This is a genomic window from Georgenia muralis, assembly GCF_003814705.1.
GTDB classification, from domain to species: domain Bacteria; phylum Actinomycetota; class Actinomycetes; order Actinomycetales; family Actinomycetaceae; genus Georgenia; species Georgenia muralis.
Genome location: NZ_RKRA01000001.1, coordinates 2618341 through 2676011, shown reverse-complemented (window position 1 = coordinate 2676011; position 57671 = coordinate 2618341). Strand labels below are relative to the sequence as shown.

At 75.4% G+C, this 57671-nt stretch carries 47 protein-coding genes and 2 riboswitches (2 of these 49 only partly in view); of the genes, 21 read left to right on the top strand and 26 right to left on the bottom strand.

What is annotated here, in order from left to right; all coding sequences use genetic code 11:
* The 4 genes from rsmH to dinB form a co-directional block, all read right to left on the bottom strand.
* Positions 1 to 915, bottom strand: the 5' portion of a protein-coding gene (rsmH, locus tag EDD32_RS12030) for a 16S rRNA (cytosine(1402)-N(4))-methyltransferase RsmH (protein ID WP_123917797.1). 93 nt of this gene lie to the left of the window's left edge; 915 of the gene's 1008 nt are visible here — the first part of the coding sequence; the start codon lies at positions 913 to 915; its stop codon lies off the left edge, out of view.
* 181 nt (positions 916 to 1096) lie between these two features.
* Entirely contained in the window at positions 1097 to 1528 is a 432-nt protein-coding gene (mraZ, locus tag EDD32_RS12025; protein ID WP_123917795.1) for a division/cell wall cluster transcriptional repressor MraZ, read from the bottom strand.
* Between the two features lie 474 nt (positions 1529 to 2002).
* Positions 2003 to 2383, bottom strand: coding sequence for a DUF3040 domain-containing protein (locus tag EDD32_RS12020; RefSeq protein WP_123917793.1), 381 nt, complete (start codon positions 2381 to 2383; stop codon positions 2003 to 2005).
* 131 nt (positions 2384 to 2514) lie between these two features.
* Positions 2515 to 3750: a DNA polymerase IV gene (gene dinB, locus EDD32_RS12015; protein ID WP_123917791.1), complete on the bottom strand. Its 1236-nt coding sequence runs from the start codon at positions 3748 to 3750 to the stop codon at positions 2515 to 2517.
* A gap of 48 nt (positions 3751 to 3798) precedes the next feature.
* On the opposite strand from dinB, the gene EDD32_RS12010 reads away from it, so the two are divergent.
* On the top strand, positions 3799 to 4665 hold the full coding sequence (locus EDD32_RS12010; protein ID WP_246006109.1) for a spermidine synthase: 867 nt from the start codon (positions 3799 to 3801) through the stop codon (positions 4663 to 4665).
* Between the two features lie 28 nt (positions 4666 to 4693).
* On the opposite strand, the gene EDD32_RS12005 is transcribed toward EDD32_RS12010, so the two are convergent.
* Both EDD32_RS12005 and EDD32_RS12000 read right to left on the bottom strand, forming a co-directional pair.
* Positions 4694 to 6058 (bottom strand): MFS transporter, encoded by a 1365-nt coding sequence (locus EDD32_RS12005; RefSeq protein WP_123917789.1) that lies wholly within the window; start codon positions 6056 to 6058, stop codon positions 4694 to 4696.
* Positions 6059 to 6124: 66 nt separating this feature from the next.
* Positions 6125 to 7054, bottom strand: coding sequence for a PAC2 family protein (locus tag EDD32_RS12000; RefSeq protein ID WP_123917787.1), 930 nt, complete (start codon positions 7052 to 7054; stop codon positions 6125 to 6127).
* Between the two features lie 231 nt (positions 7055 to 7285).
* Between EDD32_RS12000 and EDD32_RS11995 the strand changes: the two genes are divergently transcribed.
* The 4 genes from EDD32_RS11995 (at position 7286) to EDD32_RS11980 (ending at position 13830) form a co-directional block, all read left to right on the top strand.
* Positions 7286 to 9568, top strand: coding sequence for a HelD family protein (locus EDD32_RS11995; RefSeq protein WP_342771404.1), 2283 nt, complete (start codon positions 7286 to 7288; stop codon positions 9566 to 9568).
* Between the two features lie 91 nt (positions 9569 to 9659).
* On the top strand, positions 9660 to 10895 hold the full coding sequence (serA, locus tag EDD32_RS11990) for a phosphoglycerate dehydrogenase (RefSeq protein ID WP_123917783.1): 1236 nt from the start codon (positions 9660 to 9662) through the stop codon (positions 10893 to 10895).
* 22 nt (positions 10896 to 10917) lie between these two features.
* On the top strand, positions 10918 to 11952 hold the full coding sequence (locus EDD32_RS11985; protein ID WP_123917781.1) for an aldo/keto reductase: 1035 nt from the start codon (positions 10918 to 10920) through the stop codon (positions 11950 to 11952).
* A gap of 72 nt (positions 11953 to 12024) precedes the next feature.
* Positions 12025 to 13830 carry an AMP-binding protein gene (locus EDD32_RS11980; RefSeq protein WP_123917779.1) on the top strand — a complete coding sequence of 602 codons (1806 nt, stop codon included), beginning with the start codon at positions 12025 to 12027 and terminating at the stop codon, positions 13828 to 13830.
* Between the two features lie 97 nt (positions 13831 to 13927).
* Here EDD32_RS11980 and nrdR read toward each other — a convergent pair whose 3' ends face one another.
* Both nrdR and EDD32_RS11970 read right to left on the bottom strand, forming a co-directional pair.
* Positions 13928 to 14497 (bottom strand): transcriptional regulator NrdR, encoded by a 570-nt coding sequence (gene nrdR, locus EDD32_RS11975; protein ID WP_123917777.1) that lies wholly within the window; start codon positions 14495 to 14497, stop codon positions 13928 to 13930.
* Positions 14498 to 14695: 198 nt separating this feature from the next.
* Complete coding sequence (locus EDD32_RS11970; protein WP_123917775.1) at positions 14696 to 15190, bottom strand: LysM peptidoglycan-binding domain-containing protein; 495 nt, start codon at positions 15188 to 15190, stop codon at positions 14696 to 14698.
* A gap of 197 nt (positions 15191 to 15387) precedes the next feature.
* Between EDD32_RS11970 and lexA the strand changes: the two genes are divergently transcribed.
* Complete coding sequence (lexA, locus tag EDD32_RS11965) at positions 15388 to 16086, top strand: transcriptional repressor LexA (RefSeq protein WP_123917773.1); 699 nt, start codon at positions 15388 to 15390, stop codon at positions 16084 to 16086.
* Between the two features lie 8 nt (positions 16087 to 16094).
* On the opposite strand, the gene EDD32_RS11960 is transcribed toward lexA, so the two are convergent.
* The 3 genes from EDD32_RS11960 to hflX are packed head-to-tail and all read right to left on the bottom strand — an operon-like array spanning position 16095 to position 20758.
* Positions 16095 to 17108, bottom strand: coding sequence for an L-lactate dehydrogenase (locus EDD32_RS11960; RefSeq protein WP_123917771.1), 1014 nt, complete (start codon positions 17106 to 17108; stop codon positions 16095 to 16097).
* A 42-nt stretch (positions 17109 to 17150) separates the two neighbouring features.
* Positions 17151 to 19190, bottom strand: a complete 2040-nt coding sequence (locus EDD32_RS11955; RefSeq protein WP_246006108.1) for an ATP-dependent DNA helicase — start codon at positions 19188 to 19190, stop codon at positions 17151 to 17153.
* 2 nt (positions 19191 to 19192) lie between these two features.
* A complete protein-coding gene (gene hflX / locus EDD32_RS11950) occupies positions 19193 to 20758 on the bottom strand; it encodes a GTPase HflX (protein WP_123917769.1) in 1566 nt (521 codons plus the stop codon).
* 111 nt (positions 20759 to 20869) lie between these two features.
* On the opposite strand from hflX, the gene EDD32_RS11945 reads away from it, so the two are divergent.
* Positions 20870 to 21511, top strand: coding sequence for a class I SAM-dependent methyltransferase (locus EDD32_RS11945; RefSeq protein ID WP_123917767.1), 642 nt, complete (start codon positions 20870 to 20872; stop codon positions 21509 to 21511).
* Here the strand turns inward: EDD32_RS11945 and EDD32_RS11940 are convergent.
* The 3 genes from EDD32_RS11940 to miaA all read right to left on the bottom strand — a co-directional run bounded on the left by EDD32_RS11940 (position 21484) and on the right by miaA (position 24531).
* The gene (locus EDD32_RS11940; protein ID WP_123917765.1) at positions 21484 to 22587 is read right to left on the bottom strand and encodes a hypothetical protein; all 1104 of its coding nucleotides are present in this window, start codon (positions 22585 to 22587) and stop codon (positions 21484 to 21486) included. The two genes, EDD32_RS11945 and EDD32_RS11940, sit on opposite strands and share 28 nt — an antisense overlap.
* A gap of 166 nt (positions 22588 to 22753) precedes the next feature.
* Positions 22754 to 23659: a diaminopimelate epimerase gene (gene dapF, locus EDD32_RS11935; protein WP_123917763.1), complete on the bottom strand. Its 906-nt coding sequence runs from the start codon at positions 23657 to 23659 to the stop codon at positions 22754 to 22756.
* Complete coding sequence (gene miaA / locus EDD32_RS11930; RefSeq protein WP_123920505.1) at positions 23656 to 24531, bottom strand: tRNA (adenosine(37)-N6)-dimethylallyltransferase MiaA; 876 nt, start codon at positions 24529 to 24531, stop codon at positions 23656 to 23658. Before miaA ends, dapF begins: the two co-directional genes overlap by 4 nt.
* A gap of 98 nt (positions 24532 to 24629) precedes the next feature.
* On the opposite strand from miaA, the gene EDD32_RS11925 reads away from it, so the two are divergent.
* Complete coding sequence (locus tag EDD32_RS11925) at positions 24630 to 25142, top strand: type III secretion system chaperone family protein (protein ID WP_123917761.1); 513 nt, start codon at positions 24630 to 24632, stop codon at positions 25140 to 25142.
* Positions 25139 to 25717 carry a type III secretion system chaperone family protein gene (locus tag EDD32_RS11920; protein ID WP_170175275.1) on the top strand — a complete coding sequence of 193 codons (579 nt, stop codon included), beginning with the start codon at positions 25139 to 25141 and terminating at the stop codon, positions 25715 to 25717. The genes EDD32_RS11925 and EDD32_RS11920 overlap by 4 nt, the downstream gene beginning before the upstream one ends.
* A gap of 25 nt (positions 25718 to 25742) precedes the next feature.
* Here EDD32_RS11920 and miaB read toward each other — a convergent pair whose 3' ends face one another.
* A complete protein-coding gene (miaB, locus tag EDD32_RS11915) occupies positions 25743 to 27350 on the bottom strand; it encodes a tRNA (N6-isopentenyl adenosine(37)-C2)-methylthiotransferase MiaB (protein ID WP_123917757.1) in 1608 nt (535 codons plus the stop codon).
* A 104-nt stretch (positions 27351 to 27454) separates the two neighbouring features.
* A riboswitch (glycine riboswitch) is annotated at positions 27455 to 27549 on the top strand.
* Positions 27550 to 27553: 4 nt separating this feature from the next.
* Positions 27554 to 27642, top strand: a riboswitch (glycine riboswitch).
* Positions 27643 to 27696: 54 nt separating this feature from the next.
* Between miaB and gcvP the strand changes: the two genes are divergently transcribed.
* The 7 genes from gcvP to EDD32_RS11880 all read left to right on the top strand — a co-directional run bounded on the left by gcvP (position 27697) and on the right by EDD32_RS11880 (position 36136).
* Positions 27697 to 30576 (top strand): aminomethyl-transferring glycine dehydrogenase, encoded by a 2880-nt coding sequence (gene gcvP / locus EDD32_RS11910; RefSeq protein WP_123917755.1) that lies wholly within the window; start codon positions 27697 to 27699, stop codon positions 30574 to 30576.
* A 13-nt stretch (positions 30577 to 30589) separates the two neighbouring features.
* Positions 30590 to 31708, top strand: a complete 1119-nt coding sequence (gene gcvT, locus EDD32_RS11905) for a glycine cleavage system aminomethyltransferase GcvT (protein ID WP_123917753.1) — start codon at positions 30590 to 30592, stop codon at positions 31706 to 31708.
* Positions 31709 to 31892: 184 nt separating this feature from the next.
* Positions 31893 to 32681, top strand: coding sequence for an amino acid ABC transporter ATP-binding protein (locus EDD32_RS11900; RefSeq protein ID WP_123917751.1), 789 nt, complete (start codon positions 31893 to 31895; stop codon positions 32679 to 32681).
* A gap of 43 nt (positions 32682 to 32724) precedes the next feature.
* The gene (locus EDD32_RS11895) at positions 32725 to 33594 is read left to right on the top strand and encodes a glutamate ABC transporter substrate-binding protein (RefSeq protein WP_123917749.1); all 870 of its coding nucleotides are present in this window, start codon (positions 32725 to 32727) and stop codon (positions 33592 to 33594) included.
* A gap of 109 nt (positions 33595 to 33703) precedes the next feature.
* The gene (locus EDD32_RS11890; RefSeq protein WP_123920504.1) at positions 33704 to 34384 is read left to right on the top strand and encodes an amino acid ABC transporter permease; all 681 of its coding nucleotides are present in this window, start codon (positions 33704 to 33706) and stop codon (positions 34382 to 34384) included.
* A complete protein-coding gene (locus EDD32_RS11885; RefSeq protein WP_123917747.1) occupies positions 34381 to 35250 on the top strand; it encodes an amino acid ABC transporter permease in 870 nt (289 codons plus the stop codon). Before EDD32_RS11890 ends, EDD32_RS11885 begins: the two co-directional genes overlap by 4 nt.
* 10 nt (positions 35251 to 35260) lie before the next feature.
* Complete coding sequence (locus EDD32_RS11880) at positions 35261 to 36136, top strand: aminotransferase class IV (RefSeq protein WP_123917745.1); 876 nt, start codon at positions 35261 to 35263, stop codon at positions 36134 to 36136.
* A 114-nt stretch (positions 36137 to 36250) separates the two neighbouring features.
* Here the strand turns inward: EDD32_RS11880 and EDD32_RS11875 are convergent, their stop codons facing one another.
* From EDD32_RS11875 to EDD32_RS11860, 4 genes are all read right to left on the bottom strand, one after another.
* Positions 36251 to 36808 carry a regulatory protein RecX gene (locus EDD32_RS11875; RefSeq protein WP_123917743.1) on the bottom strand — a complete coding sequence of 186 codons (558 nt, stop codon included), beginning with the start codon at positions 36806 to 36808 and terminating at the stop codon, positions 36251 to 36253.
* A 4-nt stretch (positions 36809 to 36812) separates the two neighbouring features.
* On the bottom strand, positions 36813 to 37862 hold the full coding sequence (gene recA / locus EDD32_RS11870; protein WP_123917741.1) for a recombinase RecA: 1050 nt from the start codon (positions 37860 to 37862) through the stop codon (positions 36813 to 36815).
* Between the two features lie 233 nt (positions 37863 to 38095).
* A complete protein-coding gene (locus tag EDD32_RS11865; RefSeq protein WP_123917739.1) occupies positions 38096 to 38701 on the bottom strand; it encodes a DUF937 domain-containing protein in 606 nt (201 codons plus the stop codon).
* Positions 38702 to 39036: 335 nt separating this feature from the next.
* Entirely contained in the window at positions 39037 to 39270 is a 234-nt protein-coding gene (locus tag EDD32_RS11860; protein WP_123917737.1) for a DUF3046 domain-containing protein, read from the bottom strand.
* Positions 39271 to 39332: 62 nt separating this feature from the next.
* On the opposite strand from EDD32_RS11860, the gene EDD32_RS11855 reads away from it, so the two are divergent.
* The gene (locus EDD32_RS11855; RefSeq protein WP_123917735.1) at positions 39333 to 44177 is read left to right on the top strand and encodes a DEAD/DEAH box helicase; all 4845 of its coding nucleotides are present in this window, start codon (positions 39333 to 39335) and stop codon (positions 44175 to 44177) included.
* Positions 44178 to 44181: 4 nt separating this feature from the next.
* On the opposite strand, the gene EDD32_RS11850 is transcribed toward EDD32_RS11855, so the two are convergent.
* Positions 44182 to 46428: a GNAT family N-acetyltransferase gene (locus EDD32_RS11850; protein WP_123917733.1), complete on the bottom strand. Its 2247-nt coding sequence runs from the start codon at positions 46426 to 46428 to the stop codon at positions 44182 to 44184.
* A 149-nt stretch (positions 46429 to 46577) separates the two neighbouring features.
* Here EDD32_RS11850 and EDD32_RS11845 point away from each other — a divergent pair, with 149 nt between their 5' ends.
* Both EDD32_RS11845 and EDD32_RS11840 read left to right on the top strand, forming a co-directional pair.
* On the top strand, positions 46578 to 47819 hold the full coding sequence (locus tag EDD32_RS11845; RefSeq protein ID WP_123917731.1) for an MFS transporter: 1242 nt from the start codon (positions 46578 to 46580) through the stop codon (positions 47817 to 47819).
* Positions 47812 to 48636, top strand: a complete 825-nt coding sequence (locus tag EDD32_RS11840; RefSeq protein ID WP_123917729.1) for a DNA-formamidopyrimidine glycosylase family protein — start codon at positions 47812 to 47814, stop codon at positions 48634 to 48636. Before EDD32_RS11845 ends, EDD32_RS11840 begins: the two co-directional genes overlap by 8 nt.
* A gap of 85 nt (positions 48637 to 48721) precedes the next feature.
* Here EDD32_RS11840 and EDD32_RS11835 read toward each other — a convergent pair whose 3' ends face one another.
* The 3 genes from EDD32_RS11835 to pgsA all read right to left on the bottom strand — a co-directional run bounded on the left by EDD32_RS11835 (position 48722) and on the right by pgsA (position 50414).
* Complete coding sequence (locus EDD32_RS11835; protein ID WP_123917727.1) at positions 48722 to 49027, bottom strand: helix-turn-helix domain-containing protein; 306 nt, start codon at positions 49025 to 49027, stop codon at positions 48722 to 48724.
* Positions 49028 to 49242: 215 nt separating this feature from the next.
* Positions 49243 to 49785: a CinA family protein gene (locus EDD32_RS11830; RefSeq protein ID WP_211338808.1), complete on the bottom strand. Its 543-nt coding sequence runs from the start codon at positions 49783 to 49785 to the stop codon at positions 49243 to 49245.
* Positions 49786 to 49787: 2 nt separating this feature from the next.
* Positions 49788 to 50414, bottom strand: coding sequence for a CDP-diacylglycerol--glycerol-3-phosphate 3-phosphatidyltransferase (pgsA, locus tag EDD32_RS11825; RefSeq protein WP_246006107.1), 627 nt, complete (start codon positions 50412 to 50414; stop codon positions 49788 to 49790).
* A 110-nt stretch (positions 50415 to 50524) separates the two neighbouring features.
* Between pgsA and EDD32_RS11820 the strand changes: the two genes are divergently transcribed.
* Positions 50525 to 51859 carry a CapA family protein gene (locus EDD32_RS11820; protein ID WP_123917725.1) on the top strand — a complete coding sequence of 445 codons (1335 nt, stop codon included), beginning with the start codon at positions 50525 to 50527 and terminating at the stop codon, positions 51857 to 51859.
* A 62-nt stretch (positions 51860 to 51921) separates the two neighbouring features.
* Here EDD32_RS11820 and EDD32_RS11815 read toward each other — a convergent pair whose 3' ends face one another.
* The 3 genes from EDD32_RS11815 to dapA all read right to left on the bottom strand — a co-directional run bounded on the left by EDD32_RS11815 (position 51922) and on the right by dapA (position 57392).
* Positions 51922 to 54573, bottom strand: a complete 2652-nt coding sequence (locus EDD32_RS11815; protein WP_123917723.1) for a DNA translocase FtsK — start codon at positions 54571 to 54573, stop codon at positions 51922 to 51924.
* 106 nt (positions 54574 to 54679) lie between these two features.
* Entirely contained in the window at positions 54680 to 56365 is a 1686-nt protein-coding gene (locus EDD32_RS11810) for a ribonuclease J (protein WP_123917721.1), read from the bottom strand.
* Between the two features lie 109 nt (positions 56366 to 56474).
* Positions 56475 to 57392 carry a 4-hydroxy-tetrahydrodipicolinate synthase gene (dapA, locus tag EDD32_RS11805; protein WP_123917719.1) on the bottom strand — a complete coding sequence of 306 codons (918 nt, stop codon included), beginning with the start codon at positions 57390 to 57392 and terminating at the stop codon, positions 56475 to 56477.
* Between the two features lie 121 nt (positions 57393 to 57513).
* On the opposite strand from dapA, the gene EDD32_RS11800 reads away from it, so the two are divergent.
* Positions 57514 to 57671 carry the start of a GNAT family N-acetyltransferase gene (locus EDD32_RS11800; RefSeq protein ID WP_123917717.1) on the top strand. Its footprint extends 589 nt past the window's final position, so 158 of the gene's 747 nt are visible here — the first part of the coding sequence; the start codon lies at positions 57514 to 57516; its stop codon lies beyond the right edge, outside the window.

The following is a 57671-nucleotide window of genomic DNA, read 5'->3' as shown; positions in this document are numbered from 1 at the left end:
AGGGTTGCGGGCCCGTTCGGCCTCGTCGGCCTCCTCCGCGCCGCGGGTCAGCAGGCGCAGGTAGGGGCGGTGCGACTCGGGCTCGACCGGCATGTCCGGCGGCGCCGACGACGTGGCGCCGCGCGCGAGGACGGTCTTGACGGCCCGGTCCTCCAGGGAGTGGTACGACTCCACGACGATCCGCCCGCCGACGGCGAGGGCCTCGACCGCGCGCGGCAGGGCCCGCTCGAGCACCTCGAGCTCGCCGTTGACCGCGATCCGCAGCGCCTGGAAGGTGCGCTTGGCCGGGTTCCCACCCGTCCGGCGCGCCGCCTGGGGGATGTTCGCGCGGACGATCTCCACGAGCTCGCCCGTCCGGGCCAGCGGACGGCTCTCGCGGCGCCGCACGATGGCCGCGGCGATCCGGCCGGCGAACTTCTCCTCGCCGTACACCCGGAGGATGCGCCGCAGCTCGGCCTGGTCGGCGGTGGCGAGGAGCTCGGCGGCCGAGATGCCCGTGCTCTGGTCCATCCGCATGTCCAGCGGGGCGTCCCGGGCGTAGGCGAAGCCGCGGTCGGCGGCGTCGAGCTGGAGGGAGGAGACGCCCAGGTCCATGAGCACGCCCTGGACCGTCCCGGCGCGGCCGTGCTCGGCGGCGACGTCGTCGACGTGGTCGTAGGTGGTGTGCACGGCGGTGAACCGGTCGGCGAAGGGCGCCAGCCGCGCCGAGGCGAGGGCGATGGCCTGGGGGTCCCGGTCGATGCCGACGACCCTCAGCGCGGGGAAGCGTCGCAGCGCGGCCTCGGCGTGCCCACCCATCCCCAGGGTCGCGTCGACGAGCACGGCGCCGGGCGCGTCGACCGCGGGCGCGAGGAGGTCGAGGCAGCGCTCGGCGAGCACCGGGACGTGCAGCGCCGCTGCGTCGGCCTCACTCATGCCATCTCCTCAGGTTGCCGCGTCGCGGCGGGTGCGTTGCTGGTCGGGGGCCCTCCACCGCCCGACCAGGACTCCCTCCGCTGCTCTGGCGCCGGGGAAGTGCGCCAGAGGTGCGGTGAGAGACCTCGTCGTGCGGGGGCTGGGGTGGTGCGTCGTCGTGTCGGTCGGTCGGGGCGGTTCGTCAGAAGAGGCCGGGGATGACCTCCTCGGCGGTCTCGGCGAAGGCCTGCTCCTGCTCGGCCAGGTAGGCCTCCCAGGCACCGGCGTCCCAGATCTCGATGCGGGAGCCAGCGCCGATGACGGCGAGGTCGCGCTCGAGCCCGGCGTAGCGGCGCAGCGGGGGCGGGATCGTGATCCGGCCCTGCTTGTCGGGGAGGTCGTCGGTCGCACCGGAGAGGAAGACCCTCAGGTAGTCGCGGGCCTGCTTGCTCGCCAGGGGGGCCTGGCGCAGGCGCTGGTGCATCTCCTCGAAGTCGCGGGTGGGGAAGGCGTACAGGCACCGCTCCTGGCCCTTGGTCAGGACGACACCGGTGGCGAGCTGGTCACGGAACTTCGCGGGCAGGATCAGCCGACCCTTGTCGTCGAGACGAGGTGCATGGGTTCCCAGGAACACACCAGCACCCCCTTCCCGGTCGGAGCACCACCCGTTGCCCCCACATTACTCCACTTCCCTCCCCCGTCAACGACAAACTGCTCCGATGTGTACCAAGGTCCCCATGACTGCGCAGGTCAGCCCGGGTGGTGCGGAGTGGAGGACTTCCGTCCGGATGGTGCCCGGGTCACACGGGCCGTCGGGGGGTCCGCGCAAGGCTCGGCCGGACGAACGGCGGAAACGTCGGCACCGTGGCAGCACCGGACGCCGACGGGCCCGGTCCGTGCGGGTGCCGGTGGAGAGAAGTGGGGACGCCCCGGCGTGCCCCGGTCCGTGCAGGTGGAGGTGGAGCCAGGTGGAGGACCCGGGCGCGGTCCGTGCGGGCGGAGGTGGAGCGAGGACGCCGGGCCTCACGGGGCGGCGGCGGACGTGGTGGGCGCCGGCACGACGAAGCCCGCGGCCATCAGGCCGCGGGCTTCGTCGGACAGGGAGGGGCTAGCGGTTGCCCCGCTCCTCGTTGCGCCGGTTCCACCGGTCCTCCTGGCGCTGCATGAACCCCGCCGAGGACGAGCCCGAGCCCGCGGGGCGGCGGCCGCCCTTGACGGTGGGGCCCGCTCCGCCGCGCGGGCCGGAGATCGCGAGAAGGACGCCGCCCAGCATGGCGAGGAAGCCGAGGATGCCCAGCCAGACCCACCCGGTCGCCACGCCGCCGACCAGCCCGCCGAGCCCCAGGAGGAAGAGCAGCGCGCCCAGGCTCAGGCGGCGCACGTCCGGGCGCTGACGGTCGGCGAGCGTGTTCGCGAGCTTGGGGTCGTCGGAGCGAAGCTGCTGCTCCATCTGCTGGAGCATGCGCTGCTCGTACTCGGAGAGAGGCATGAGACCCTCCAGTCGTCCCGCCGTCCCGTCGCTGGGGTGTGGACGACGGTGTTGGGTCCAGGATAGGTCGCCGGAGCCGCGCGCGAAAGCGGGAACGGACCCGTGTGCGCCGGGACCGGCTCGTCGGCCCGTCAGCGGGTCTCGGGACGCCCGCCCGGCCGCCCGCCGAGCAGCGACGCCGGCCGGAGCACGGCCGGCCCGAACCGCGCACGGACGCCGTCCATCGCCCGTTCGGCGCGCGCCTGCTGCGGGTCGTCGTCGAGCATCGACTGGACCCCGGCCGATGCGCTCACCAGCCGCTCGGCACGGACCCCGAGGAGTCGGACCCCGGCGGCCGGCACCGTCACCCCGGCGAGGAGGTCGCGCGCGGCGGCTGCGAGGTCGCGGGCGAGGTCGGTGGGGGCCGGGAGCGTGCGGGACCTGGTCAGCGTGGTGAAGTCGGCCATCCGGACCTTGACCGAGACGGTCGAGCAGAGCATGCCGTCGGCCCGGAGGCGGGCGGCGCACTGGTGGGACTGGTCGAGCAGGACCCGGTCGAGGAGCTGCCGGTCGGTGACGTCCTCGGCGAAGGTCGTCTCCGTGCCCACGGACTTCTCCACCCGCCCCGGCGTCACCGGCCGCGGGTCGACGCCCCACGCGAGGTCGTGCAGGCGCTGACCCGCGGCGACGCCAAGCGTGCGGTGGAGCACGGGCAGCGGTGTGGCGGCGAGCTCGGCGACCGTGTCCCAGCCGCGCCGCTCGAGCACCTGTCGGGTCTTCTCCCCCACGCCCCACAGCGCCCCGACGGGGAGCGAGTGGAGGAAGGGGACGGTGGCCGCGGCGGGGACGAGGAGGAGCCCGTCGGGCTTGGCGTGGGTCGAGGCGAGCTTGGCCACGTGCTTCGTCGCCGCCACGCCGACCGAGGCCGTCACCCCGGTGCGCGCCCGCACCTCGCGGCGGACCCACCCGGCGATCGTCACCGGCGGGCCCATGCGCCGCAGGGCGCCCGAGACGTCGAGGAAGGCCTCGTCGATGCTCACCTGCTCCATCACCGGCGTGACCTCCGCCAGGACGGCCATCACCTGGCGCGAGACCTCGGAGTAGCGCCCGTGGCGGGTGGGCAGGAAGACCGCCTGCGGGCACAGGGCCCGCGCGCGGGCCACGGGCATGGCCGAATGCACGCCGAAGGCACGGGCCTCGTACGTCGCCGAGGTCACCACCCCCCGGTGCTCACCGCCCACGACGACGGGCAGCCCGCGCAGCTCGGGGTGGTCGAGGACCTCCACGGCGGCGAAGAACGCGTCCATGTCCACGTGCAGGACGGTGCACCCGGTGTCGTCGTCGCCCCAGGACCGTCCGGCCCGCTCACTGCGCGGAGCCCGGCTCACGCCCACCACCTCCGCCTCGGCCGACAGGGCCCAGGCTAACGTGGGTCGGTGCCCGACCGCCCCCGACGCCGCCCCGCGCCGCGCACCCCGGCCGCCGAGCTTCCCACCGAGCCGGTCACCACCTCCATGGCCACGGCCACGCTGCGCCGGGAGCCCGGGGCACCGACGCTGGTCACGCTCGTCCTCGACGGCGCCGAGAGCTCGTGCCTCGACCTGGCCGCCCCGGCCCACCTGGAGTTCGAGTACATGGAGCAGATGGCGCTCGTCGTCGAGGCGGCCCGCCCGACGGGGCCGCTGCGCGCCCTGCACCTGGGGGCCGCGGGGTGCGCCCTGCCGCGGGCGCTCGAGGCGCGCCGGCCCGGCTCCACCCAGGTCGCCGTCGAGATCGACGAGGTGCTCGCCCGCCTCGTCCGCGAGTGGTTCGACCTGCCCCGCTCCCCCCGCCTGCGCATCCGCACCGGCGACGCCCGCGCAGTCCTCGACTCGCTGCCGGACCGCTCGTGGGACGTGGTCGTGCGGGACGTGTTCGCCCGCGGCGAGGTCCCGCGCCACGTCCGCACCGTCGAGGCGGCCCGGTCCGCCCACCGGGTGCTGACGGCGGACGGGCTCTACCTCGTCAACCTCACGGACCACCCGCCCCTGCACCGGGCCCGCGCGGAGGTGGCGGCGCTCCAGGACACCTTCGCCCACGTGCTGCTCGTCGCCGACCCGGCCATCCTGCGAGGACGCCGGTACGGCAACGTCCTGCTCGCGGCGAGCGCGGCGCCGCTGCCGGTGGCCGCGCTCGACCGCGCGCTGCGCCGTCTGCCCCTGCCCGTGCGCCTGGTCGAGGGCAGCGCGCTGCGCGACTTCCGCGGCAGCGTCCCGGCCGCGCACGACGGGCCCGCAGGTCCGCAGCCGGCGCCCGCCGGCTGACGGTGCGACGGCCGCGGGCACGTCCGGGTCAGGACCGGTCGCGCCGTTCGGCGAGGATCCGGGCGACGACGTCGCGCACCGGCGGCACGACCACGCCGCGCGCGGCCATGCGACGGCGGGTGGCGCGCCGCGCCAGGACGAACCCGGTGAGGCCGACCGCCCACACCAGGGCCTGGGTGCTCAGCGCGAGGCGGAAGTCGTCGAGCACGTAGTCGCCGTCGGGCCGGACGAGGTCGAGGACGAGCCCGACGAGGTAGATCGAGATCAGGGACGCGACGAACCCCCCGACGTTGACCAGGCCCGTCGCGGTGCCCAGCCGCGCGGGCGGGACGAAGGTGCGCGCGAAGTCGAAGCCCACGTTGGACGCGGTGGCGGAGACGGTGAGGAGGACCACGAGCAGGGCGAGCTGCCAGACCGGGCGGGGCGTGCTCGCCGCCAGCACCGAGGCCCAGCCCAGGATCGTCGCCGCGACCGCCCCGGCCACGAGCCAGGAGCGGCGCAGGGGGTGGCGCGCGGTCAGCTCCCCGGTGACCGGTCCGACGACGATCCCCGACAGGGCGGCGACGGTGAGCAGGGTGCTCGCGGCGACCGGGGTCAGGCCCTGCCCGGCCGTGAGGAACGGCACGCCCCACAGCAGCGTGAACGTGTTGGCGGGGAACAGCCCGACGAAGTGGGTGAAGAACCCCAGCCAGGTCCCCGGCTCGCGCAGCACGGCACGCATCGGGACCCTGGTCCGCGGCGGGACGGCCACCGCAGCGGGCGGCACCTCGGGGCCCGTGCCGACGGGCTGGACCGAGTCCCGCTCGCGAGCGGGACGGTCGCGCACGACGACCGCGGCCAGGGTGCCGAGGAGGACGCCGAGGGCGGCGAGCGAGGTGAACGCGGTGGTCCAGCCCGCAGCGAGGAGGAGCGCCATGAAGGGCACGGCCGAGAGGATCTGCCCGGTGGCGCCGACGAGGCCGGTGACCTGGTTGAGCAGGGGCACCCGGCGGGCGGGGAACCACGCCGGCACCAGCCGCAGGACCGAGACGAACGCGGTCGCGTCGCCGGCTCCGACGAGCACGCGTGCCGCGAGCGCGAGGGGCAGGGTGTCCACGACCGCGAGCATCACCTGGCCGGCGGCGAGCAGGAGGGCCCCGGCCGCGAGCACGGTCCGGCTGCCGATCCGGTCGAGCAGGACCCCGACGGGCACCTGCGCGGCGGCGTAGACCGCGAGCTGGACGACCGAGAAGAGCGAGAGCGTGGTGGCCGAGATGTCGAACCGCTCGGCGGCCTGCAGCCCGGCGACGCCCAGGGACGTCCGGCCCGTGACGGCGACGACGTACACCGCCAGGGCCGCCGCCCACACGAGGTAGGCCGCGCGGGCGGGCGCGGGGGCGGTGAGGGACGGCACGTGGTCATTGTCCCCCGCCCGAGGCGGGTGCCGGCGCGCCGCCCGGGCCGCAGGACGGCGCCGCTCTCAGGCCTCGGGGTCGTCCTCGGGACGCTCGCCGGCGTGCTCGGCGAGGAACGCCTCCAGCTCGGCGCCGATCTGCTCGGCCGTGGGCATGTCCCCGTGGTCGGCGAGGAGGGTCTTCTGGTTCGGCTGGGCCGCGGCCTCCATGAAGGCGTCGTACTGCTGCTCGAGCGCGTGGACGACGGCACCGACCTCGGCCGACGCCGAGACCTGCGCCTCGATCTGCGCGGCCGTCTCGGCCGCCGCGGCCTCCAGCTCACCCACCGGCAGCGCGAGACCGGCGTGCGCCGCGATCTGGCGGACCAGCTCGGCGGCCGCGAGCGGGTACTCGGCCTGGGCGAGGTAGTGCGGGACGTGCGCGGCGAAGCCCAGCGCGTCGTGCCCGGCCCGGCCGAGCCGGAGCTCCAGCAGGGCCGCGACGTTGCCGGGCACCTGGACGGTGCCCATGAAGTGACGCTGGGTGTCCACGAGACCGCTCCGGCTGGCGTGCGACGTCACCGTCGTCGGCCGGGTGTGCGGGACCGCCATGGGGATGCCGTGCACACCGATCGTCCGCTCGACCCCGAGGTCCTCGACGAGTCCGACGACCGCGGCGGTGAAGCGGTCCCACTGCAGGTCCGGCTCGGGGCCGTGGAGGAGCAGCAGGGCGGTGCCCTCGTCGTCGCGAAGGAGGTCCAGCGCGATGACCGGCTCGTCGTACTCGGTGAACCGCCAGTCCTCGAAGGTCATCGCCGGGCGCCGCGAGCGGTAGTCGACCAGCTCGTCGGGCTCGAAGGTGGCGACCCGCTCGACCTGGAGGGAGCCGAGGAGGTGCCGCGAGACCAGCGCACCGGCCTGCCCGGCGTCGAGGGAGCCCCGCATGGCGTGCACGAGCACGGGGGTGGACTCCTGCGGCCGGGCAGCCAGCGTGTAGAGCTCATGGGGGTCGCGCATCGGCCGACTCCTCTCGTTCTGGTGGGTCGAGGTCTACCTCTGCCAACACTGCGGTGCCGCCCGGCATTCCGCGAGCGGACCGGTCCGGCCTCGCGCGCGGCCGGTCGAGCCGGTCCGCGGGACGTCCGGCCCGGACATGCCTGCACGGACCGCCCTGAGGACGGATAATGGATGGCCGTGCCGACGGCACGTCAGGCGCACCGCCGGTGCGCACGAGGAGAAGGAGCACGCGTGCAGCAGGCCCCCACGCCCGACCCGGCCGGCCCCGCCCAGGACACGGTGGCGGCCGCCGTCGGCGAGGAGCAGACCTACGTCGACCGCGTGTACACCCGCCTCGACGAGCTGCGCGCCTCCTACGGGTCCCGGCTGGCGGAGGTCCGCCGCGAGGGCCCCTCGGGGTCGCCGCAGAACCGCTCTGAGCGCGACGCGTTCGCGGCCCACTACTCCGACGCCGTGGCCCGGCTCGACCACGTCGAGAACCGGCTGGTCTTCGGCCGGCTGGACCTGCGGGCGGGCGAGGAGCCCCGCTACGTCGGACGCATCGGCATGTCCGACGCCGAGCACGACCAGCTCCTCGTGGACTGGCGCGCCCCCTCGGCCCAGCCGTTCTACCAGGCCACGGCGGCCCACCCGGGCGACGTCGTGCGGCGCCGGCACCTCATGACCCGCGCCCGCACGGTGGTCGGGGTCGAGGACGAGCTGCTCGACCACGCCCACCTCGACGCCGACGTCGCCGACGGTCTCACCGGCGAGGGGGCGCTCTTCGCCGCGATGTCCGCCGCCCGCGAGGGCCACATGAGCGACATCGTCGCGACGATCCAGGCCGAGCAGGACGCCGTGATCCGCTCCCCCCTCGACGGCGTCCTCGTCGTCCAGGGCGGGCCGGGCACGGGCAAGACCGCGGTGGCGCTCCACCGCACCGCCTACCTCCTCTACGCCCACCGCCAGCGGCTCGAGCGGTCGGGCGTCCTCCTCGTGGGGCCGTCCCGGGTGTTCCTGCGCTACATCGACCAGGTGCTGCCCTCCCTGGGCGAGAGCGACGTCGTCGCCACCACGATGGCGGACCTCCTGCCCGGCACGACGGCGGACGCCCCCGAGGACGAGGAGGTCGCGGCCGTCAAGGGCCGGCTCGTCATGGCCGACGTCCTCGCCCGCGCCGTGCGCGGCCTGCAGCGGGTGCCCGAGCAGGTCCAGGAGCTCGACGTGGAGGGCGTGCGGCTGCGCCTCGACCCCGCCGACGTGCGCACCGCGATGGGCCGGGCCCGGCGCTCCGGGCTGCCCCACAACCAGGCGCGCGACACCTTCGCCCTGGCGATGCTCGACGTCCTCGTCCGCCAGTACGCCGCGGCGCGCGGGGCGGACGACCCGGAGGAGCGGCCCTACCTCTTCGAGGACGTGCGTAGCGCGCGGGACGTGCGCGTCGCGATCAACCTGTGCTGGATGCCGACGACGGCGCACGGGCTGCTCGAGCGCCTCTACGACCGGCCGGACCTGCTGGCCCGCCACGCCCCCCGGCTGGGCGCCGCCGACCGCGCCCTCCTGGCGCGCGAGCGGGGATCCGCCTGGACGGTGGCCGACGTGCCGCTCCTCGACGAGCTCGCCGAGCTCCTCGGCCCCCACCAGCAGGCCGAGGCCTCCCGCGCCCGGTCCGAGGCGCGGCAGCAGGCGGCCGAGGAGCTGCGCTACGCGCAGGAGGCGATCAGCTCGCAGGAGCTGGGGATGGGGATGGTCAGCGCGGAGATGCTCGCCGAGCGCTTCGCGGCGACGGGGCCCCGCCTGACGACGGCCGAGCGCGCCTCGGCCGAACGGTCCTGGACCTACGGCCACATCGTCGTCGACGAGGCGCAGGAGCTCAGCCCCATGGCGTGGCGCTCGCTGCTGCGCCGATGCCCCTCGCGCTCGATGACCGTCGTCGGCGACCTCGCCCAGCGCAGCGGGCACCGGCCCGCCCGGTCCTGGGCGGACGTGCTCGGCGGCGCGGGGAGCGAGCACGTGCGTGAGTCGGTCCTCACCATCAGCTACCGGACGCCGGCCACGGTGATGGATGCGGCCACGGCGGTGATGACCGCCGCCGGGGCGGCCCCGGCGTACCCGGTCCGCGCGGCGCGGGACCTGCCCGGCTCGCTGGTGGTCACCCGGGCGGGCGACCTCGCCGGCACGGCGGCCGACGTCGTGCGCGAGGAGCTCGCGGCGCTGGACCGCGCCGACGGCCCCGGCCGCGGCCGGCTGGCGGTGCTGGCGCCCCGCGGCGAGGAGGCGCTGGTGGTCCGGGCGCTCGCCGCGGACCCCGCGCTGGCGGCGGCGCTGCGCGGACCGGACGGGGACCCGCTCGACGCCCGCGTGGTGGTGGTCGACGCGGTGGCGGCCAAGGGCCTGGAGTTCGACGTCGTCGTCCTCGTGGAGCCGGCCCGGATCGGCGCGGGCGGCCACGGCGACCTGTACGTCGCCATGACGCGCCCGACGCGCCGGCTCCACGTCGTCCACGCCGGGGACCTGCCGGCCGGGCTGCGCTGAGCTCGCGCCGGGCTCGGCGCGGGCGCGGCGGTGCTGGCCCACGGAGTGGACGGACTTGCTCCGGATCGCGAGACGGGCGGACGATGACGCCGTGGCCAAGGCACTGCTCCTCGAGAACCCGCACCCCGACGCCGACCCGATCCTGGCCGCCGCCGGGTACGAGGTCGTGCGCCACCCCGGCGCGCTCGAGGAGGACGAGCTCATCGCCGCCCTCGACGGCGTGAGCCTGCTGGGCATCCGCTCGCGCACGCAGGTCACCGAGCGCGTGCTCGCCGCCCGGCCGGACCTGCTCGCCGTCGGCGCCTTCTGCATCGGGACCAACCAGATCGACCTGCGCGCCGCAGCGCGCCGCGGCATCGCGGTGTTCAACGCCCCGTTCTCCAACACCCGCTCGGTGGTCGAGCTGGCCGTGGGCGAGATCATCGCCCTGACGCGCCGGCTGACGGTGCGTGACCGCGCCCTGCACGCCGGCGTGTGGGACAAGTCCGCCGCCGGCTCGCACGAGGTGCGCGGCCGGACGCTGGGCATCATCGGCTACGGCAACATCGGCACCCAGCTCTCCGTCGTCGCCGAGGCGCTGGGCATGCGGGTGGTCTTCCACGACACCGCCGAGAAGCTGGCGCTGGGCAACGCCCAGCGCATGGGGTCGATGGCCGAGCTCCTCGCCGTCGCCGACGTCGTGAGCCTCCACGTCGACGGACGGGCCGGCAACGCCGGGATGTTCGGGGCCGAGCAGTTCGAGCAGATGAAGCACGGCGCGAGCTTCCTCAACCTCTCGCGCGGCTTCCTCGTCGACTACGGCACGCTCCGGGAGAAGATCCTGGACGGGTCGCTCTCGGGTGCCGCCGTCGACGTCTTCCCCGAGGAGCCGGCGAAGAACGGCGACCCCTTCGACTCCCCGCTGCGCGGCCTGCCCAACGTCATCCTCACCCCGCACGTGGGCGGGTCGACCCAGGAGGCGCAGGAGAACATCGGGCACTTCGTGGCCGTCAAGCTCGTCAAGTACGCCCGCACCGGCTCGACGGACCTGTCGGTCAACGTCCCCCGGCTGCACCTCGAGCCCTCGGAGAACGCCCGCTACCGCGTGGTCTTCCTCCACCGCAACACCCCTGGCGTCCTCGCGCTGGTCAACCAGACCTTCGCCGAGCACGGCGCCAACATCGAGGGCCAGATCCTGGGCACCCTGGGCGAGCTCGGCTACGTCGTCACCGACATCAGCTCCGAGCTCCCCCGCGAGGCCGTCGAGGCCGTGCGCCAGATGGAGGACACGATCCGCCTGCGCGTGATGGTGCGGCCGGAGGCGGAGCGCGGGCGCGACGACGACTGAGTCCTCGCAGTACGGTCAGGGGATGTTCACCCCCGCACCCGGGCGCTACGGGGCGATGCCCTACCGACGCTGCGGCCGCAGCGGGCTGGACCTGCCCGCGGTCGCGCTGGGCCTCTGGCAGAACTTCGGCGAGGGCACGCCCGAGACCCGCCGGCGCGAGATCGTCCGGCGCGCGGTCGACCTGGGCATCACCCACCTGGACCTGGCCAACAACTACGGCCCCCCGCCGGGTGCGGCCGAGGCGGCGCTCGGCCGGCTGCTCGCCGGCGACCTGGCCGGCCTGCGCGACGAGCTGGTCATCTCCACCAAGGCCGGCTACACCCAGTGGCCCGGCCCCTACGGCGAGGGCGGCTCACGCAAGTACCTCCTCGCCTCCCTCGACCAGTCGCTGGGCCGGCTCGGCCTGGACCACGTCGACATCTTCTACTCCCACCGCTTCGACCCCACGACGCCCCTGCACGAGACGCTCGGGGCGCTGCTCACGGCGGTGCGGTCGGGACGGGCACGGTACGCGGGGATCTCCTCGTACTCCGCCGAGCGCACCGTCCAGGCCCTGGCGGTCGCCGCCGAGATCGGTCTCGACCTGCTCGTCCACCAGCCGTCGTACTCGATGGTCAACCGCTGGGTCGAGGACGGCGACCCCAGCCTGCTCGACGTCGTCGGCGACGCGGGGCTGGGCACCGTGGTGTTCTCCCCGCTCGCCCAGGGCCTGCTGACCGACAAGTACCTCGACGGCGTCCCCGAGGACTCGCGGGCCGCCCGTGGCGGGCCCTTCCGCCGGGAGTTCCTCACCGAGGAGACCCTCGGCCACGTCCGGGCGCTCAACGAGATCGCGGCGGCCCGCGGGCAGACCCTGGCGCAGATGGCGATCGCCTGGGTCCTGCGCGACCCGCGGGTGACCACCGCCCTGGTCGGTGCCTCGAGCCCCGCCCAGCTCGACAGCTCCGTGGCGGCCCTCGACGGACCGGGCTTCTCGCAGGACGAGCTCATGGCGATCGACAGCCACGCGGTCGACGCCGGCGTCAACATCTGGGGGCCGCGCTCGTCGGACCTGTGACGGGCGCCGGGACCTACGGCGGCGTAGGTTGGCCTGCGGGACCGACGGTCCCGCGAACGGAGGAGGACGTTGATGGCGACGCAGGGAACCGACACCCCGACCGAGATCACGGTGCCCGAGCACGGGGTGGCCGAGCTGCTGCGCCGGGCGACGCAGCGCCACGGCGACCGGGTGGCGCTGGACTTCCTCGGCAGGTCGACCACCTACGCCGAGCTCGCCGAGCAGGTCCGACGGGCGGCGGGACTCCTCGCGGCCGCCGGGGTGGGGCCGGGCGACCGCGTGGCGCTCGTGCTGCCCAACTGCCCCCAGCACGTCGTCGCGTTCTACGCCGTCCTGCGGCTCGGCGCCGTGGTGGCCGAGCACAACCCCCTCGCGCCGGCCGCCGAGCTGCGCGAGCAGCTCGAGGGTCACGGCGCCCGGGTGGTCATCGCGTGGGAGAAGGTCGTCGGCAACGTCGTCGGCGGGGGGCGGGCCGTCTTCGCGGTGGACCTCACCGCGGCGCTGCCCCTGCGGTCCCGGCTCCTCCTCAGGCTGCCGGTCGCGGCGGCCCGGGCCCAGCGCGAGACGATGCGCGGGCCGGTGCCGGCAGGCGTGCGCAGCTGGGACCGCGACCTGCGCGGCGCCACCCCCCTGGCCGCCAACCACCCCGCGCCGGGAGCTGCGGACCTCGCGGTCCTCCTCCACACCGGCGGCACGACCGGCACCCCCAAGGCGGTCGCCCTCACGCACCGCAACGTGCTGGCCAACGCCGAGCAGGGCCGCGCCTGGGTCGCGGGCCTGCGAGAGGGCGAGGAGACCATCTACGGCGTCCTGCCGTACTTCCACGCCTTCGGCCTCACCCTGTGCCTGACCTTCGCCGTCGACATGGGGGCCACGCAGGTCGTCCTGCCGCGCTTCGACGTCGACATGGTCCTCTCCGCGATGCGCCGCCACCCGGCGACCTTCTTCCCCGGCGTCCCCCCCATGTTCGACCGCCTGGCGACCGCGGCGCGCGAGCGAGGCACCGACATGTCGTCGGTCCGCTACTCGATCTCCGGCGCCATGGCCCTGGACGGCGACGTCGCCCGACGGTGGGAGGAGGTCACCGGTGGCCTCATCATCGAGGGGTACGGCATGACCGAGTGCTCCCCCGTCATCCTCGGCAACCCCTTCAACGAGACGCGGCGCCCGGGCGCCCTCGGCGTGCCCTTCCCCTCCACCGAGGTCCGCCTGGTCGACCCGGAGGAGCCGACCCGGGACGTCCCCGACGGCGAGGTCGGCGAGCTGATCGTGCGAGGCCCGCAGGTCTTCGCCGGGTACTACGGCAAGCCCGACGAGACGGCGGAGGTCATGCTCGAGGGCGGCTGGCTGCGCACCGGCGACCTGGTCCGGCGCGACCCCGACGGCTTCTACGTCCTGGCCGACCGCCGCAAGGAGCTCATCATCACCGGCGGCTTCAACGTCTACCCCTCCCAGGTCGAGGACGCCGTCCGGTCGATGCCCGGCGTGATCGACGTCGCCGTCGTCGGGCTCCCGGACTCCTCCCGCGGCGAGAGCGTCGTGGCCGCCCTGGTCCTCGAGCCCGGCGCCAGCGTCGACCTCGAGGCGGTCCGCCACTGGACGCGCGAACGCCTCTCCGCGTACGCGATGCCCCGCTCGATCGCCGTGCTCGAGGAGCTCCCGCGGTCCCAGCTCGGCAAGGTGCTGCGACGCTCGGTCCGGGACCGCCTGCTCGAGGTCGGCGTGCACGTCCGGGAGATGGGCGAGCACGTCCGCGAGGGCCATCTCGCCGACCACCTGCCCGGACCGCTCCGTGGACGAGACACCGGGGCCGAGCCCGGCGAGAAGCCGGGCGAGAAACCGGGCGAGAGGCCCGGCGGCGACCCGGCCGCAGACTGAGAACGAGGACGGCCGCCGGTGACGGCGGCTTCCCCTCCGCCGTCACCGACGGCTGTCGGTGCGCCGGAGCCCCGAAGGACTCGACGGCAGACCCAGGTTAGCGGACCCCTGACCGCCCCGCCTGGTCTTCGGGGCCACCGTCGGCGGCCGTCCGGCCGGCACCGTCGGCAGCCCCGGCGGCAGTGTCCGACGTGGGGAGGTGATCGTCGGTGCCGGCACCGTCGTGCCCGGCGCGCAGCGCCCCGATGGCCGCCTCGAAGTCCTCGAGGGAGGCGAAGGAGGAGTAGACGCTGGCGAAGCGCAGGTACGCGACCTCGTCGAGGTCGCGCAGCGGGCCGAGGATCGCCAGCCCGATCTCGTGCGCGTCGATCTGGGCGCTACCACTCGCCCGGACCGCCTCCTCGACCTGCTGGGCGAGGAGCGCCAGGTCGTCGTCTGAGACGGGGCGCCCCTGGCAGGCCTTGCGCACGCCGGCGACGACCTTGTCCCGGCTGAAGGCCTCGGTGGCGCCGGACCGCTTGACCACCGTGAGGCTCGAGGTCTCCAGCGTGGTGAAGCGTCGTCCGCAGCTGGGGCACTGACGGCGGCGCCGGATGGACATGCCGTCCTCGGCGGTACGCGAGTCGATCACCCGGGAGTCGGCATGACGACAGAACGGACAGTGCACCGGAGCCTCCTCACCGGGCCCCCGAGGGCCGGTCCGGACGGCGGCACCGCCCGGTCCGTCCCCGCGCGGGGACCGCTCGGAACGGTAGGTCGCGGCGGCCGTCCGGCGCAAACCCGCAGCGGCCGGCCCAGGCCACCAGCTGCCGGCCCACCGGTCAGGTGCCGGCCGCGGGTCAGCTCTCGGCCGGCGCGAGGCGGGTCAGCCGGCGGCCGGGACGAGCAGGGCCTGACCCGGCTCGAGGACCTCCGTGGCCAGCGCGTTGAGCTGAACGATCTGGGCGACGACGTCGCGCACGTCCTGCCCCGGCCCGGCCGCTGAGCCGGCCACCGCCCACAGGGTCTCCCCCGGTACCACGGTGTGGGTGACCGTCTGGGCCGTGGCGCCGGACGAGACCGCCTGCCCGGCGGCCGTTCCCAGCGCGAGCGCGAGCACGAGCGCCACGAGGAGGGCGGCGACCGCGGCGACGCGTCTTCCCAGCGCCGTCAGGCGCAACGGCGCCGCACGCCGCGCGGCGGGTCGCGCCGCCACGGCCGGGCCGGGGTCGGCGCTCGGCGCGGAGGACGGGGCCGGCGACGGGACGAAGCCCGGGCCCACCAGCTGCAGGCGAGGCCGCCGCGGGTCGGCCGACACCCCCGGGCGTGGCCGGGTCTGCGGGGACGGCTGCCAGGCCGGGTGGGCCACCAGTGCACTCATCTTGTCCTCCTCGAACTGCTGTTCGTCGAACGTCTGTACGTCACAGTAGTGCGGGCCGGGGCGAATGTCGACACACCGTCGAACAGATGTTTGAGATTCGCGCTCCCGACTCCTACGCTGCTGTTACGAAGCCCATCACCGACCACTGACATCGCCCGGTCGCCCACCCTGGGCGGCGGTCAGGAAGGACCACGGCCGTGAACACTCCCGAGGACACCGGCACCACCACCCCGCCGCCCGCACTGACGGGCCGCGACCTCACCGAGCGTCAGCGCCGCGTGCTCGAGACCATCCGGTCGGCGGTGCACGCGCACGGCTACCCGCCGAGCATGCGCGAGATCGGTGAGGCCGTGGGGCTGACGAGCCCGTCGTCGGTCAAGCACCAGCTGGGTGTGCTCGAGCGCAAGGGCTACGTCCGGCGGGACCCGAACCGGCCGCGCGCGATGGAGCTCATGGACGAGGTCCGCGAGGTCCGCGACGTCGCGGGCGGCCCGACGGACGGCGACGGCCTGCGTGCCGGCGCGCCCACGTACGTCCCGGTGGTGGGCCGGATCGCCGCGGGCGGGCCGATCCTCGCCGAGCAGGCGGTCGAGGACGTGTTCCCCCTGCCGCGCCAGCTCGTGGGCGACGGGGAGCTGTTCATGCTCAAGGTCGTCGGGGAGTCCATGATCGACGCGGCGATCTGCGACGGCGACTGGGTGGTGGTGCGCCGTCAGCCGGTGGCCGAGAACGGGGAGATCGTCGCGGCGATGCTCGACGGCGAGGCGACCGTGAAGACGTTCCAGCACCGCGACGGGCACGTGTGGCTGCTGCCGCACAACCCGGCCTTCGCCCCGATCCCGGGCGACGACGCCCAGGTGCTCGGCCGGGTCGTCACCGTCCTGCGGAGCCTGTAGGCACCCGCCTAGAAGCCGAAGCGCTGCGCCACGGACCGGATCGACTCCGCGCTGCGGCGCAGCCCCGCCCGCTCGGTCTCGGTGACCACGGGCACGAGACGGCGCCCCACACCCGCCCGGCCGACGACCGTGGGCACCGACATGCAGACGTCGGAGATCTCCAGGTAGTCCTCGAGGAGGGAGGAGACCGAGAGCACGCGGTGCTCGTCGCGCAGCACCGCCTCGATGATGCGCACCACGGCCAGGCCGACGGCGTAGTTGGTGGCCCCCTTGCCCGCGATGATGCGGTACGCCGCCCCCACCACCTCCTCGCTGATGCGGGCGCGCCGGGCCTCGTCGAGCAGGCCGCCGTCGACCGTGAACCCCCACTGCAGCAGCGGTACGGCGCCGATCATCGCCGAGCTCCACAGCGGGATCTCGGAGTCGCCGTGCTCCCCGGCGATGTAGGCGTGGACGTTCTGCACCGCCACGCCGCACTCACGGGCGACGAGGTAGCGCAGCCGCGAGGAGTCCAGCACGGTCCCGGAGCCGAAGAACTGCTCGGCCGGCAGGCCGGAGATCTTCAGGCCCGCGTACGTCACGACGTCCACGGGGTTGGCGACCATGATGTACACCGCGTCCGGTGCGACCTCGACCAGCCGCGGGACGAGCGCCCGCATGATGTCGATCGTGGCGCCGGCCAGGTCCAGGCGGGACTGCCCGGGCCGCTGCTTGGCGCCGGCGGTGATGACGACGACGTCGGCGTCGGCGCAGATCGCGATGTCGTCCGAGCCGGAGACGGTCCCCATCGGCGTGAACTGGATGCCGTGGGCGATGTCCAGCGCCTCGGCCTCGACCTTGGCCTTGTCGAGGTCGTACAGGACGACCTCGCGCGCAGCCCCACGCAGCAGCGAGGCGTAGGCGAGGGTCGAGCCGACGGCACCGGCCCCGACGATGGCCACCTTGCTGCGCCGGGGCTCGGTGCTCCGGCCCTCACCGCCGAGCAGCTCCTGACGGCCTGGGACGTCGTCGTGGTGGGTCATCCGGGACCTCCTGGTCGGCGCGGGGACGGTGCAGCCAAGAGCCTAGTGGGACACCGCCGCGGTGCCCGCGGAGAGGCGGCGCAGCGCCGCACGGGTGAGCTCGCCGTCGCTGGTGGGCCACAGCGGCGGCATCGAGCGGGTGAGGAAGGTGCCGTAGCGGGCGGTGGCCAGCCGTGGGTCGAGCACCGCCACGACGCCGCGGTCATCGATGCGGCGCACGAGCCGGCCGGCGCCCTGGGCGAGCAGGAGCGCCGCGTGGGTGGCGGCCACCGACATGAAGGCGTTTCCCCCCGCCGCCGCCACGACCTCCGAACGGGCCTGCTTGACCGGGTCGTCGGGCCGGGGGAAGGGGATGCGGTCGATGACGACGAGCCGGCACGTCGGTCCGGGGACGTCGACGCCCTGCCACAGGGAGAGGGTGCCCATGAGGGAGGTCGCCTCGTCCTCGACGAAACGCCGGACGAGCGTGGGCAGCTGGTCCTCGCCCTGGCACAGGACCGGGGTGTCGAGCTCGGCGCGCAGCCGCTCCGTGGCGGCCTCGGCCGCCCGGCGGGACGAGAAGAGCCCGAGGGTGGCCCCGCCGGCTGCCCGGACGAGCGCGACCAGCTCCTCGAGCGCCTGCTCGCTCGTCCCGTCGCGGCCCGGCGGCGGCAGGTGACGTGCGGTGTAGAGGATGCCCTGCCGGGCGTAGTCGAAGGGTGAGCCGACGTCGAGGCCGCGCCAGGGCGTCGCGTCGTCGAGGGTGAGCCCGAGGGAGCGCGCCATCGGGTCGAACGTGCCGCCGAGGGCCAGGGTCGCCGAGGTGAGAACCGCCGCCCGGCCGGCGAGGAGCTGGGTGGCGACCGGGCCGGCGACGTCGAGCGGGGCCAGCCGCAGCCGGGGCTGCTCCAGGCCCCCGCGGGGACGTTCGCACCACAGGACGTCCCGGCGCGCGGCGACGGAGTCACCGAGGAGCCGTTCGGCGATCTCGTGCAGCACGACCATGGCGGAGCGGGCCATCGCTCGGCCGCCGGCGTCCTCGGCGCCCGGTTCGGGCTTCATCGCGCCGACCGCCTCGCGGGCCCCGGCCTCGACGAGGATCACCGCGTCGCGCAGGTCCGCGGGCAGCCCGTGGACGAGGCGGCCGTCGGGCACGACCTCGAGCCGGGCGCGCAAGGACGTCGCGGCGGCCTCGAGGTTCGCCAGGCCGACACCGGCGTGCCGGCGGGCGAGCCGGGCGGTCCGCTCGACGACGCTCGCGCTCAACTCGGCGGTGGCCTGGGCGGTGACCCGCTCGGCGAGCTCGTGGGCCTCGTCGACGACCAAGACGTCGTGCTCGGGGAGCACCCCCGGGGAGCCCGAGGCGGCGATGCCGAGCATCGCGTGGTTCGTCACGACGACGTCGGCCTCCCGGGCGCTGACGCGCGCCGCCTCGGGGAAGCACTCCGAGATCATCGGGCACCGCTGACCCAGACACTCCATCCTCGTGACCGAGACCTGCCGCCAGGCCCGCTCGCTCACCCCGGGCACGAGGTCGTCGCGGTCACCCGTCCCGGTCTCCTCCGACCAGGCCCGCAGACGGAGCACCTGCTCGCCCAGACCCTCCCGGCCCGCGAGGGCCGGCTCCGACCCGTGCCGGTCGGTCGGCGGCTCGACCGGCGCTCCGCCGGCGGGCAGGCCGCCGTCGGTGGCGGCGGAGACGGCGAAGAGCCCCGGCTCCTCCTCCACGGGGTAGCCGCCGGCGACCTTGTGCAGGCAGAGGTAGTTCTGCCAGCCCTTGAGCAGGGCCACCTTCGGTCGCGCACCGGTGCGCTCGGCGACGATGTCCGCCACGAGGGGCGCGTCGTGGGCGAGCACCTGGCGCTGGAGCGCCAGCGTGGCCGTGGAGACGACGGCCCGCTCGCCCTTCTCGACGGCGTGGGCGAGCACCGGCACGAGGTAGGCGAGGGACTTGCCGGTGCCGGTCCCGGCCTGGACGAGCAGGTGCGTGCGGTCGTCCAGGGTCTGCGCGACGGCCTCCGCCATGCGCAACTGCCCCTCGCGCCGGGCCCCACTGACCGCCGCGACCGCGGCGTCGAGCAGGGCGCCGGTGTCGGCCCCCACGCTCAGGAGGCCGAGCGGGCCGCCGGGGCGCCCGCGACCGTGCGCAGCTCGGCCGCGAGGGCGGGGTCCACGCGGGCGTGCAGCCGGGTCCCGCCCTCGGCGTACGACTCGGTCAGCACCTCGCCGTCGGTGTGGGCCCGCGAGACGAGGTCGCCGCGCGAGTACGGCACCACCAGGTCCACCTCCTCCGAGGGGCGCGGGAGCATCTCGGCGACGAGCCGAGCCAGCTCCTCGATCCCCTCACCGGTGCGGGCGGAGACCGCCACCGACGTCGGGTACCGGGTGCGCAGGGCCGCGAGGTCCTCCGGGGCGGCGAGGTCGGCCTTGTTCAGGACGATGAGCTCAGGGACGTCGGCGCCGCCGGGGATGTCGGCGATGACCGAGCGGACGGCGCCGACCTGGCCCTCCGGGTCGGGGTGCGCGGCGTCGACGACGTGCAGGACGAGGTCCGCCTCGGCGACCTCCTCCAGCGTGGACCGGAACGCCTCGACGAGCTCGGTGGGCAGCGAGCGCACGAACCCGACGGTGTCGGTGAGGGTGTACTCGCGCCCGTCCGGGGTCGTCGCCCGGCGCACGGTGGGGTCCAGCGTGGCGAAGAGCGCGTTCTCGACGAGGACGCCGGCGCCGGTGAGCCGGTTGAGCAGCGAGGACTTGCCCGCGTTGGTGTACCCGGCGATCGCCACCGACGGCACCTGGTGGTGGCGCCGCGCACCCCGCTTGGTCTCCCGCGAGGGCGCCATCTCCCGGATCTGACGGCGCAGGCGCGCCATGCGGGTGCGGATCCGACGCCGGTCGAGCTCGATCTTGGTCTCTCCGGGGCCGCGGGAGCCGATGCCCGCACCGCCCGCGACCCGGCCACCGGCCTGGCGCGACATCGACTCGCCCCAGCCACGAAGGCGCGGCAGCAGGTACTCGAGCTGGGCGAGCTCGACCTGTGCCTTGCCCTCCCGCGACTTCGCGTGCTGGGCGAAGATGTCGAGGATGAGGGCGGTGCGGTCGATGACCTTGACCTTGACGATGTCCTCCAGGCCGCGGCGCTGGGAGGGGCTGAGCTCGCCGTCCACGACGACGGTGTCGGCGCCGACCGAGGCGACGAGCTCGGCGAGCTCGGCGGCCTTGCCCGAGCCGAGGTAGGTGCCGGGGTCGGGGTTCTGCCGGCGCTGGAGGAGCCCGTCGAGCACCTCCGAGCCGGCGGTCTCGGCGAGGGCGGCGAGCTCACGGAGGGAGACCTCGGCCGTCTCCGCCGAGCCGGTGGACCACAGGCCCACGAGGACGACGCGCTCGAGGCGCAGCTGGCGGTACTCGACCTCGGTGACGTCCTGGAGCTCGGTGGACAGGCCCGACACGCGGCGCAGCGCGGCACGCTCCTCCCGCTCGAGCTGGTCGCCGTCGTAGGCCCCGTCGTGCTCACCGGCGGACCCGTCGGAACCGGACTGCAGCGCGGTGCCCTCGGTCGAGCGCACGCTCCCGGCGCGCGCGAGGATCCGGGCCACCACGTCCTCCGCGGCCTCCTGCGCACCTCGCCCGTCGGCGTCCGGGGTGTGCTGGGGCTGGCGGGTCGTGGTCATGGCGTCCTTCCGTCCGGTCGGCGCACGGCGCGCCGCTCCTCCCAGGGTCCCACGGGCGGCCGGGTGGTGCGAGGAATTATCCCCACGGCGGACCGCCGATACGGTGGGCGGGTGAGCACGCCCGAGCACTACTTCACCGCCAGCCCGGCCTCGCCCGCCGAGCTGCGCCCCCTCGAGGCGTCGCTCCGCGGCCGCCGGGTCCGGGTGCTCACGGCGCCCGGGGTCTTCTCGGGCGACCGGCTCGACCCGGGGACCCGGGTGCTCCTCGAGACCGTGGCGGACCCGCCGGCCAGGGGGCACCTCGCCGACGTCGGCTGCGGCTGGGGACCGGTCGCACTGGCGATGGCTGCCGCCTCCCCCGGCGCGACGGTCTGGGCGGCGGACGTCAACGAGCGGGCCGTGGACCTCACGGCCCGCAACGCTGCCGCGCTGGGCCTGACGAACGTGCGCGCGCTCGAGGCGGGCGAGGCCCTGCGCCGCCTGCGGGCCGACGGTGTCGAGCTCGACGAGATCTGGTCGAACCCGCCCATCCGGATCGGCAAGGCGGCCCTGCACGAGCTGCTGCGGTCCTGGCTCGCCCTCCTCGCGCCCGGCGGGCGGGCCCAGCTCGTCGTCGCGAAGAACCTCGGGGCGGACTCGCTGCACCGTTGGCTCGCCGAGGACGTGGGCGCGGACGTCACCCGCGCGGGCACCAGCGGCGGCTTCCGGGTGCTGACGGTCACACCTCAGGGCCCGACCAGGCCGACGGCGTAGGGCACCGCGGGGGCCACCTCCGGGGGCAGGACGTAGGCGTCGCCGCGCCGCTCGAGGACACCGACCTCGACGGCCACCGCGAGGTCGGCGCCGAGCCCCTCGGTGACGTCCGCGAGCGCGGGACCAAGACCGGCGGGGACGGTGAAGCCGCGCGGCTCCGCGGCGCGCACGAGAGCGCCGAGCGTGAGGCCCGGGACCCGCGCCCGGGTGGTGCCGGAGGGCGCCGGGCGGAGCAGCTCGGCCAGCACCGCCGCGTGCAGGGCCACCCCGTCCAGGACGACGGCCTCGTCGGGCCCCTCGTCGAGGGCGCGGGGCCCGGGTCGGACGCGGTCCCCGGTCGCCTCGAGAAGGCCGGTCGCGACCAGGGCGGGCCACAGCAGCGCGATCGGCGCCGGGTGTCCGGCAGGTGCGAGCCGGCCGAGGAGCTCGGCGGCGTCGGCGTCGCGCAGCCCGCCGTCGTCGGCCACCTCACGTGAGGTGCCCACCCAGTCCAGGACCCCCCGCGTCCAGCCCCACACCCGGGAGCCCCGCATCCACGCCGCGGCCCGGTCGGCGGGGACGTCCAGCCGGAGCACGACGGTGAGGTCGGGCACCGGCCCGAGGGCGTCGGGCCACAGCGCGGTGAAGGGGTTGGGTTCGGCACCGGGCGCAGGCTCGGCACCGGGCGCATGCTCGACGCCGTCGTGGCCGGAGCCGCGTCGGTACGCGCGGGGCACCTCGTCGGCGAGCTTCTCGACCAGGCCCGTCAGGGCGTCGAGCGGCACGGCGGAGGCGGGCCACCGTCCGGTCGTCCCGAGGAAGGACAGGTACAGGGCCATCGCCGGGCCGACGAGGCGCTGCTCATCGGCGTCGAGGGGCACGCGCGCGGGGAACGTCCGGGTGAGCACCGTGGTGAGGTCCTCGGGCGACCACCGCGCCGGGTCCGCCGCGCCCGGGAGCTCTTCCTTGAGCGCGAGGGCGGTCGCGACCAGCCGGCGCAGCCCGGCGGGGTCGAGGTCGAGGGACCGGCACCACCGCTCGAACTCCGCGAGGAGGTCCGCGGGGTCGGCGGAACCCGGACCTTCGGACGGCGACACGGCGCTGCCGGTTGGGGACCCGGCCTGCGCGGGGGCCCCGTGGGCGGGCACGCCATGCGCGGCGGCGCCTCGGGGACCCGCTCCCGGACGGGGCCGGGCCGGGGGCCGGTCGTGGCGCGGTCGGCGCTTCCTCTTGGGCAACGGATCCCCTCTCGGGCCGGGCCGGTCAGCGCAGGACGACGTCGGCGGTGAGCACCGCGGGACCGGTGAGCGTGACCCGCTCCCCCTGGACGCGGACGAGCACCTCACCGCCCGGGACGAGGACCCGCCAGGTGTCCGGCGCGCCGGGCCCGCCCCACGCACGCACCGCGAGCGCCGCGGCACACGTCCCCGTCCCGCAGGACCGGGTCTCGCCCACGCCGCGCTCGAGCACGCGCATCCGCAGGGCACCGACGACCCCCGCGGCGTCGCTCTCCTCGCCCAGCGGCACCACCAGCTCGAGGTTCGTGCCCTCCGGCGGCTCCGGGTCGTAGGCGGCGGGCCGGGTGAGGTCGGCGGCGGCCAGGGTCTGCTCGTCGGGCAGGGCGACGACGGTGTGCGGGTTGGGGAGGGTGACCCCTAGCCCCGCACGGGGACCCTCGAGCCCGCCCACCTGGACGACGACGTCGTAGCCGGCCTGGACGGCGGCCAGCCCGCCGGGCATCTGCCAGCGTCCCATCTCGACCGTGTACAGCTCCCCCACGACGCTCACCCGCCGCGGGCCCCCGCGCGTCCCGACGACGATCGACCCGCCGTCGGCGATCGTGACGAGGCCGCTCTCGCGGAGGTAGTGGACGAAGACCCGCACGCCGTTGCCGCACATCTCCGCGACCGACCCGTCGGCGTTGCGGTAGTCCATGAACCACTCGGCCTCGCCGGACCCCGCGAGCACCTGCTCGGGCAGGGCGCGTGAGCGCACCACGCGGATGAGGCCGTCCGCCCCCACGCCGGCGTGCCGGTCGCAGACGGCGGCGACCTCGTCGGCACCGATCTCGAGCTCGCCGTCGGGGTCGGGCACGAGGACGAAGTCGTTCTCGGTGCCGTGACCGGTGGTGAGCGTCCGGCCGCGCAGGACCGGGAAGGGCGAGGTCATGGCCCCAGGGTACGCAGTGCGGCGGCCAGGACGTCCGCCCGGGGGCCGGGGGCGAGCCAGTGGATGCGGGGGTCGCGGCGGAACCACTTCTCCTGCCGCCGGGCCAGCTGCCGGGTCGCCACCGTGATGTCCTCGGTGGCCTCCTCGCGGGTGCGCCGGCTCGCGAGGACGTCCATCGCCTGCACGTACCCGACGGCGCGACGGGCGGTCACGCCCTCGGCGAGGCCGCGGCTGAGGAGCGCCTCCGTCTCCTCGACCAGTCCGCCCGCCATCATCGCGGCGGCGCGGCGGGCGATGCGCCCGTCCAGCTCGGGACGGGGCACGTCGATCGCGAGCTGGACCGCGGGGACGGCGTAGACGTGCTCGGGCAGCGCGGCGGAGAAGGGCCTGCCGGTCACGGCGATGACCTCGAGGGCACGGATCACCCGCCGGGCGTTGCGCGGGTCGATCCGGGCGGCCGCGCCCGGGTCCAACCGGGCGAGCTCGTCGTGCAGGGCACGCCGGCCCTCGGTCTCGGCGCGGCGCTCGAGCTCGGCGCGCACCTGCGGGTCCGTCCCCGGGAACTCCAGGTGGTCCAGGGCCGCGCGGACGTAGAGTCCGGAGCCACCGACGAGGAGCGGGCGGTGCCCCCGGGCCGCGACGGCGGCGAGGTCCTCGCGGGCGGCGCGCTGGTAGGCGGCGACGCGGGCCTCCTCGGTGACGTCGAGGACGTCGAGCTGGTGGTGGGGCACGCCCCGCCGCTCGGCGACCGGGAGCTTCGCCGTCCCGACGTCCATGCCGCGGTAGAGCTGCATGGCGTCGGCGTTGACGACCTCGCCGCCGAGCGCCTCGGCGAGGTCGAGGGCCAGGTCGGACTTCCCGGTCGCCGTCATCCCCACGACGGCGACGACGTGCCTGGGCCCCGGTTCCTGCACGCCGGTCAACCTACCCCGACCGGCCGGCCGGGAGGACCGCGGACTACCCTCGTCGTATGAGCGCGGCGGCGGAGGACGGCCGGGGCCGGGCCTCGGGCCCGGGCGCCGCGGACGCGGGCGCCCGGACGGCGCGGGACGTGGTCCACCCGCTGACGAGGGAACGGGTCGTCGCCGCCCTGGACGACCTGGGGTACCCGTGGTTCCGCGACCGCGCCGGCGACGTCGGGGCCATGTGGGCGCAGGCCGTCTTCCACGTCTACCTCCTCGGGCCGGAGGAGAACGTCCTCCAGGTCCGCGCGACGTGGCACCGCCGCCTGGCGATCGAGCGGCTCGCGGAGGTCCTGGAGCTGGTCGACGGCTGGAACCGGGACTTCGTCGGGCCCAAGTGCTACGTGCGGGTGCTCGACGACGGCATGGTCAGCGTCGTCGCCGAGGTGTCGACCCCGCTGGCGGCGGGCGTGAGCGAGGACCAGCTCACGACGCTCGTGCGCCGCGGCATCGGTCAGGGCATGCGGATGATGCACGACCTCGAGCAGGCCTACCCCGACCCGGCCGGTCGTGCGCCGTGAGGCTGCGACGGTGGCTGCGCGCCGTGCGTGGGCAGGCCCGGGCCGTGCCGGTGCGCGGGTCCGACCTGGCGACGACGGTCCGGGTGCTGCGCAGCGCCGGCTCGGTGCGGCGCACGTCCCCGGCCGCGCTGACCGGTCCGCTGCGCGCGACGACCCCGGTGACGCCCGAGCGGGTGCACGACGTCGTCGTCGACCGGGGCTACCACGTGCGTACCGAGCCGGACGGCTCCGTCGACGGGCTGTGGGACGGGTACCGGTTCCAGCTGCGCCTGGCCGGGGAGGAGGCCGACTTCCTCAGCGTGCGCGGCACGTGGGGGCGGGCCGTGCCGGAGGAGTACGCCGGTGCGCTGGCCCAGGCCGTCAACGACTGGAACCGGGACAAGATCTGGCCGACCGTGTACACGGCCGACTCGCCCGAGGGACCCGTGGTGCGCACCGAGGTCCTCGTCGACGTCGGTGCCGGCGCGACCGACCGTCAGCTCCTGGAGATCATCGAGGGAGGGCTGTCCGCCGGGGTGCAGTTCTTCCAGGCGCTCACCCGCTCGGTCCCGCCCGTCGGCGGGGACGAGCCGTAGCCCGCCCGGCGACGTCGCGGACGACTCAGCGGCGCCGGACGGGGATGCCGAGGCTGACGGGTCCGGCGGGGGCCGGCTCGCCGTGCCCGTGCGGCTCCTCGGCGAGCCCGGCCCGGCGCGCCCAGGCGTCGCCGGCCCGGGTGCGCCGCATCGCGTAGGTGCCGCCCGCGAGGGCGGAGTCCGCCACGAGGTGGTGCGGCGCCCCGTGCGTGACGGTCGCGGTGAGCATGTCGCCCGGGCGCGGCCGGTCCGCCTCCGCCAGGTCGACGGGCAGGGCGACGTGGACGAGGCGGTTGTCCGCGGCGCGGCCCGTGACGCGGTGGGTGGCGCCGTCCTTGCGCCCCTCTCCCTCGGCGACGAGCACCTCGACGGTGCGGCCGACCTGCGCCTCGTTCTCCTCGGTGGAGATGCGCTGCTGGAGGGCGGCCAGGCGCTGGTAGCGCTCGGTGACGACGTCGGCGGGCACCTGGTCGTCCCGGTCCGCCGCGGGGGTGCCCGGGCGCGGGGAGTACTGGAAGGTGAACGCCGAGGAGAACCGCGACGCCGCGACGACGTCGAGCGTGGCCTGGAAGTCCTCCTCGGTCTCGCCCGGGAACCCGACGATGATGTCGGTGGTGATCGCGGCGTCGGGGATGGCCGCCCGCACCCGGTCGAGGATGCCCAGGAAGCGGTCCGAGCGGTAGGACCGGCGCATCGCCCGGAGCACGGCGTCGGATCCGGACTGCAGCGGCATGTGCAGGGACGGCATGACGTTGGTGGTCTCTGCCATGGCGGCGATGACGTCGTCGGTGAACGCCGCGGGGTGCGGGGAGGTGAACCGGACCCGTTCGAGGCCCTCGATCCGGCCCGTCGCGCGCAGGAGCTTGGCGAAGGCCCCCCGGTCGCCGAAGCCGACGCCGTAGCTGTTGACGTTCTGGCCCAGCAGCGTCACCTCGATCGCGCCCTGCCCGACGACGGCGCCGACCTCGGCCAGGACCTCGCCCGGCCGGCGGTCGCGCTCCTTGCCGCGCAGGTGCGGGACGATGCAGAAGGTGCACGTGTTGTTGCAGCCCACCGAGATCGACACCCACGCGGCGTAGGCGGACTCGCGGCGGGTGGGCAGGGTGGAGGGGAAGACCTTGAGGGACTCCTCGATCTCGACCTGGGCCTCGGCGTTGTGCCGGGCCCGCTCGAGCAGGGCCGGGAGCACGTCGAGGTTGTGGGTGCCCAGGACGACGTCGACCCACGGCGCCTTCTCGACGATGCCCGTGCGCATCTGCTGCGCGAGGCACCCGCCGACGGCGATCTGCATCCCTGGCCGGCCGCGCTTGACCGAGGCGAGCTGGCCGAGGTTGCCGAAGAGCCGGGTGGCGGCGTTCTCGCGCACGGAGCAGGTGTTGATGATGACGACGTCCGCGCCGCCGTCGCCGGCGTCGGTGGCCCGGGCGGCAGCCTCGGGGACCTCCGCCACGGGGACGTAGCCCCGCTCCTCGAGCATGCCCGCGAGCCGCTCGGAGTCGTGGACGTTCATCTGGCAGCCGAGGGTGCGCACGAGGTAGGTGCGCGGCGCCGCGGCGGCCGCCGGTGCGGGGGCCGCCGGACCTGCTGCGGGGCCGGGCGGCGTGAGGGCGTGGGCGGGCGGAGCGGCAGTCATGATGGCCCAGTCTAGGCACCGGTGGACGGCGGTCCCCGGGGCCGGGCCCGACGTGGGAGACTCGGGCACGGCGGGACCGCCGCCGCGACAACTGCACACGCCGACGACCCGCGGCGGGAGAGTCCCGCAGCACCCGTGCGGGCGCCGTAGGAGCAACTCCTCCCAGGAATCTCTCAGGCACCCACACCGCCGCGGTCAGGCACCTCTGGAGAGCAGCGCGGCCGGCCGGGCGGCGCTCACCGACGGGGCAACCGGGCCGCGGCCCGGAAATCTCTCAGGTCACGTGACAGAGCGGGGAGGACCTCGACGCCGGCGCGCCCGCGCGCCCCCGACCCGGGAGCCACCCATGACCGAGCACACCACCCCGACCACCGCCGCGGACCGCGGCGCGGACTTCCTCCGCCGGCACGTGGGGGCCGGGCCGGACGACGTGGCCGTGATGCTCGACGCGCTGGGGCTGCCCGACCTCGACGCCCTCGCCGACGCGGCCGTCCCCGCGGGGATCCGCCAGCAGCGTCCGCTCGACCTGCCGCCGGCGCGCTCCGAGAGCGAGGTTCTCGCCGACCTGCGCGCCCTGGCGGCACGCAACACGGTGCGCGTGCAGATGATCGGTCAGGGCTACCACGAGACGATCACCCCGCCGGTGATCGAGCGCAACGTGCTGCAGTCCCCCGCCTGGTACACCGCCTACACCCCGTACCAGCCGGAGATCTCCCAGGGCCGGCTCGAGGCGCTGCTGAACTTCCAGACCATGGTCGAGGACCTCACCGGCCTGCCGGTCGCCAACGCGTCCCTGCTCGACGAGGCGACCGCCGTCGCCGAGGCCGTGCTCCTCATGCGGCGGGCGAACCGGGCCCACGCCGACGGCGCCGTGGTCCTCGACGCCGACCTGCTCCCCCAGTCCGTCGCCGTCGTCCGCGGCCGGGCCGCGGCGATGGGCATCGACGTCGTCGTCTCCGACCTCTCCGCGGGCCTGCCCGACGGCGACCTCGCCGGGGTGGTCCTCCAGCAGCCCGGCGCCTCCGGTCGGGTGTGGGACGTCTCCGCCGTCGTCGCCGAGGCGAAGGGCCGCGGCGCGATGGTCACCGTCGCCGCCGACCTCCTCGCCCTGACCCTCATCACCCCGCCCGGGGAGCAGGGCGCGGACATCGCCGTCGGCTCCAGCCAGCGCTTCGGCGTGCCCCTGTTCTTCGGCGGGCCGCACGCGGCGTACATGGCGGTCCGCTCCGGGCTGGAGCGCAACCTGCCCGGCCGGCTCGTGGGGGTCTCGCGCGACTCCGCCGGCGAGCCCGCCTACCGCCTCGCCCTGCAGACCCGCGAGCAGCACATCCGCCGGGAGAGGGCCACCTCCAACATCTGCACCGCGCAGGCGCTCCTCGCGGTGGCGGCGAGCATGTACGCCGTCTACCACGGCCCCGAGGGGCTGCGCGCCATCGCCCGGCACGCCCACGACGCCGCCCGCACCCTCGCCGAGACCCTGCGCGCCCACGGCGTCGAGCTCGTCCACGACTCCTACTTCGACACCCTCACCGTCCACGTGCCCGGCCGCGGGCCCGCGGTGGTCGCCGCCGCCGAGACCGCCGGGGTGAATTTGCGCGCCGTGGGGCCCGACCACGTGGGCGTGTCCTGCGCGGAGACCACGACCGAGGAGCACCTCGTCGCCGTCGCGGCGGCCGTCGGGGTGGACGACGCCGCCGCCGCGGTGCCCGCCGCCCGGGCCCGGCTCGACGGGGGCGTCGCGTTCGACCCGGCGCTGACCCGCACGTCGGCCTTCCTCACCCACCCGACCTTCCACCGCCACCGGTCCGAGACGCAGATGCTGCGCTACCTCCGGCGCCTCGCCGACAAGGACCTGGCGCTGGACCGCACGATGATCCCGCTCGGCTCGTGCACGATGAAGCTCAACGCCACCGCGCAGATGGAGGCGATGACGTGGCCGGCCTTCGCGGCCGTCCACCCCTTCGCCCCGGACGCGCAGACCGAGGGCTGGCGCGCGCTCATCGCCGACCTCGAGGAGCGGCTGGCTGTCATCACCGGCTACGACCGGGTCTCGGTCCAGCCCAACGCCGGCTCCCAGGGCGAGCTGGCCGGCCTCCTGGCGATCCGCGGCTACCACCGTGCGCGCGGGCAGGGGGCACGCGACGTCTGCCTCATCCCCGCCTCCGCCCACGGCACGAACGCAGCCTCCGCGGTGCTGGCAGGCATGAAGGTGGTCGTCGTCGCCACGGCCGCGGACGGCACCATCGACCACGCCGACCTGGGCGCCAAGATCGAGGCGCACGCCCAGGACCTCGCCGCGATCATGATCACCTACCCCTCCACGCACGGCGTCTACGACGGCGACGTGCGCGAGGTGTGCGACGCCGTGCACGCCGCCGGCGGCCAGGTCTACATCGACGGCGCCAACCTCAACGCGCTCGTGGGCCTGGCCCAGCCGGGTGCGTTCGGCGGGGACGTGTCCCACCTCAACCTCCACAAGACCTTCGCGATCCCCCACGGCGGGGGCGGTCCGGGGGTCGGCCCGGTCGCGGTGCGCGAGCACCTCGTGCCCTTCCTCCCCGGCGACCCCACCGACGAGGCCGCCGGCGGCGGGGCACCGGTCTCGGCGAGCAGGTTCGGCTCCGCCGGGGTGCTGCCGATCTCCTGGGCGTACATCGCCCTCCTGGGCGGCGAGGGCCTCACCACGGCGACGAAGGGCGCGCTCCTCACGGCGAACTACGTGGCCCGCCGCCTCGACGCGTCCTTCCCGGTGCTGTACACCGGCGCGGGCGGCCTGGTCGCCCACGAGTGCATCCTCGACCTGCGCGAGCTCACGGCCCGGACGGGGGTGACCGCCGAGGACGTGGCCAAGCGCCTCATCGACTACGGGTTCCACGCCCCGACGCTCGCCTTCCCGGTGCCCGGCACCCTCATGGTCGAGCCCACCGAGAGCGAGGACCGGGGCGAGCTCGACCGCTTCGTCGACGCCATGGTGGCCATCCGCGCCGAGATCGACCAGGTCGCCGCCGGCGAGGTCCCGGTCGCACGCAGCCCGCTGCGCCTCGCCCCGCACACCGCCGCCGACCTCGTCGGGGAGTGGGACCGGCCCTACGGCCGGGAGCGGGCGGTCTTCCCCCTGCCCGCACTGCGACACGACAAGTACTTCAGCCCGGTGGGGCGCATCGACGGCGCGCACGGCGACCGCAACCTCGTGTGCTCCTGCCCGCCCCTGACGTCCTACTCCTGAGAGGGTCAGTGCCATGAGCGACCTCCGCACCGCCCTGCACGCCGAGCACGCCGCCCTCGGGGCGTCCTTCACCGACTTCGGCGGTTGGCAGATGCCGCTGAAGTACGCCTCCGAGCTGGCCGAGCACCACGCGGTGCGCCGCGCCGCCGGCCTGTTCGACCTCAGCCACATGGGCGAGGTGTGGGTGGGCGGGCCCGGGGCCGCGGCGTTCCTCGACCACGCGCTGGTCGGGAGGCTCTCGGCCGTCGCCGTGGGCCGGGCGGGGTACTCCCTCCTGTGCGCCGAGGACGGCGGCATCGTCGACGACCTCATCACCTACCGCCGTGCCGAGGACCGGTTCCTCGTCGTCCCCAACGCCGGCAACGCCGCCGTCGTGGCCGCCGAGCTCGCCCGCCGCGCCGAGGGCTTCGACGTCACGGTCGACGACGCGTCGGCCGCCACCTCCCTCGTCGCCGTCCAGGGCCCCGCCGCCGCAGGCGTCGTCGCGGCCCTGGTGCCCGCGCAGCACCGGGCCGAGGTCGCGGACCTGCGCTACTACGCGGCGACCGAGCTGCCGGTGGCCGGCGTGGAGGTCCTGCTCGCCCGCACGGGGTACACCGGCGAGGACGGCTTCGAGCTGTTCGTGGCCGACGACGACGCGGCGGTGGTGCTGTGGCGCGCCCTCCTCGAGGCCGGGGCCCCCGCCGGTCTCGTCCCCGCGGGTCTGGCCGCCCGAGACTCGCTGCGCCTGGAGGCCGGGATGCCGCTGTACGGGCACGAGCTGACGCGCAGCACCGACCCCTTCGCGGCGGGCCTCGGCGCGGTGGTCGACCTGACGAAGCCGGCGTTCGTGGGACGGGAGGCGCTCGAGGCCGCGCGCACCGCCCACGAGGCCGGTGCGCGCCGGGTCCTCGTCGCCCTCGAGGGCCGCGGGCCCCGGGCCGGCCGGGCCGGCTACCCGGTCCTGGCCGGCGGGACCGTCGTCGGGGAGGTCACCTCCGGCGCGCCGAGCCCCACCCTGGGTCGGCCCGTCGCCCTCGCCTACGTCGACCCCGCCCACGCGGCGGTCGGCACCGCGGTCGAGGTCGACGTGCGCGGCCGCGCCCAGCCGTACGACGTCGTCCGCGGGCCGTTCTACCGCCGTCCCCGGTAGCCGGACGGCTCGGCGCGAGCGACAGCCCTCCGGACGGCGAGCGCCGGCGTGACCGGAGGGCCCGGGCCGCGACGCGGAAAAGTCCGAAAGGCCAGGTCAACTGCGGGTCAAGACGCGCTATTGTGGCCAGACTGTTACCGACTCGTCACCGACGACGAATCAATCCGTAGCTAGGTTGACGCCCATGGCCCACCCGCACGACCCCCCCGCGGCGACCGAGAACGCCGAGCGCCTCGGCGGACCGCTCGTCGTCCTCACCGACGTCAACAAGCACTTCGGCGAGCTGCACGTCCTCAAGGACATCGACATGACGGTGCGCCGGGGCGAGGTCGTCGTCGTCATCGGTCCGTCCGGGTCGGGCAAGTCCACCCTGTGCCGGGCCATCAACCGCCTGGAGCCGATCGACTCCGGCACCATCTCCATCGACGGCAAGGAGCTGCCCGCCGAGGGCAAGGACCTCGCCCGGCTGCGGGCCGACGTCGGGATGGTCTTCCAGTCGTTCAACCTCTTCGCCCACAAGACGATCCTGGAGAACGTCACCCTCGGTCCCACCAAGGTCCGCGGCCTCAAGGGTCACGAGGCGAAGAAGCAGGCGATGGACCTCCTCGAGCGGGTCGGGGTCGCCAACCAGGCGGGCAAGCACCCCGCCCAGCTCTCCGGCGGGCAGCAGCAGCGCGTCGCGATCGCGAGGGCGCTGGCCATGCGGCCCAAGGTCATGCTCTTCGACGAGCCGACCTCCGCGCTCGACCCGGAGATGATCACCGAGGTCCTCGACGTCATGACCTCCCTCGCCCGTGAGGGGATGACGATGATCGTCGTCACCCACGAGATGGGGTTTGCCCGCAAGGCCGCCGACCGCGTGATCTTCATGGACGCCGGCCAGATCGTCGAGGAGGCCACCCCCGAGGAGTTCTTCACCAACCCCCGCTCCGAGCGGGCGAAGGACTTCCTGTCCAAGCTGCTCAGCCACTGACCATCCGCACGGCCCCACCCGGGGAACGAGAAGAGGAGACGACATGCGACGCACGCGCACAGCAATCGCCCTGAGCCTGGCCGCGGCTCTGACCCTGGCCGCCTGCGGCGGCGGGGGCGACGACGAGCCCGCCGAGGGTGGCGGCGCCGAGGAGACCTCCGCGGCGGGCGGGGACGGTGGTGGCGAGGGCGTCACCATCGGCATCAAGTTCGACCAGCCCGGCCTGGGCCTGCAGGAGGGCGCGGAGTACACCGGTTTCGACGTCGACGTCGCCCGTTACGTCGCCGACAAGCTGGGTTACTCCGAGGACCAGATCGAGTTCGTCGAGTCGATCTCCTCCCAGCGCGAGACGCTGCTGGAGAACGGCTCGGTCGACATGATCTTCGCGACCTACTCGATCACCGACGCCCGCAAGGAGCGCGTCGCCTTCGCCGGACCGTACTTCGTCGCCGGTCAGGACCTCCTGGTCGCGGCGGACGACGAGGAGATCACCGGCCCCGAGGCCCTGTCCGGGAAGGTGCTGTGCTCCGTCGAGGGCTCCACGTCCGCCGAGCGCATCCGTGACGAGTACGCCGAGGACGTCGAGCTCTACCCGGCGCAGACCTACTCCGAGTGCGTCGAGCTCCTCAGCGCCGGCACGGTCGACGCCGTGACGACCGACGACATCATCCTCGCCGGCTTCGCCGCGCAGGACCAGTACGAGGGCCAGTTCAAGGTCGTGGGCAACACCTTCTCCGAGGAGAACTACGGCGTGGGTCTGCCCAAGGAGAACGACGTCTGCGAGGACGTCAACGCCGCCATCACCGAGATGATCGAGGACGGCACGTGGGAGGAGCTCCTCGCCGAGCACACCCCTGAGGGGTTCACCCCCGACGCGAGCCTCAACCCGCCCGAGGTCGACGGCTGCGCCTGACCGAGGAGAGGTGCGCCGGGACGCCAGTCGCGTCCCGGCGCACCCGTCCGGGCCCTGAGCGGCCCCTCGACCCACGAAGGAGGACCGGGTGAGCGGATACCTCGCCGACATGGGCGAGCTGCTGGGCTCGTACGACATCCTCGGCGCGTTCCTCGTCAACGTCCGCCTGACCCTGTGGTCCGCCTTGTTCGCGTTCGTCCTGGGGACGGTGCTGGCGGTCATGCGCGTCTCCCCCGCCCCCAGCCTGCGCTGGGCCGGCGCCGCGTACGTCAACACCGTGCGCAACATCCCCCTGACGCTCATCATCCTCGCCGCCTCCCTGGGCCTGTGGGGCCAGCTGGGGGTGGAGCTGGCCGGGCGCGACAGCGGCGACTTCATTGCCACCAACAGCTTCCGCCTGGCGGTGCTGGGACTGTCGGTCTACACCGCGGCCTTCGTCTGCGAGGCGCTGCGCTCCGGCGTCAACACCGTCCCGGCCGGGCAGGCCGAGGCCGCCCGCGCGATCGGCCTCGGCTTCGGCGCGACGATGCGGCTGATCATCCTGCCGCAGGCCTTCCGCGGGGCGATCGCACCGCTGGGCAACACGCTCATCGCCCTGGCCAAGAACACGACCGTCGCCCAGGCGGCCGGCGTCGTCCAGGCCGCGTCGGTGATGAACACGATGATGGAGTTCCGGCCCGACCTGGCGGTGGCGATCTTCCTCATCATCGCGCTGGGCTGGGTGGCGATCGTGCTGCCGACCGGCCTGGTCACGACCCATCTGTCCCGCCGGCTGGGGGTGGCCCGATGAGCTCGGTGATCTTCGACGCGCCGGGGCCGCGCGGCCGGCGCCGCATCATGGCCGTCAACGTCGTCGGCGTCCTCGTCGTCCTGGGCGTCCTCGCCTGGGTGGTGTGGGGCCTGGCCCGGCAGGGCCAGCTCACGGCGACGAAGTGGGAGCCCTTCGCCACCGCGTCGGCGTGGGAGAACTACCTCCTCCCTGGCCTCGTCGCCACCCTCAAGGCGGCGGCCATCGCGATCGTCACCGCGAACGTCTTCGGCCTCCTCTTCGGCCTGGGCCGGCTCTCCGAGCACGCGGCGCTGCGCTGGGTCTCGGGGGCGGTCGTGGAGTTCTTCCGCGCCGTGCCGGTCCTCATCATGATGCTGTTCTTCTACAACGTCTTCGCCTTCTCCGGCGCCGTCGGCGACCCGGCCTTCTACGGGGTCGTCGTCGCGCTGACCCTGTACAACGGCTCGGTCATCGCCGAGCTCGTCCGCTCCGGCGTCCACAACCTGCCCCGCGGGCAGCGCGAGGCCGGCCTCGCGATCGGGCTGACGCCGGCCGCGAGCCTGCGTCTGGTGGAGCTGCCGCAGGCGCTCATCGCGATGATGCCCTCGATGATCAGCCAGCTCGTCGTCATCCTCAAGGACACGGGCCTGGGCTATCTCATCAACTACGCCGAGCTGCTGCGGCAGGCCCGGCTGCTCGGGTCCTCCAACGCCAACCTGCTGCCGGCCCTCATCGTGGCCGCGGTGCTGTTCATCGCCATCAACTACACCCTCACGACGGTGGCCGAGCGGGTCGCACGCCGCCTGGACAACCGGGTCGCGGGCGGCGCCACGATCCAGGAGCCCTCCATCGAGATGGAGACGCCGATGCCCCGGAGCCGCACGTGAGGACGAGGGCGTGAGCACCCCGGGCGTGCTCGTCCTCATCGACGAGCCCCGCCACGGTCACCCCGACCGGCCGCTGCGCCGGGTGCCCGCCGACGAGCCGCACATCCTCGTGACCGACCTCGGCATCACCCGCGGCGACGGCGTCTTCGAGACGGTGGGGATCGCCGCCGGCCGGCCCCAGGCCCTCGACGCCCACCTCGCGCGCCTCGCACGCTCCGCCACGCTCCTGGAGCTGCCGCCGCCGGACCTCGGCGTCTTCCGCGCCGCCACGCTGGAGGTGGCCGACGCCCTCGCGGCCGCCCCGTCGTCGTGGTGCAAGCTGGTCCTGACCCGTGGTCCGGAGGGGGCCGACCGCGCCACCGGATGGGCGTACGGCGAGGTGAGCCGCGACTGGCCCGAACGCACCGACGGCATCGCGGTCGTGACGCTCACGCGGGGGTACGCCTCGGACGTCACGACCTCCGCACCATGGCTCCTCCAGGGCGCGAAGTCGCTGTCCTACGCACTCAACCGGGCGGCCCTGCGCGAGGCGCAGCGTCGCGGGGCCGACGACGTCGTCTTCACCAGCACCGACGGCTACGTGCTCGAGGGCCCCACCTCGACGGTCGTGCTGCGGCTCGGCGGAGAGCTGGTCACCCCGCCGGTCGAGGCCGGGATCCTGCCGGGCACCACGCAGGCCGACGCGTTCGAGCTCCTGGCCGCGCGTGGCGCGGCCACCCGCACCCGTCCGGTGCGGGTGGCCGAGCTCGCGGACGCCGACGCCCTCTGGCTCATGAGCAGCACCCGGCTGGCCGCACCGGTGCGCGAGCTCGACGGCCGGCTGGTCGCCGTCGACGTACGCCTCACCGCCGACATCAACGACGCCCTCGCCGCCCGGACCTCCTGAGGCGCGGAGAACCTGACCCGGCCGCCCGGCCCGGCACCGCCCGGCCCGGCACCGCCCGGCCCGGCACCGCCCGGCCCTGCACCGCCCGGCCCGGCGTCCCGACGCCTGGGCGCTCTACTCCTCCTCGGCGAGGACGGTCTCGACCGCGCGCATCGCGACTCCCGCCGGGAAGCCCTTGCGGCCGAGCAGCGCTGCCATGCGCCGGCGCCGGACCTGTGCGTCGAGCCCGCGCGTCGAGCGCGCCTTCTTGCGCACGAGCGCCAGGGCGGCGGCCTCCTCGTCGGCGTCGTCCACCTGCTCGAGGGCACCCGCCGCCACGTCGGGCGCGATGCCCTTGCGCCGCAGCTCCTCGGCCAGGGCGCGGCGGGCGAGGCCCCGCTCGGCGTGGCGGGTGCGCACGAGCATCTCGGCGTAGGCGCCGTCGTCGACGAGCCCGACCTCGGTGAACCGGTCGAGCACCCGGCCCGCGACGTCCTCCGGGACGTCGCGCCGGGCCATCGCGACCTCGAGCTGGGCGCGGCTGCGCGGCGCGGCGGTGAGCTGGCGCAGGGCGATCGTCCGCGCCACCTCCTCGGCGTCGGGCTCACGGTCCTGCGCGGCGGAGCCGGCGGGCGGGGGCTCGAGCTCGGCCCGTCGCCGCCCGCCACGCCGCCGCGGGGTGGGGTCGGTCATCGGATCAGAAGTCGACCGCGACCTCGTCGACGTCGGCCGGCACCTCTGCCACCGCCTCGCCGATCCCGAGCTTGGTGAGGATCTTCTTCTCGATCTCCTCGGCGAGCTCGGGGTTGTCCTTGAGGAACTGGCGGGACTTCTCCTTGCCCTGCCCGAGCTGGTCGCCCTCGTAGGTGTACCAGGCGCCGGACTTGCGCACGATGCCGTTCTCGACGCCGAGGTCGATGAGCCCGCCCTCACGGGAGATGCCCTGGCCGTAGAGGATGTCGAACTCGGCCTGCTTGAACGGCGGGGCCATCTTGTTCTTGACCACCTTGACGCGGGTGCGGTTGCCCACCGCGTCGGAGCCCTCCTTGAGGGTCTCGATGCGGCGCACGTCGAGGCGGACCGAGGCGTAGAACTTCAGCGCCTTGCCGCCGGTGGTGGTCTCGGGCGAGCCGAAGAACACCCCGATCTTCTCGCGCAGCTGGTTGATGAAGATGGCCGTGGTCCCCGAGGCCGAGAGCGCACCGGTGATCTTGCGCAGCGCCTGGGACATGAGGCGGGCCTGGAGGCCCACGTGGGAGTCACCCATCTCGCCCTCGATCTCCGCCTTGGGCACGAGGGCGGCGACGGAGTCGATGACGACGATGTCCAGCGCCCCGGAGCGGATGAGCATGTCCATGATCTCCAGCGCCTGCTCACCGGTGTCCGGCTGGGAGACGAGGAGGGCGTCGGTGTCCACGCCGAGCTTCTTGGCGTACTCGGGGTCGAGGGCGTGCTCGGCGTCGATGAACGCGGCGATGCCGCCGGCGCGCTGGGCGCTGGCGACGGCGTGCAGGGCCACGGTGGTCTTGCCGGAGGACTCCGGGCCGTAGATCTCCACGACGCGGCCGCGCGGCAGCCCGCCGATGCCCAGCGCGACGTCGAGGGCGACCGACCCTGTGGGGATCACCTGGACCTTGGGCCGGGTGTCGTCACCCAGGCGCATGACCGACCCCTTGCCGAACTGGCGGTCGATCTGGCTGAGCGCGGCCTCCAGGGCCTTGCTGCGGTCTGCTACGGGAGCGGGCATGTCAACTCACCTCTCGGTGCACGGGCGCCCCGATGGGCGGCCCGTTCGGATCGGACAGGGCTGGTCTGTGGCAGGGCCCGCCCTCTCCGGACGGCTACCTGCTGGCGACGCTATGCCCGACCACTGACATCCGTCAGCGGGCCCTCGCACTCCTGTGGAAACCCGCCGCCGTCGGCGCCTGGGAAGACCCTACGACGAACGGTTGTTCGAAGCCAGCTCCGACACGCCGCGTGTCAGCGCCGGCCGCCGCCGAGCAGACCGTCGAGGAGACCGCCGAGCCCGCCGAGGCCTCCCCCGCCGCCGGAGCCGCCGAGGAGGTCGCCGAGGATCTGGTCGAGCCCGCCGCCCGAAGGGCCCCGCCCGCCGCCCTCCTGGCCGCCCATCCGCCTGGCGAGGTAGGACATGACGATCGGCGCGAGGATCGGCAGCAGCCTGGCGACGAGCGCGCCTCCGCCGAGCCCACCGGCACCACCGAGAGGGGCGGCACCGAGCCCGCCCGCGCCGAGGGTGGCCGCACCGCGGAGCGGGGCGGCCTCCTCCAGGCGCCCGGTGACGTCGTCGGTGCGGTCCCCGAAGACGTGCCGCACGATCTTCTCCCCGTCCGCGGTGTCGACCTCGTCCAGGTCCACCCCGCCCTCGACGAGCGAGGCGGGGTGACGCTCGACCGCGGCGCCGAGGGAGGCCGCACCGGCGGGGTCGGCGGCGTTGGCCCGCATGCCCCCCAGGAGCGCGGGCAGGGCCTGACGGGCGGCCTTCTCCGCCGTCGCCTCGTCCACGCCCAGGCGCCCGGCCAGGTCGGCCATGGGGATCTGCCCGATGATGTCGTCCACGGCGCTCACGGTCACTCCTCGTCTCCCGCCGCCCGGCCGGGCGGTCCGTGCTCACGAGCCTAGACACGCCGACGGCGTCGCGCGCACGGGCCGGCGTCGGGCAGGTCCGGGCGCGGCGCGTCCGGTGAGTCGGTCGTCGGAGGGCCGGCGGTCGCGGTGCGTCACGCGCTCCCGGGGTGAGTCAGCAGCGACCGGGTCGAGTCAGCGGCCCCGCACCGGCGACCTCACCCCGGAAGCCCCGACCTCACCCGGACCCCAGGACCTCACCCGGAGCCCGCGCGTCACCGCGGCGCACGTCCACGCCCCACGACTCCGGCCCGGGACGGGCAGGCGTGACCCGCCGGTCAGGCCGAGCGGTCCTTGCGCGGCTCCCGGCGGTGACGCCAGCGGGTCGCGTCGTCGAGCTCCATCTCGTCGCAGACGGCGTCCCACACGGCGCGGGGCGCGACGCCGTCGGCCAGCGCCCGGGCCGCGGTGCGACCGCCGAGCGCGGCGAGGACGAGATCCTCGGCGACCGAGCGGCCGTGGCCGGCACCGAACGTCGCCTCGAGGACCTGCCAGAACTCCGAGTGCTTCACGCCCCCACCCTCCCACGCCGCCCGGCGCCCCGCCGGGCGCGATGTCGGCGGCGGACGGCACAATGACGCTCGTGCCGTTCTCCGAGCCGACCCAGGCGTGGTTCGACGGCGCCTTCGCGGCGCCGACGGCGGCGCAGACGGGCGCGTGGGAGGCCATCGCCTCGGGCGAGCACGCCCTCGTCGTCGCCCCCACGGGCTCGGGCAAGACGCTCGCGGCGTTCCTCTGGGCGATCGACCAGATGCTCACCGGGGAGGTCCCCGAGCCCCAGGAGCGGTGCCGGGTGCTCTACGTCTCCCCCCTCAAGGCCCTGGCCGCCGACGTCGAGCGCAACCTCCGCTCGCCGCTGGTGGGCATCTCGCAGGCGGCGGCGCGGCTCGGCCGGCCGGTGGCCGACGTACGGGTGGGCGTGCGCACCGGCGACACCCCGGCGGCCGAGCGCCGGCGCCTGGGCACCCGTCCGCCGGACATCCTCATCACGACCCCGGAGTCGCTCTACCTCGTCCTGACCTCCTCGGCCCGGGAGGGGCTGAGCGGGGTGCGCACCGTCATCCTGGACGAGGTCCACGCCGTGGCCGGCACCAAGCGCGGGGCGCACCTGGCGGTGAGCCTGGAACGGCTCGACGCGATGCTGCCCGCCCCGGTCCAGCGCGTGGGCCTCTCGGCCACCGTCCGGCCCGTCGGCACGGTGGGCACCTTCCTCGCCGGTCACCGCCCGCTGGCCGACGGCGGCCGGCCCGTGCGGGTGGTCGAGCCCGGGTCCACCAAGGAGCTGCGCGTCGACGTCGTGGTGCCGGTCGAGGACCTCGCCGACCCGGCGGCGACGCCCCTGCGCACACCTCCGCGGCCGGACGACGGCGCCGGCGGCGGGCGGATCGGTGGTCCCGCGTCGGCCGGGGAGCCGGACCTGTCCGGGGATGCGGCCGGTGCCCTGCCCGAGCTGTCCCGCCCCTCGGTGTGGCCGCACCTGACCGAGCGGGTCGTCGACCTCGTCGCCGCGCACCGCAGCACCATCGTGTTCACCAACTCCCGGCGCTCCGCCGAGCGGCTGACCGCGCGGCTGAACGAGGAGTGGTCGGCCCGCCGCAGCGGGGCCGGCGGGCTGGCGGTGCTCGACGACCAGGGCGGTGCGTGGGCGGCCGCCGCGCCCGGGCAGTCCGGCACCGCCCTGCCCGCCGAGGAGGTCATCGCCCGCGCGCACCACGGCTCGATGAGCCGGGAGGAGCGGGTTCGGACCGAGACGGCCCTGAAGTCGGGCACGCTGCGCGCCGTGGTCTCGACGTCCTCCCTCGAGCTCGGCATCGACATGGGCGCGGTGGACCTCGTCATCCAGGTCGGGGCGCCGCCCTCGGTGGCCTCGGCCCTGCAGCGCATCGGCCGCGCCGGCCACCAGGTGGGCGCGGTCTCCCACGGCGTCGTCCTGCCCACCCACCGCGGCGAGCTGCTCCCGTCGGCGGTCACCGCCGCCCGCGCACGGTCCGGGCTCATCGAGGAGATCCACGTCCCGGCCAACCCGCTGGACGTCCTCGCCCAGCAGGTCGTGGCGATGCTCGCCGTGGAGGACCTCGCCGTCGCGGACCTCACCGCCCTCGTCCGCCGGGCGGCCCCGTTCGCGACGCTCGGGGAGCGTTCGCTCACCGCCGTCCTGGACATGCTCGCGGGCCGCTACCCCAGCGAGGACTTCGCCGAGCTGCGACCCCGCGTCGTCTGGGACCGCACCACCGGCACGCTGCGCGCCCGCCCCGGGGCCCTGCGCCTGGCGGCGACCTCGGGCGGGACCATCCCCGACCGGGGCATGTTCGGCGTCTACCTCGCGGGCGGCCCTCCCGCCCAGGACGGGTCTGCGAGCGGGTCCGCGGTCACCGCGGGCGCGCGGGGCGGGGGGCGCCGTGTCGGCGAGCTGGACGAGGAGATGGTCTACGAGTCGCGGGTGGGCGACACGTTCACCCTGGGCACGAGCACGTGGCGGATCGAGGCCATCACGCCGGACCGGGTCCTGGTCACCCCGGCCCCCGGGCAGCCGGGCCGCCTGCCCTTCTGGAAGGGTGACTCCCCGGGGCGCCCGGCCGAGCTGGGCCGCGCCCTCGGGGCCACCACGCGCGACCTGCTCGCCCACCTCGACGACGGCGGTGCCGACCGGTCGCTCGACGAGGCCGGGCTGGACCCGTGGGCGCGGACGAACGTGCTCGCCTACCTGGCGGAGCAGCGGGAGGCGACCGCGACCCTGCCCGACGACCGCACGATCGTCGTCGAGCGGTTCCGCGACGAGCTCGGGGACTGGCGGGTCGTCATCCACAGCCCCTACGGCGCGCGCGTGCACGCGCCGTGGGCGATGGTCCTGGCCGCCCGGCTCCAGGAGTCGACCGGGATGGACGTCAACGCCTCCCCCGCCGACGACGGCATCGTCCTGCGCCTGCCCGACATTGAGGCCGGCGACGGCGGGCCGCTGGACCTGGCCGACCTCCTCCTGGACCCGGCGGAGGTCTCCGGCTCCGTGGTGGCGGCGCTGACCGGGTCGGCGCACTTCGCCGCCCGGTTCCGCGAGGGCGCCTCCCGGGCGCTGCTGCTGCCGCGCCGCCGGCCGGACCGGCGCCAGCCGCTGTGGCAGCAGCGTCACCGCGCCGCCCAGCTCCTCGCCGTCGCGGCCCGCTTCCCCGACTTCCCCATCGTGCTCGAGGCCGTGCGCGAGTGCCTCCAGGACGACTTCGACGTGCCCGCCCTCACCGAGCTCATGCGCCGGGTCGAGGCACGGGAGGTGCGCCTCGTGGAGGTCTCCACCCCCGGCCCGTCGCCCTTCGCCCGGTCCCTCCTCATGGGCTACGTCGCCCAGTTCCTCTACGACGGCGACGCACCCCTGGCCGAGCGGCGCGCGGCCGCCCTGGCGCTGGACCCGGCCCTCATGGCCGAGCTCGTCGGTTCCGAGCTGGGCGACCTCGCGGACCTCCTCGACCCGGCGGCGGTCGCGGAGGTCTCCGCCGAGGTGGGGCTCCGCACGGAGAACACCCGGGCGAAGGACGCCGAGGGCCTGGTCGACCTCGTCCGCCGGCTCGGTCCGGTGTCCACGCCCGACCTCACCCTCCGCGCGGCCGATCCCGCCGCGGTGCCCGGGTGGCTCGACACGCTCGTCGCGGAGCGGCGTGTCATGGCCGTCCGGGTGGCGGGCACCCAGCAGTGGGCGGTCACCGAGGACGCCGGCCGGCTGCGTGACGCCCTCGGCACAGCGCTGCCGCTCGGTCTGCCCGACGCCGTCCTCGCCCCCGTGCCCGACCCGCTCGGCGACCTCGTCCGCCGTCATGCCCGCACGCACGGTCCCTTCACCGCCGCGGAGGTGGGTGCACGGCTGGGCCTGGCGCCGGGAGCGGTGGCGCCCGTCCTCGCTGAGCTGGTGCGCACAGCCGTCGTCGTCACGGGCCGCCTCGTCCCGGGCGAGGACGTCGCCGTGCAGTTCTGCGACGCCGAGGTCATGCGACGGATCCGGCGACGGACCCTCGCCCACCTGCGCAGCGAGGTCGAGCCCGTGGCCCCGCAGACCCTCGCCGTCTTCGGTCCCCGCTGGCAGCACGTGGCGCCCGTCGGCTCGCGCCCCGACCTGCGCGGCACGGACGGCGTCCTCGCCGTGGTCGACCAGCTCGCCGGCGCCCGTCTGCCGGCGTCGGCGCTGGAGTCCCTGGTCCTGCCCGCCCGGGTGCGGGACTACACCCCGGCGATGCTCGACGAGCTCACCAGTGCCGGGGAGGTGCTGTGGGTGGGGGCCGGGGCCCTGCCCGGCGTGGACGGTCAGCTCACCCTCCTGCCGGCCGACGCCGTCGCCGACCTCGCACCAGCTCCCGGTGACGTCCCGCTGGGCGAGGTCCACGAGCACCTCCGCACGGTCCTCGCGGCCGGCGGGGGCCGCTTCTTCCGCGAGCTGCTCCCGGAGGGTCCCGTCGCCGCGGCGCCCGCGGAGGTCCTCGACGCGCTCTGGGACCTCGTGTGGGCCGGCCTCGTGACCAACGACACGCTCGCCCCCGTGCGCGCGCGGCTCGGTGGCGGGCGTCCCAGCCACACCGCCGCGCGCGTGCCGGCGCGCGCCCGGTCGATGCGGCCCGGCGCGTCCCTGCGCCGCTCGGCCCTGTCGAGGGTGGCGGTCGCGGGGAGCCGGCCGGGTGGGGCGCAGCCGCCGGCCGCGGCCGGCCGGTGGTCGCTCGTCCGGCCGGGAGACCTCGGCGCCGCCGAGCCCACCGAGCCCGCCGACGAGCGCACGCGCCGGGCGACCGCCCTCACCCTCGCCCTGCTCGAGCGGCACGGCGTCCTGGTCCGCGGCGCCGCGGGCCTGGAGGACCTGCCCGGCGGGTTCAGCGCGGCCTACCAGGTGCTGCGCCACCTCGAGGACTCGGGCCAGGTGCGCCGCGGTTACCTCGTCGAGGGTCTGGGTGCGGCACAGTTCGCGCTGCCGGAGGTCGTGGACCGGCTCCGCGGCGACGCCGCCGAGGTCGCCGCTCGGCGCTCCGCCGCGGACGACCCGGGCCGGCAGCCCGCGCCGCGGGTCCACCTCCTCGCCGCCACCGACCCCGCCAACCCCTACGGCGCCGCGCTGGCGTGGCCCCCGACGAGCGCGGGCGAGGGGCACCGGCCCGGGCGCAAGGCCGGGGCGGTCGTCGTCCTCGTCGACGGGACGATGACCCTGTACGTGGAGAGGGGCGGGCGCACCCTGCTGTCCTTCACCGACGACGACGAGCTGCTCGTTCCCGCGGCCGAGGCGCTGGCCCAGGTGGCGGGCACGGGTGCGCTCGGGGCTCTCACGCTTCGTCAGGTGGACGGCGTCGGCGCCCTCGAGAGCCAGGGGCCGCTGGGGCTCGCCCTGGCCGGGGCCGGCTTCGGCCCCACCCCGAAGGGCCTGCGGCTGCGCGTCGCACCCGCCCGGCGCTGAGGCCCTACGGCCGCAGCCACCTCGCCAGCCACGCTCGCGCCCCCGCCGACGCGCCACGGTGGGCCAGGTGCCCGTCGGGGCGGACCAGCAGCGCACCGTCGGGGCGCGCCAGCCCGAGCCGCTCGAGGTCGGCTCCGTCCCGCACCACCAGCACGTCCGGCTCGGCCAGGGTCGGTCGCTGCGCGCCGGGACCGACGACGTGCAGCACCCGCAGGTCGCCGCGGCGCACCAGACCCCCGAGGCCGCCGAGGTCGCCCGGGGCCGGGCCGTGGTCGCCGTCAGGCCGCACCGGGCGCCCGGCGAGCAGGAGATGGAACGCCGGGCGGGCCAGCGCCCCGTGGAGCGTGGCCGGGCCCCCGCCCACGAGCGGGACTACCGGGAGCCGGTCCCCGGCCCGGAGACGTCGCCCCGACGGCCCGCCCCACGCTCGCTGGTGATGGCGGGTGGGGTCGCCTGCCAGGGGGCTGCCCCGGTAGGAGATCGTCAGCTGGGCGACCACCCTGAAGCCGAGGGCCGGCACGCGACGGGCGCGCAGCACCACGGCCAGCAGCCGCGGCGCCACGTGGGCCCGGGCCAGCCGCACCGCGGGGGCGGTCGAGGTGGCGACGGTGAAGGCACGGTCGGTCATCCGCAGCACGCGGCGCGCGACGGGCATCCGCTCGGCCTCGTACGTGTCGAGCAGGTCCGGTGCCGCCCGCCCCGTTGCGACCAGCGCGAGCTTCCACCCGAGGTTGACCGCGTCCTGGATCCCGGTGTTCATGCCCTGGGCGCCGGCCGGGCTGTGGACGTGGGCGGCGTCCCCGGCCAGGAGCACGCGGCCGGCCCGCAGCCGGCTCGCTCGCCGGCGCGCCAGCCCGAACGCCGAGAGCCAGACGGGGTCGTGGAGCCGTACGCCGCTGGTGTGCGCGTCCACCAGCGCCTGGACCTCGGGGAGGGTGACCTCGGCACCGTGGGGCGCACCCGCACGCCGCATGGCCACGATGCGCCACGGGGCGGGCTGCTCGATCGGGAACATCAGGAGCATCCCGTCGCGGCCCACGTAGGCGTGCGCCGCCCCGGGGGCCGGGCCGTCGGCCGCGACGTCGGCCAGGACGAAGGACTGCGGGTAGCGCTCGCCGAGGAAGGCGATGCCGGCGAGGTCTCGCACGGTGCTCCGGGCACCGTCGCAGCCCACGACGTACCCCGCCCGGACCACCTGCTCCTCGCCGTCCGGCCCGCGCAGCCGGCAGGTCACCCCCCGGGCACCCGCACTGAGGCCCGTCAGCTCGACCTCGCGCTCGGGGGCCAGACCGCCCCCGGCGAGGTGGTCGATGAGGACCTGCTCGGTGCGGGCCTGGGAGAGGAAGAGCAGGAACGGGTACGGGGTGTCCAGTCCCGTCCCCGACAGCGGCACGACGGCCGTGCGGCGTCCGAGGTGGACGGCCAGCCGCACCGCCGGGTTGCCCTCGGCCACGAGCGCGGCCGTGATCCCCAGCGGGGCGAGGACCTCCATCGTCCGCGGCTGGACCGCGAGCGCACGGGACTCGTGCGCACGGTCGGCGCCCCGGTCGACCAGTCGCACGCGCGCGCCGTGCGCGAGCAGCTGGGCGCACAGCGCGAGGCCGGTCGGGCCGGCACCGACGACGAGGACGTCGACCTCGGGACCGGTGCGATCGGCGCCGGCGGCGCGACCCGTGCCGTGGCCGACGTCGGCAGGGCCGGCTCGGTCCGGCCGATCCGCCGGTCCCACCGGGCGGACCGGACGCTCGAGGACCACCTCGAGGCCGTCCTCGTCGTCCCACTGCTCGCCGACCCGGACGAAGCCCAGCGGTGCGACGGTGGCGAGGGAGGCGGCGTTGTCCGGGCTGATCGAGGCCCGGACGGTGCGCACGCGCGGGTCCGCCGCGGCCAGGGCCAGGAGGGCGCGCACAGCGGCCCGGGCGTGCCCACGCCGGCGGTAGGCCGGGGCGATCGAGTAGCCGATCTCCACCATCCCGGCAGCGTCGGGCGGTCCGTGGAAGCCGGCGTGCCCGACCACCTCGCCGGACGGGGACAGCACCGCCGCGCGGGCCACCCAGGCCGCGGCCTCGGGGTCCTCCCGGATCTGGCCGAGCCGCAGCCGCCACAGGCTCACCGCGCGCGGCGTGAGGAAGAACTCCGTCAGCGGCAGGCCGGACGCGGCGCGGGCCGCCGCGAGGTCCCCGTCGGCCAGTGCGGCCAGGGCAGCCACCGGAAGCGGCACGAGGTCGACGGTGGAAGGGGTCCTCGCCACGCCTCATCATGGCACGGAGCGGTTACACACTTTCCGTGCACAACTATCGTGCGCAGGGTGAGCCGACCTCGCACCCTGCGCCCGGACGCCCGCGCGATCCGGCTCGCCGAGACCGGGCTGGTGCACGCCTTCCCCCAGGGCGACCCACCATGACCCTGACGCCCCGGTCGGCCACGCGCCGCTTCCTGCTCGTCAGCGCCCTGCGCTGGCTCCCCGTGGGGCTCGTCATCCCGGTCACCGTCCTGCTCCCCCTCGAGCGGGGACTGAGCCTGACCGAGGTGGGCACCGTGGCGGCCCTCCAGGGCGCCGTGGTCCTGGCGCTCGAGCTGCCCACCGGCGGGCTGGCCGACTCGCTCGGCCGCCGTCGGGTGCTCCTCCTGGCCGCGTTCGTGGGCGCCGTCGCCCTGGGGGTCCTCCTCGCCGCGGAGACGGTCGCGGCGTTCGCGGTGGTCTGGGCCCTCCAGGGTGTCCACCGGGCGCTCGACAGCGGCCCGCTCGAGGCCTGGTACGTCGACGCCGTCCAGGCCGCGGACCCGGCTGCGCCGATCGAGAAGGGTCTCAGCGCCCAGGGGACGGTGCTCGGCGTCGCGATCGCCGGCGGCGCCCTGGCGGGCGGCGCGCTGGTCGCCTGGGACCCGCTTCCCGGCGTCGAGGCTCTCGCGGTGCCGGTCGTGGCAGCGCTGACGGTCCAGGTCCTCACGGTGGTGGGCATCGCGGTGGCGCTGGTCGAGGAACCGCGTGGGCGGGTCTGGCGCTCGCTGTCGGCGACGCCGCGGGCCGTCGCCGACGGCGTCCGCCTCCTGCGCGGCTCCGCCGTGCTCGCGGCTCTCGTCGCCGTCGAGCTCACCTGGGGCTTCGGCCTCGCCGCGCTCGAGAGCCTCACGCCGGTCCGGCTCGCCGAGGTGATCGGCGACACCGAGGCGGCGGCCGCGCTGACCGGACCCGCGACGTCGGCCGCGTGGCTCGTCTCCGCGGCCGGCGCGGCACTCCTCCCGGCGCTCGCGCGGCGCACCGGGCTGGCACCGGCGGCCGCCCTGCTGCGGATCCTCCAGGGGATCGCCGTCGTCGGGATCGGGCTCGTCGCGGGCGTGGCCGGGATCGTCGCCGCGTACCTTGTGGCCTATGTGGCCCACGGCGCGTCCAACCCGGCGCACATGACCCTCCTGCACCGCCAGGTCGGCCCCGGGCACCGGGCCACCGTGGTGTCCCTGAACTCCATGGCCGCCCAGCCCGCGGGGGCCGTGGGCATCCTCGTGCTCACCGCGGTCGCCGACGGCACCTCGCTCTCGCTGGCGATGCTCATCGCCGCCGCCGCGCTGCTGCTGGGTGCGCCGCTGTACGTGCCGGCCTGGCGGCAGGCCCGGTCCTCGAGGCGGGCCGCCGGTGCCTGAGGGGGACATCGTGGTGCGGGTCGCCCGCCGCCTGGACGCCGCGCTCGCCGGCCAGGTCCTCGCTCGCGCCGAGCTGCGCTGGCCGGACCTCGGTGGGGTCGACCTCGTCGGGCGCCGGGTGCTGGGCCATGCCACGGCCGGCAAGCACCTGCTGACGCGGCTCGACGACGGCCGCACCCTCCACACGCACCTGCGCATGGACGGGCTGTGGCGGATCGTGCGCACCGGCGACCTCGCCGCCGGCAGGTCACGGGTGGACCGGTCGCCCCGCGTGCGGGCCGTGCTGGGCACCCCGGCCTGGACCGCGCTGGGCATCGACCTGGGCCTCATGAACCTCGTCCCCACGGTGGAGGAGCACCGGGTGGTGGGTCACCTCGGGCCGGACGTCCTCGGCGCGGACCTCGACGTCGCCGCGGCGGGGCGCCGGATCCTCGACCAGGGCGACCGCGACGTCGGCGAGGTCCTCCTCGACCAGCGCGTCGTCGCCGGCCTGGGGACGATCTACATGGCCGAGAGCCTCTGGGCGCACCGGGTCTCGCCGTGGGCGCCCGCCGGTGACCTCGGCGACACCGCGGCCGCGGTGGTCGCGACGGCCCGGGCCCTCATGCTGCGCTCGGTCACCGCGCGCACCCCGCGAGCCACCGACGACCCGCGCCGCAGCACCAACGTCCACGGCCGGGACCGGCGACCGTGCCCGCGCTGCGGGACCCCGGTCGCGCTGGGCGAGGTGGGACGGGCCCCGACGGCGCGACGGGCGTTCTACTGCCCGCACTGCCAGCCCGTTCCCGTCGGCCGGGCCGCCACCGACGCACGCTGACGCCGAGACGCCGAAGATCCTGCCAGGCGAGGCCTGACAGGATCTCCTGCGTCGTTCGCGCGGTCGGTGGGGCCGGCCCGCGGGATCAGCCGATCGGCTGCAGGGCGCTCTCCCGGCGGAGCAGCTCCTCGGGGACGGTGTCCGGCACGTTGACGCCCTCGCTGACCGCGACCCGGTCCGAGACCGCGCGGAGGACGAAGCTCATGGGGACGTTGAGCGCCTCGCAGATGGATGCGAGCAGCTCGGACGAGGCCTCCTTCTGGCCGCGCTCGACCTCGCTGAGATAGCCGAGGGACACGCGCGCGGCGGAGGAGACCTCACGCAGGGTGCGGCCCTGACGCTGGCGCGCGTCACGCAGCACGTCACCGATCTCGCGTCGAAGCAGGATCATCGTGCGGCCCTCCTCCCCTGCCCTCTCGGGCGTCGTCGTTCTACCGTACCCTGCCGCGTGCACAGGGTGCTGGCCAACCCTCTGGGGGCGGCCCCCTTCAGGACGACCACCGGGGCGCCGGGCGGTGCCGGCAGCGTGGCCTCCGCGGTACTGGTACTGGCTCGTGTTCCTCACCTACCGGTTCTCGGCCCCCGGGTCCGGGGCCGTCACCTCTGTCAACGGCAGGACCCGGCTCCTTGTTCCCCCCGCCGCCCGCCCTCGAGCTCCGTGGCGAGCAGGGCCAGGGCGCAACGTAGAGCAGCCTCGCGGACGACGGACCGCGTGCCGGCCAGGGCAAGGGTCCGCACGCGCTCGCCGGAGGGACCGTGGACCGCCACGACCACCGTCCCGGCAGCCCGGCCGTCGGCGGGTCCCGGGCCGGCGACGCCCGTGGTCGCCAGCGCGTGCGAGGCACCGAGCCGCGCCGCGACCCCGCGGGCCATCTGACGGGCGACCTCGGGGTGGACGGGACCGTGCACGGCGAGGAGCACGGGATCGACCCCGAGGAGCTCGGCCTTGAGGTCGGTGGCGTAGGCCACGACGGCGCCGCGCAGGACGCCGGAGACCCCGGGCACCGTCACCAGCCGGGCGGCGACCGCCCCGCCCGTGAGGGACTCGGCGACGGCGAGGGTGGCCCCGCGCCCCGCGAGGAGACGGACCAGCCGCTCGGTGCTCCCCGCGCCGGCCGGAGCGCGCGCGTGCGGGCCGCGGGTGCGCACGGTCAGGCCGAGGGGTCCCGCTCGCCGGCCCGCTCCTGGCCGCGGACGATCTGCAGTGCCTTGAGGACGTAGTCGATCCCGGTGAGCAGGGTCACGGCCACGGTCGCCAGCACGACGATCCACGCGAGCAGGTCGATGAAGTCCGCGACCCCGCTGGGCACGAACGCGTGCCACGGCACCAGCAGCATGAGGATGAAGACGACCTGCAGGGTGGTCTTGAGCTTGCCCCCGCGCGAGGCGGCCATGACGTAGTCGCGGCGCTTGAGGTACGAGCGCAGCGCGGTGATCCCCAGCTCCCGCACGACGATGACGACCGTCACCCACCAGGGCAGCAGCCCGTCGAGGGACAGCAGCACCAGGGCCGTGATCACCAGCGCCTTGTCGGCGATGGGGTCGGCGAGCTTGCCGAAGTCGGTGACGAGACCGCGGCTGCGGGCCAGGTGCCCGTCGAGCTTGTCGGTGGCCGCCGCGACGGCGAAGACGGCAGTCGCCCAGAGGCGGGCGGCGTCACCGTCGAGGAGGAACAGCCACGCGAAGACCGGCACCAGGACGATCCTGAGCATCGTCAGCACGTTCGCGATGTTCCACAGCGGCACGGGCTGGGCGGGCGTCGCCGAAGGGTTGGTCACGGCCCCCACCCTATGACCCCGCGGCCACCGGGGCGGCCGCAGAGCGCTCGGTCACGCGCCGCGCCGGACCCCGCCCGGTCGCGCGCGCCCGGGCGATCTATCCTTCGCCTATGGGGTTCGCCCGGCACGCCCGTCAGGAGCGGCCCCGTCGCGCCCTGCCGGTGGCCGGGGCGCTCCTCGGAGCCGGCGCCGTGACGGCGGTGCTGGTCGCGACCTCGGCCCTGAGCGGCCAGCAGCCCGACGGCGCGCCGCCGGCCCCGTCGTCCACCGCAGCGGCCACGCCGTCCGCGACACCGACCGTGCAGGGCACCGCCCCGGCCCCGGCGCCCACCACCGCGGAGCCCACCACCGCGGACCCGGCCGTCCTCACCATCCTCTCGGCCGGCGACGTCCTGCCCCACGCGGCCGTCAACCGCATGGCCCAGCGCCCCGACGGCACGTACGACTTCGCCCCGCTCATGGCCGCGGCGCGCCCGTGGACCGAGGGCGCCGACCTCGCGCTGTGCTCCCTCGAGGTCCCGCTGGCCCCACCGGGCGAGGCCGTCACGGCCTACCCGATGTTCGGCGCCCCGTCGGAGCTGGTCCCCGGCCTGGAGTCGCTGGGGTGGGACGGGTGCGCCACGGCGACCAACCACTCGATGGACCGGGGCACGGCCGGGGTCTTCCACACCCTCGACATGCTCGAGGCGGCGGGCATGGGGGCGGTCGGCACCGCGCGGACCGCCGAGGAGGCGGCCGAGCCCCAGCTCTACGTCCTCGAGCGGGCCGGCCGGGAGGTCGTGGTCGCCCACCTCGCCGCGACGACGCTCGACAACGGCCTGCCCGCGCCGCCGAGCTCGCCCTGGGCCGTCACGACCACGGCTGCCGGGGAGACCGGGGCGCTGGTGGAGCAGGCGCGGGCCGCCCGGGCCGCCGGCGCCGACCTCGTCGTGGTGAGCATGCACTGGGGCACGGAGTACGTCCACGCCCCCATCGAGGAGCAGCTGCGCATCGGCGACGAGCTCGCCGCGTCCGGGCAGGTCGACCTCGTCCTGGGCAACCACTCGCACGTCCCCCAGCCGCTGGCCCGGCTCGACGGCGGGCCGGACGGCACGGGCATGTGGGTCGCGTGGTCGATGGGCAACTTCATCTCCAACCAGGACAGCGCGTGCTGCACCATGGAGACGGCCACGGGCACCATGGTCACTGCGACGGTCACCGCGCCTCCGGAGGGCCCCGCCCGGGTCACCGACCTGGAGTGGACGGCCGTGACCGTCGACCGGGCCGGCGGCCAGCGCATCCACCCGCTCCACGAGCTGGTGGCCGGCTCCCGGCCCGACGGCCTGTCCCTCGCGCCGGAGACGATCGCGGCGCGGGCCGCCCGGGTCGCCGAGGTGATGGCCGAGCCCGAGCGGACCGACCCGCCCGAGCCGACGGGGCCCGAGCCCGAGGTCCTGCCCCGCTGAGGGCTCTGCCCCGGGCGGAGCGCCGCTGAGGGTTCCGCCCCCGGCGGGGCGCCGGCCGCCGACTACCGCCCGGTCAGCTCCCAGGCGTCCTCGCCGCCGTCGACGTCGTCGTAGAAGTCCTCGGCCACGGCGGCAGGACCGTGTCCGGCGACCCCGTCGGCGTAGCGGTCTGCCCCGTCGTGGGCCGGCCCGACCTCCGCGGCCGGCCCGTCGTCGTCCTCGGGCGGGGGTTCCTCGCCGCGCAGGAGAGCCAGCGTGGCGGGCAGGTCGTCGGGCTGGACGAGGACCTCGCGGGCCTTCGAGCCCTCCGACGGGCCCACGACCTCGCGGGACTCGAGCAGGTCCATGAGCCGGCCCGCCTTGGCGAAGCCCACGCGCAGCTTGCGCTGGAGCATGGAGGTGGAACCGAACTGCGTCGTCACCACCAGCTCGGCCGCTTGCAGGAGCAGGTCGAGGTCGTCGCCGATGTCCTCGTCGACCTGCTTCTTGACCACCGGCGCGATGACGTCCTCGCGGTAGGTGGGCCGCAGCTGGGTCTTGACGTGGTCCACGACGGCGTGGATCTCGGACTCGGTGACCCACGCACCCTGCACGCGCATGGGCTTGGAGGAGCCCATGGGCAGGAACAGCGCGTCACCCTGTCCGATGAGCTTCTCCGCGCCCGGCTGGTCGAGGACGACCCGGGAGTCGGCCAGGGAGGAGGTGGCGAAGGCGAGCCGGGACGGGACGTTGGCCTTGATGAGGCCGGTGACGACGTCGACCGAGGGACGCTGGGTGGCGAGGACGAGGTGGATGCCCGCGGCGCGGGCGAGCTGGGTGATGCGCTGGATGGAGGCCTCGACGTCGCGCGGGGCCACCATCATGAGGTCCGCGAGCTCGTCGACGATGACCAGCAGGTAGGGGTACGGCGCGATCTTGCGCTCGCTGCCCGGCAGCGGCTTGACCTTGCCCGAGCGCACCCCGGTGTTGAAGTCGTCGATGTGCTTGTAGCCGAACGCGGACAAGTCGTCGTAGCGGGCGTCCATCTCCCGGACCACCCACTCCAGCGCCTCCGCGGCCTTCTTGGGGCTGGTGATGATCGGGGTGATGAGGTGCGGGATGCCCTCGTAGATCGTCAGCTCCACCCGCTTGGGGTCCACGAGGATCATGCGCACCTCCTCGGGGGTGGAGCGCATCATGATCGAGGTGATCATGGAGTTGACGAAGCTCGACTTGCCGGCGCCCGTGGCGCCCGCGACGAGCAGGTGCGGCATCTTGGCCAGGTTGGCCACGACGTAGCCGCCCTCGACGTCCTTGCCCACCCCCACGACCAGGGGGTGCTCGCTGCGCCGCGCCACCGACGAGCGCAGGACGTCGCCCAGCGCGACCGTCTCGCGGTCGGCGTTGGGGATCTCGACGCCGATCGCGGACTTGCCGGGGATCGGCGAGAGGATGCGCACGTCGGCGCTGGCCACGGCGTAGGCGATGTTGCGGCTCAGCGCCGTGATCCGCTCGACCTTGACGCCCGGGCCGAGCTCGAGCTCGTAGCGGGTGACCGTCGGACCCCGGGAGAAGCCGGTGACCGTGGCGTCGACCGAGAACTCGGTGAGGACCTGGGTGAGGGACTCCACCACCCGGTCGTTGACCGCCGAGCGCACCTTGTGCGGCGCGCCCTTGATGAGGACGTCGTCGGCGGGCAGGGTGTAGATCACGTCGGGGGCGAGCTCGAGCTGCTCGGCCCGGGACGGCAGCGGCTGCGTCGGGGGTGCGGTGAGCTCCGCGGGCTCCGGCTCGGCCGGGGCGGTGTCGGCCCCGCGCGGCTCGTCGGCGGGCGCACGCTCGTCGGGCCGGGCGAAGGCCTCGTCGGCCTGGTAGGCGCCGGGGACGACCTCGGGTGCCTCCTCCGCCCGGGGCTTGCCGCGGCGGCGCCGCGGGGCGGGCGGGCGGTGCGTGCCGTCGGCCGCGACGAGCTCGGCCGTGGGCGCGTCGTCGACGGCGACGTCGCGCGGCCGGCCCAGGAGCCAGCCCCTCGCCGAGCGCAGCCGGCCCGGCACCGCGGAGACGGGGGTGGCGCTGAGCACGAGGAGGCCGAAGACGGCGAGGAGCACGAGCAGCGGCACGGCCCCCCAGGGTGAGAGCAGCACCGTCAGCGGGGTGCCGAGGAGCCAGCCGAGGAGCCCGCCGGCGGACTCCACCGCGGCGAAGTCGTCGGAGGGCGAGGGCAGCCCGGAGGCGATGTGGATGAGGCCCGTGGCGGCGCCGGTGACGCCCGCGATCCCGATCGACACGCGCGCGTTGGCCTGCGTGCGCTCGGGGTGGCGCATGAGCCGCACCGCCATCGCGACGAGCACGACCGGCAGGAACACCCCGAGCAGGCCCACCACCCCGGCCGCGACGTGGTGGATGACGTCACCGGCGGTGCCGGACAGCGCGAACCACTCCCGCAGCGCGACCACGATCGCCACGGCGAGGAGGAGGAAGGCCAGGCCGTCGCGCCGGTGCACCGGGTCGAGGCCCTTCGCCCCGGACCCGACGCTGCGCGCGGTTCCTCCCACCAGGTGTGCTCCCGTCATCCAGATGCCGCGGACAAGTCGTAGCGGGAACGGGGGTCTCCTGGGGCGCTGCGCAGCCGCCGACCCGCCGCCCCGCCCGCTCCTGCCGCCGCGTGAACCGCGTGCGGAGGAGCCGCGTGCCGCCGAGGCCGACCGTCCGGGGGAAGTCGTACGGGTAGCCATGGTGGTCCCACGGTAGCCCGGCCGCGCTCCGGCGGCGCGCCCGCCGCGCCGGGCGCCGCCCGGAGGTGGGCCACCGGCCGCGGCGGGGCGCAGGCGGGCCTGTCGGTCAGGCCTCGATGACGGTGGGGATGATCATCGGGCTGCGGCGCAGGCGCTTGGCGGTCCAGCGACCCACGACGCGGCGCATCGTCTGCTGCATCTGGTGGGTGTCGGCGTTGCCGCGGCCGACGACCTCGGCGAGCGCCTCGCGCACGTCGGGCAGGATCGCGTCGAAGACGGAGTCGTCCTCCGCCATGCCGCGGGCCTGGATGTGCGGGCCGGTGAGCACCTTCCCGGTGGCGGTGTCGACCACGGCGAAGATCGAGATGAAGCCCTCCTCGCCGAGGATCCGCCGGTCCTTGAGCTCGGCGTCGGTGATCTCCCCCACGCTCGAGCCGTCGACGTAGACGTACCCGCACGGGACGGCACCGGCGATGCGGGCCCGGCCGTCGAGGAGGTCGACGACGACGCCGTCCTCGGCGAGCACGACCCGCTCGGCGGGCACCCCGGTCTGGACCGCGATCGCGCCGTTGGCCACGAGGTGGCGGATCTCGCCGTGCACCGGCATGACGTTCCTGGGCCGGACGATGTTGTAGCAGTACAGCAGCTCCCCGGCGCTGGCGTGGCCGGAGACGTGCACCTTGGCGTTGCCCTGGTGGACGACCTTGGCACCGAGCCGCATGAGGCCGTTGATGACGCGGAAGACCGAGTTCTCGTTGCCGGGGATGAGCGAGCTGGCGAAGATCACCGTGTCGCCCGGGCCCACCGAGACCCGGTGGTCGCGGTTGGCGATCCGGCTCAGCGCGGCCATGGGTTCGCCCTGGGACCCGGTGGCCATGAGGACGGTCCGGGACGGGGCGTGGTCGTCGATGCGCTTGACGTCGATGAGGGTGTTCGGCGGCACCTTGAGGTAGCCCAGGTCCGCCGCGATCGTCATGTTGCGCACCATCGACCGGCCCACCAGGGCCACCTTGCGGTCGTGGAGGGCGGCGGCGTCGAGCACCTGCTGGACCCGGTGGACGTGGGAGGCGAAGCTCGCCACGACGATCTGCCCCTCGGCCTGGTGGAAGACGTTGTCCAGGACCGGGCCGATGTCGCGCTCGTGGGCCGTGAACCCGGGCACCTCGGCGTTGGTCGAGTCGACCATGAACAGGTCCACGCCCTCCTCGCCGAGGCGGGCGAAGGCACGCAGGTCGGTGATGCGGTCGTCCAGCGGGAGCTGGTCCATCTTGAAGTCGCCGGTGTGCAGGACGTTGCCGGCGGCCGTGCGGATCATCACCGCGAGCGCGTCCGGGATGGAGTGGTTCACGGCGACGAACTCGAGGGTGAAAGGGCCGACCTGCTCGACCTGCCCCTCCTTGACGACCAGGGTCACCGGCGGGATCCGGTGCTCCTTGAGCTTGGCCTCGATGAACGCCAGGGTCAGCTGGGAGCCGATGAGCGGGATGTCGTCGCGCAGGCGCAGGAGGTAGGGCACCGCGCCGATGTGGTCCTCGTGCCCGTGGGTGAGCACGACGGCCTCGATGTCGTCGAGCCGGTCGGCGATGTAGTCGAAGTCGGGGAGGATGAGGTCCACGCCGGGCTGGTGGTCCTCGGGGAACAGGACCCCGCAGTCGACGACGAGCAGCCTGCCCGCGTGCTCGAAGACGGTCATGTTCCGGCCGACCTCGCCCAGGCCCCCGAGCGGGACGATGCGCAGGCCCCCGGCGGGGATCGGACCGGGCAGGGACAGCTCTGGGTGCGGATGACTCACGCGGACATCTTGCCAGCGATGGCCCGGCGGCGGCTCCCCGGAGCACGGGCGAGACCTCGACCGGCCGCCGTGCCCGCCGGGCTGACCGCCTCGCGGCCGGACGGGGGTCTCAGGCGGTGAGGACGCCCTCGCTGCGCAGCACCGCGGCGAGGGCGTCGACCTCGGCGGCGGAGGCCTGCACGAGCGGCAGGCGCACCGTGGCCGTGGGGATGACCCCGAGCAGCTGCAGGGCGTGCTTGGACATGACGGCACCCTGGCCGCCGCCCATGAGCGCGGCGACGAGCGGCCGCAGGCGGGCGGCGACGTCCCGGGCCACGGGCAGGTCGCCGGCGTCGACCGCGCGCACCATCTCCGCGTACGACCCGGCGGCGACGTGGCCGACGACGGAGATGACCCCGGAGGCGCCGTGCGCGAGCCAGTCGAAGTTGAGGGAGTCGTCGCCGGAGTAGAACTCCAGGCCCGTGCGGGCCATCCGCTCGAACCCCTGGGGCACGTCACCGGTGGCGTCCTTGACGCCCTTGACCCGGGGGTGCTCGGCCAGCCGGTCGAGGGTCTCGTCGCCGATGGCGACGCCGGTCCGGCCCGGGATGTCGTAGAGGATCACCGGCAGGTCGACGGCGTCGGCGACCGCCTTGATGTGCTGGTAGACCCCCTCCTGCGAGGGCCTGTTGTAGTACGGGGCGAGGACGAGGAGCCCGTGCGCCCCGGAGCGCTGCGCCCCCTGCGCGATCCGCACGGCGTGCGCGGTGTCGTTCGAGCCGGCCCCGCCGATGACCATCGCCCGGTCGCCCACCGCGTCGACGACGGCGCGGACGAGCTCGTCCTTCTCGGGCTGGTGCGTCGTGGGGGACTCCCCCGTGGTGCCGTGCAGGACGAGGGCGTCGCAGCCGTCGTCGACGAGCTTGACCGCCACGGCCACACCGGCGTCGACGTCGATCGAGCCGTCGTCGTGGAAGGGGGTGACCATCGCCGTCGCCACCGACCCGAAGGTCCGCGAGGGCAGGCGGGGGTCGTTCGTGTCAGCCATGAGACCGAACGGTAGCGTCCGCGTCCGACCGCGGCGCCCGGGGGCCCACATCGTGGCGTGGCCCGGCCGCCCCGCGCGGCCCGGCCACCGGGGCGTGGGCCGGTCCGCGTAACCTGGGCGGGTGAGCACCCCCGGCGTCCCAGGCCCGCACGACGACGTCCTCGCGGGCCTGAGCGACCCGCACGCGGGGCACGGCCACGACGACCCCCTGCGTCCCACCTCCGACGTCTCGGTGCGCCCGGCGCTCCCCGAGGACGCCGCGGCCCTCGGTGACGTCCA

What these genes read in the sequence shown, in the direction of transcription:
- EDD32_RS11820 (WP_123917725.1), top strand. Translation starts at nt 50,525, where the DNA reads ATGGGGTTCGCCCGGCACGCCCGTCAGGAGCGGCCCCGTCGCGCCCTG.
- hflX (WP_123917769.1), bottom strand. Translation starts at nt 20,758, where the DNA reads ATGACCACGACCCGCCAGCCCCAGCACACCCCGGACGCCGACGGGCGA.
- EDD32_RS11960 (WP_123917771.1), bottom strand. Translation starts at nt 17,108, where the DNA reads ATGACCCACCACGACGACGTCCCAGGCCGTCAGGAGCTGCTCGGCGGT.
- EDD32_RS11900 (WP_123917751.1), top strand. Translation starts at nt 31,893, where the DNA reads ATGGCCCACCCGCACGACCCCCCCGCGGCGACCGAGAACGCCGAGCGC.
- gcvT (WP_123917753.1), top strand. Translation starts at nt 30,590, where the DNA reads ATGAGCGACCTCCGCACCGCCCTGCACGCCGAGCACGCCGCCCTCGGG.
- EDD32_RS11835 (WP_123917727.1), bottom strand. Translation starts at nt 49,027, where the DNA reads ATGATCCTGCTTCGACGCGAGATCGGTGACGTGCTGCGTGACGCGCGC.
- dapA (WP_123917719.1), bottom strand. Translation starts at nt 57,392, where the DNA reads ATGGCTGACACGAACGACCCCCGCCTGCCCTCGCGGACCTTCGGGTCG.
- EDD32_RS11925 (WP_123917761.1), top strand. Translation starts at nt 24,630, where the DNA reads ATGAGCGCGGCGGCGGAGGACGGCCGGGGCCGGGCCTCGGGCCCGGGC.
- EDD32_RS11885 (WP_123917747.1), top strand. Translation starts at nt 34,381, where the DNA reads ATGAGCTCGGTGATCTTCGACGCGCCGGGGCCGCGCGGCCGGCGCCGC.
- EDD32_RS11895 (WP_123917749.1), top strand. Translation starts at nt 32,725, where the DNA reads ATGCGACGCACGCGCACAGCAATCGCCCTGAGCCTGGCCGCGGCTCTG.
- dapF (WP_123917763.1), bottom strand. Translation starts at nt 23,659, where the DNA reads ATGACCTCGCCCTTCCCGGTCCTGCGCGGCCGGACGCTCACCACCGGT.
- EDD32_RS11985 (WP_123917781.1), top strand. Translation starts at nt 10,918, where the DNA reads ATGTTCACCCCCGCACCCGGGCGCTACGGGGCGATGCCCTACCGACGC.
- EDD32_RS11970 (WP_123917775.1), bottom strand. Translation starts at nt 15,190, where the DNA reads ATGAGTGCACTGGTGGCCCACCCGGCCTGGCAGCCGTCCCCGCAGACC.
- EDD32_RS11855 (WP_123917735.1), top strand. Translation starts at nt 39,333, where the DNA reads ATGACGCTCGTGCCGTTCTCCGAGCCGACCCAGGCGTGGTTCGACGGC.
- EDD32_RS11875 (WP_123917743.1), bottom strand. Translation starts at nt 36,808, where the DNA reads ATGACCGACCCCACCCCGCGGCGGCGTGGCGGGCGGCGACGGGCCGAG.
- EDD32_RS12000 (WP_123917787.1), bottom strand. Translation starts at nt 7,054, where the DNA reads ATGCGCGACCCCCATGAGCTCTACACGCTGGCTGCCCGGCCGCAGGAG.
- EDD32_RS12020 (WP_123917793.1), bottom strand. Translation starts at nt 2,383, where the DNA reads ATGCCTCTCTCCGAGTACGAGCAGCGCATGCTCCAGCAGATGGAGCAG.
- EDD32_RS11890 (WP_123920504.1), top strand. Translation starts at nt 33,704, where the DNA reads ATGGGCGAGCTGCTGGGCTCGTACGACATCCTCGGCGCGTTCCTCGTC.
- EDD32_RS11815 (WP_123917723.1), bottom strand. Translation starts at nt 54,573, where the DNA reads ATGGCTACCCGTACGACTTCCCCCGGACGGTCGGCCTCGGCGGCACGC.
- miaB (WP_123917757.1), bottom strand. Translation starts at nt 27,350, where the DNA reads ATGACTGCCGCTCCGCCCGCCCACGCCCTCACGCCGCCCGGCCCCGCA.
- EDD32_RS11980 (WP_123917779.1), top strand. Translation starts at nt 12,025, where the DNA reads ATGGCGACGCAGGGAACCGACACCCCGACCGAGATCACGGTGCCCGAG.
- recA (WP_123917741.1), bottom strand. Translation starts at nt 37,862, where the DNA reads ATGCCCGCTCCCGTAGCAGACCGCAGCAAGGCCCTGGAGGCCGCGCTC.
- EDD32_RS11845 (WP_123917731.1), top strand. Translation starts at nt 46,578, where the DNA reads ATGACCCTGACGCCCCGGTCGGCCACGCGCCGCTTCCTGCTCGTCAGC.
- miaA (WP_123920505.1), bottom strand. Translation starts at nt 24,531, where the DNA reads ATGACGGCGACCGGGAAGTCCGACCTGGCCCTCGACCTCGCCGAGGCG.
- gcvP (WP_123917755.1), top strand. Translation starts at nt 27,697, where the DNA reads ATGACCGAGCACACCACCCCGACCACCGCCGCGGACCGCGGCGCGGAC.